General features: G+C 63.4%; 49 protein-coding genes, 1 tRNA gene, 2 pseudogenes and 1 riboswitch (2 of these 53 running past the window's edge). Of the genes and pseudogenes, 18 read left to right on the forward strand and 34 right to left on the reverse strand.

Going from position 1 to position 57,407, the window contains the following annotated elements; all coding sequences use genetic code 11:
* The 6 genes from gyrB to mutM form a co-directional block, all read right to left on the reverse strand.
* Positions 1-1,505, reverse strand: the 5' portion of a protein-coding gene (gyrB, locus tag QEG70_RS10635) for a DNA topoisomerase (ATP-hydrolyzing) subunit B (RefSeq protein ID WP_308720636.1). Its footprint begins 964 nt before the window's first position; only the first 1,505 of its 2,469 coding nucleotides appear in the window; the start codon lies at positions 1,503-1,505; the stop codon falls past the left edge of the window.
* 90 nt (positions 1,506-1,595) lie between these two features.
* On the reverse strand, positions 1,596-2,720 hold the full coding sequence (gene recF / locus QEG70_RS10640; protein ID WP_308720637.1) for a DNA replication/repair protein RecF: 1,125 nt from the start codon (positions 2,718-2,720) through the stop codon (positions 1,596-1,598).
* A gap of 25 nt (positions 2,721-2,745) precedes the next feature.
* Complete coding sequence (gene dnaN, locus QEG70_RS10645) at positions 2,746-3,870, reverse strand: DNA polymerase III subunit beta (RefSeq protein ID WP_308720638.1); 1,125 nt, start codon at positions 3,868-3,870, stop codon at positions 2,746-2,748.
* A 108-nt stretch (positions 3,871-3,978) separates the two neighbouring features.
* Positions 3,979-5,436, reverse strand: coding sequence for a chromosomal replication initiator protein DnaA (gene dnaA, locus QEG70_RS10650; protein WP_308720847.1), 1,458 nt, complete (start codon positions 5,434-5,436; stop codon positions 3,979-3,981).
* A gap of 366 nt (positions 5,437-5,802) precedes the next feature.
* Positions 5,803-6,072 (reverse strand): 30S ribosomal protein S20, encoded by a 270-nt coding sequence (gene rpsT, locus QEG70_RS10655; protein ID WP_159259946.1) that lies wholly within the window; start codon positions 6,070-6,072, stop codon positions 5,803-5,805.
* Positions 6,073-6,175: 103 nt separating this feature from the next.
* Positions 6,176-7,057, reverse strand: a complete 882-nt coding sequence (gene mutM, locus QEG70_RS10660; RefSeq protein WP_308720639.1) for a bifunctional DNA-formamidopyrimidine glycosylase/DNA-(apurinic or apyrimidinic site) lyase — start codon at positions 7,055-7,057, stop codon at positions 6,176-6,178.
* A gap of 29 nt (positions 7,058-7,086) precedes the next feature.
* Between mutM and QEG70_RS10665 the strand changes: the two genes are divergently transcribed.
* From QEG70_RS10665 to QEG70_RS10685, 5 genes are read left to right on the forward strand one after another with little or no spacing between them, the layout of a single operon-like run.
* Positions 7,087-7,884 carry a class I SAM-dependent methyltransferase gene (locus QEG70_RS10665; protein WP_308720640.1) on the forward strand — a complete coding sequence of 266 codons (798 nt, stop codon included), beginning with the start codon at positions 7,087-7,089 and terminating at the stop codon, positions 7,882-7,884.
* Positions 7,884-9,113 (forward strand): bifunctional phosphopantothenoylcysteine decarboxylase/phosphopantothenate--cysteine ligase CoaBC, encoded by a 1,230-nt coding sequence (coaBC, locus tag QEG70_RS10670; protein WP_308720641.1) that lies wholly within the window; start codon positions 7,884-7,886, stop codon positions 9,111-9,113. Before QEG70_RS10665 ends, coaBC begins: the two co-directional genes overlap by 1 nt.
* Positions 9,110-9,571, forward strand: a complete 462-nt coding sequence (gene dut, locus QEG70_RS10675) for a dUTP diphosphatase (protein ID WP_308720642.1) — start codon at positions 9,110-9,112, stop codon at positions 9,569-9,571. The genes coaBC and dut overlap by 4 nt, the downstream gene beginning before the upstream one ends.
* A 41-nt stretch (positions 9,572-9,612) precedes the next feature.
* Positions 9,613-11,286: an ABC transporter permease gene (locus QEG70_RS10680; RefSeq protein WP_308720848.1), complete on the forward strand. Its 1,674-nt coding sequence runs from the start codon at positions 9,613-9,615 to the stop codon at positions 11,284-11,286.
* Positions 11,287-11,295: 9 nt separating this feature from the next.
* The gene (locus QEG70_RS10685) at positions 11,296-12,657 is read left to right on the forward strand and encodes an ABC transporter ATP-binding protein (RefSeq protein ID WP_308720643.1); all 1,362 of its coding nucleotides are present in this window, start codon (positions 11,296-11,298) and stop codon (positions 12,655-12,657) included.
* 70 nt (positions 12,658-12,727) lie between these two features.
* Here the strand turns inward: QEG70_RS10685 and msrA are convergent, their stop codons facing one another.
* The 3 genes from msrA to QEG70_RS10700 all read right to left on the reverse strand — a co-directional run bounded on the left by msrA (position 12,728) and on the right by QEG70_RS10700 (position 16,508).
* On the reverse strand, positions 12,728-13,282 hold the full coding sequence (gene msrA, locus QEG70_RS10690) for a peptide-methionine (S)-S-oxide reductase MsrA (protein WP_308720644.1): 555 nt from the start codon (positions 13,280-13,282) through the stop codon (positions 12,728-12,730).
* Positions 13,283-13,409: 127 nt separating this feature from the next.
* On the reverse strand, positions 13,410-16,103 hold the full coding sequence (locus tag QEG70_RS10695) for a valine--tRNA ligase (protein WP_308720849.1): 2,694 nt from the start codon (positions 16,101-16,103) through the stop codon (positions 13,410-13,412).
* A 331-nt stretch (positions 16,104-16,434) separates the two neighbouring features.
* Positions 16,435-16,508 (reverse strand) — tRNA-Cys (locus tag QEG70_RS10700).
* A gap of 182 nt (positions 16,509-16,690) precedes the next feature.
* On the opposite strand from QEG70_RS10700, the gene QEG70_RS10705 reads away from it, so the two are divergent.
* Together QEG70_RS10705 and QEG70_RS10710 are read left to right on the forward strand one after the other, a co-directional pair.
* Entirely contained in the window at positions 16,691-17,377 is a 687-nt protein-coding gene (locus QEG70_RS10705) for a protein-L-isoaspartate O-methyltransferase family protein (RefSeq protein ID WP_308720645.1), read from the forward strand.
* A 93-nt stretch (positions 17,378-17,470) separates the two neighbouring features.
* On the forward strand, positions 17,471-18,892 hold the full coding sequence (locus QEG70_RS10710; protein ID WP_308720646.1) for a TolC family outer membrane protein: 1,422 nt from the start codon (positions 17,471-17,473) through the stop codon (positions 18,890-18,892).
* Positions 18,893-19,057: 165 nt separating this feature from the next.
* On the opposite strand, the gene QEG70_RS10715 is transcribed toward QEG70_RS10710, so the two are convergent.
* Positions 19,058-19,642 carry a hypothetical protein gene (locus QEG70_RS10715; RefSeq protein WP_308720647.1) on the reverse strand — a complete coding sequence of 195 codons (585 nt, stop codon included), beginning with the start codon at positions 19,640-19,642 and terminating at the stop codon, positions 19,058-19,060.
* Positions 19,643-19,704: 62 nt separating this feature from the next.
* Positions 19,705-20,073 (reverse strand): hypothetical protein, encoded by a 369-nt coding sequence (locus QEG70_RS10720; RefSeq protein ID WP_308720648.1) that lies wholly within the window; start codon positions 20,071-20,073, stop codon positions 19,705-19,707.
* Positions 20,074-20,217: 144 nt separating this feature from the next.
* Between QEG70_RS10720 and QEG70_RS10725 the strand changes: the two genes are divergently transcribed.
* The 4 genes from QEG70_RS10725 to QEG70_RS10740 all read left to right on the forward strand — a co-directional run bounded on the left by QEG70_RS10725 (position 20,218) and on the right by QEG70_RS10740 (position 24,414).
* Positions 20,218-20,631, forward strand: a complete 414-nt coding sequence (locus QEG70_RS10725; protein ID WP_308720649.1) for a hypothetical protein — start codon at positions 20,218-20,220, stop codon at positions 20,629-20,631.
* Positions 20,632-20,904: 273 nt separating this feature from the next.
* Entirely contained in the window at positions 20,905-21,483 is a 579-nt protein-coding gene (locus tag QEG70_RS10730) for a hypothetical protein (protein ID WP_308720650.1), read from the forward strand.
* 123 nt (positions 21,484-21,606) lie between these two features.
* Complete coding sequence (locus tag QEG70_RS10735) at positions 21,607-22,959, forward strand: purine-cytosine permease family protein (protein ID WP_308720651.1); 1,353 nt, start codon at positions 21,607-21,609, stop codon at positions 22,957-22,959.
* A gap of 258 nt (positions 22,960-23,217) precedes the next feature.
* Positions 23,218-24,414 carry a pyridoxal phosphate-dependent aminotransferase gene (locus QEG70_RS10740; RefSeq protein ID WP_308720652.1) on the forward strand — a complete coding sequence of 399 codons (1,197 nt, stop codon included), beginning with the start codon at positions 23,218-23,220 and terminating at the stop codon, positions 24,412-24,414.
* A 64-nt stretch (positions 24,415-24,478) separates the two neighbouring features.
* Here the strand turns inward: QEG70_RS10740 and QEG70_RS10745 are convergent, their stop codons facing one another.
* Together QEG70_RS10745 and QEG70_RS10750 are read right to left on the reverse strand one after the other, a co-directional pair.
* Positions 24,479-26,614: a beta-N-acetylhexosaminidase gene (locus QEG70_RS10745; RefSeq protein ID WP_308720653.1), complete on the reverse strand. Its 2,136-nt coding sequence runs from the start codon at positions 26,612-26,614 to the stop codon at positions 24,479-24,481.
* Between the two features lie 42 nt (positions 26,615-26,656).
* Positions 26,657-27,946 carry an MFS transporter gene (locus QEG70_RS10750; protein ID WP_308720654.1) on the reverse strand — a complete coding sequence of 430 codons (1,290 nt, stop codon included), beginning with the start codon at positions 27,944-27,946 and terminating at the stop codon, positions 26,657-26,659.
* A gap of 168 nt (positions 27,947-28,114) precedes the next feature.
* Here QEG70_RS10750 and QEG70_RS10755 point away from each other — a divergent pair, with 168 nt between their 5' ends.
* The 5 genes and pseudogenes from QEG70_RS10755 (at position 28,115) to QEG70_RS10775 (ending at position 33,057) form a co-directional block, all read left to right on the forward strand.
* Positions 28,115-29,482, forward strand: a complete 1,368-nt coding sequence (locus tag QEG70_RS10755) for an aminotransferase-like domain-containing protein (RefSeq protein ID WP_308720655.1) — start codon at positions 28,115-28,117, stop codon at positions 29,480-29,482.
* 78 nt (positions 29,483-29,560) lie between these two features.
* A complete protein-coding gene (locus QEG70_RS10760) occupies positions 29,561-29,857 on the forward strand; it encodes a putative quinol monooxygenase (RefSeq protein WP_308720656.1) in 297 nt (98 codons plus the stop codon).
* A 34-nt stretch (positions 29,858-29,891) separates the two neighbouring features.
* The gene (locus QEG70_RS10765) at positions 29,892-31,022 is read left to right on the forward strand and encodes an arabinose transporter (RefSeq protein ID WP_374762593.1); all 1,131 of its coding nucleotides are present in this window, start codon (positions 29,892-29,894) and stop codon (positions 31,020-31,022) included.
* Positions 31,019-32,246, forward strand: a pseudogene (locus QEG70_RS10770) (Tm-1-like ATP-binding domain-containing protein). Before QEG70_RS10765 ends, QEG70_RS10770 begins: the two are co-directional and overlap by 4 nt.
* Positions 32,227-33,057, forward strand: coding sequence for a phosphoenolpyruvate hydrolase family protein (locus tag QEG70_RS10775; RefSeq protein ID WP_308720659.1), 831 nt, complete (start codon positions 32,227-32,229; stop codon positions 33,055-33,057). The pseudogene QEG70_RS10770 and the gene QEG70_RS10775 overlap by 20 nt, the downstream one beginning before the upstream one ends.
* A 79-nt stretch (positions 33,058-33,136) precedes the next feature.
* On the opposite strand, the gene QEG70_RS10780 is transcribed toward QEG70_RS10775, so the two are convergent.
* The 6 genes from QEG70_RS10780 to QEG70_RS10805 all read right to left on the reverse strand — a co-directional run bounded on the left by QEG70_RS10780 (position 33,137) and on the right by QEG70_RS10805 (position 38,302).
* Entirely contained in the window at positions 33,137-33,625 is a 489-nt protein-coding gene (locus QEG70_RS10780) for a DUF4232 domain-containing protein (RefSeq protein WP_374762594.1), read from the reverse strand.
* 8 nt (positions 33,626-33,633) lie between these two features.
* Positions 33,634-34,083, reverse strand: coding sequence for a hypothetical protein (locus tag QEG70_RS10785; protein WP_308720661.1), 450 nt, complete (start codon positions 34,081-34,083; stop codon positions 33,634-33,636).
* A complete protein-coding gene (locus QEG70_RS10790) occupies positions 34,080-35,420 on the reverse strand; it encodes a voltage-gated chloride channel family protein (protein WP_308720662.1) in 1,341 nt (446 codons plus the stop codon). The genes QEG70_RS10785 and QEG70_RS10790 overlap by 4 nt, the downstream gene beginning before the upstream one ends.
* A gap of 112 nt (positions 35,421-35,532) precedes the next feature.
* Positions 35,533-35,612: riboswitch (Fluoride riboswitch) on the reverse strand.
* Positions 35,613-35,740: 128 nt separating this feature from the next.
* A complete protein-coding gene (locus QEG70_RS10795) occupies positions 35,741-36,685 on the reverse strand; it encodes a 2-hydroxyacid dehydrogenase (protein WP_308720663.1) in 945 nt (314 codons plus the stop codon).
* A gap of 30 nt (positions 36,686-36,715) precedes the next feature.
* Positions 36,716-37,588: a dimethylarginine dimethylaminohydrolase family protein gene (locus tag QEG70_RS10800; RefSeq protein WP_308720664.1), complete on the reverse strand. Its 873-nt coding sequence runs from the start codon at positions 37,586-37,588 to the stop codon at positions 36,716-36,718.
* Between the two features lie 171 nt (positions 37,589-37,759).
* Positions 37,760-38,302 (reverse strand): Dps family protein, encoded by a 543-nt coding sequence (locus QEG70_RS10805; RefSeq protein ID WP_308720665.1) that lies wholly within the window; start codon positions 38,300-38,302, stop codon positions 37,760-37,762.
* A gap of 273 nt (positions 38,303-38,575) precedes the next feature.
* Between QEG70_RS10805 and QEG70_RS10810 the strand changes: the two genes are divergently transcribed.
* A complete protein-coding gene (locus QEG70_RS10810) occupies positions 38,576-39,553 on the forward strand; it encodes a hypothetical protein (protein ID WP_308720666.1) in 978 nt (325 codons plus the stop codon).
* A gap of 73 nt (positions 39,554-39,626) precedes the next feature.
* Here the strand turns inward: QEG70_RS10810 and QEG70_RS10815 are convergent, their stop codons facing one another.
* From QEG70_RS10815 to QEG70_RS10880, 14 genes and pseudogenes are all read right to left on the reverse strand, one after another.
* Positions 39,627-40,397, reverse strand: a complete 771-nt coding sequence (locus QEG70_RS10815; protein ID WP_308720667.1) for an SDR family oxidoreductase — start codon at positions 40,395-40,397, stop codon at positions 39,627-39,629.
* A gap of 94 nt (positions 40,398-40,491) precedes the next feature.
* Positions 40,492-40,629: a hypothetical protein gene (locus QEG70_RS10820; protein WP_308720668.1), complete on the reverse strand. Its 138-nt coding sequence runs from the start codon at positions 40,627-40,629 to the stop codon at positions 40,492-40,494.
* Positions 40,626-41,525: a glucose-1-phosphate thymidylyltransferase RfbA gene (rfbA, locus tag QEG70_RS10825; protein ID WP_308720669.1), complete on the reverse strand. Its 900-nt coding sequence runs from the start codon at positions 41,523-41,525 to the stop codon at positions 40,626-40,628. Before rfbA ends, QEG70_RS10820 begins: the two co-directional genes overlap by 4 nt.
* Complete coding sequence (gene rfbB / locus QEG70_RS10830; protein WP_308720670.1) at positions 41,522-42,598, reverse strand: dTDP-glucose 4,6-dehydratase; 1,077 nt, start codon at positions 42,596-42,598, stop codon at positions 41,522-41,524. The genes rfbA and rfbB overlap by 4 nt, the downstream gene beginning before the upstream one ends.
* A 200-nt stretch (positions 42,599-42,798) precedes the next feature.
* Positions 42,799-43,950 (reverse strand): acyltransferase family protein, encoded by a 1,152-nt coding sequence (locus tag QEG70_RS10835; RefSeq protein WP_308720671.1) that lies wholly within the window; start codon positions 43,948-43,950, stop codon positions 42,799-42,801.
* Positions 43,951-44,149: 199 nt separating this feature from the next.
* Complete coding sequence (locus QEG70_RS10840; protein WP_308720672.1) at positions 44,150-44,740, reverse strand: polysaccharide biosynthesis/export family protein; 591 nt, start codon at positions 44,738-44,740, stop codon at positions 44,150-44,152.
* A 62-nt stretch (positions 44,741-44,802) separates the two neighbouring features.
* Positions 44,803-46,179: an outer membrane beta-barrel protein gene (locus tag QEG70_RS10845; protein ID WP_308720673.1), complete on the reverse strand. Its 1,377-nt coding sequence runs from the start codon at positions 46,177-46,179 to the stop codon at positions 44,803-44,805.
* Between the two features lie 13 nt (positions 46,180-46,192).
* Positions 46,193-47,671 carry a flippase gene (locus QEG70_RS10850; protein WP_308720674.1) on the reverse strand — a complete coding sequence of 493 codons (1,479 nt, stop codon included), beginning with the start codon at positions 47,669-47,671 and terminating at the stop codon, positions 46,193-46,195.
* Positions 47,671-48,822 (reverse strand): glycosyltransferase family 4 protein, encoded by a 1,152-nt coding sequence (locus QEG70_RS10855; protein ID WP_308720850.1) that lies wholly within the window; start codon positions 48,820-48,822, stop codon positions 47,671-47,673. Before QEG70_RS10855 ends, QEG70_RS10850 begins: the two co-directional genes overlap by 1 nt.
* A gap of 19 nt (positions 48,823-48,841) precedes the next feature.
* The gene (locus QEG70_RS10860) at positions 48,842-51,016 is read right to left on the reverse strand and encodes a GumC family protein (RefSeq protein WP_308720675.1); all 2,175 of its coding nucleotides are present in this window, start codon (positions 51,014-51,016) and stop codon (positions 48,842-48,844) included.
* A gap of 41 nt (positions 51,017-51,057) precedes the next feature.
* Entirely contained in the window at positions 51,058-51,873 is an 816-nt protein-coding gene (locus tag QEG70_RS10865) for a WecB/TagA/CpsF family glycosyltransferase (protein WP_308720676.1), read from the reverse strand.
* 38 nt (positions 51,874-51,911) lie between these two features.
* Positions 51,912-52,658, reverse strand: a complete 747-nt coding sequence (locus tag QEG70_RS10870) for an exopolysaccharide biosynthesis polyprenyl glycosylphosphotransferase (RefSeq protein WP_308720851.1) — start codon at positions 52,656-52,658, stop codon at positions 51,912-51,914.
* An 82-nt stretch (positions 52,659-52,740) separates the two neighbouring features.
* Positions 52,741-53,412, reverse strand: a pseudogene (locus QEG70_RS10875) (nucleoside-diphosphate sugar epimerase/dehydratase); the annotation flags it as partial.
* Positions 53,413-53,761: 349 nt separating this feature from the next.
* Positions 53,762-55,240, reverse strand: coding sequence for a mannose-1-phosphate guanylyltransferase/mannose-6-phosphate isomerase (locus tag QEG70_RS10880; RefSeq protein WP_308720677.1), 1,479 nt, complete (start codon positions 55,238-55,240; stop codon positions 53,762-53,764).
* A 322-nt stretch (positions 55,241-55,562) separates the two neighbouring features.
* Here QEG70_RS10880 and QEG70_RS10885 point away from each other — a divergent pair, with 322 nt between their 5' ends.
* Complete coding sequence (locus QEG70_RS10885; protein WP_308720852.1) at positions 55,563-56,894, forward strand: UDP-glucose dehydrogenase family protein; 1,332 nt, start codon at positions 55,563-55,565, stop codon at positions 56,892-56,894.
* A gap of 87 nt (positions 56,895-56,981) precedes the next feature.
* Here the strand turns inward: QEG70_RS10885 and QEG70_RS10890 are convergent, their stop codons facing one another.
* On the reverse strand, positions 56,982-57,407 hold the 3' portion of the coding sequence (locus QEG70_RS10890) for a glycosyltransferase family 2 protein (protein WP_308720678.1). The gene runs 540 nt beyond the window's last position; 426 of the gene's 966 nt are visible here — the last part of the coding sequence; its start codon lies beyond the right edge, outside the window; its stop codon occupies positions 56,982-56,984.

Here is a 57,407-nt window from a genome sequence, read left to right on the forward strand (position 1 = left end):
CCGATGCCGGTGCCGAGTGCCGTAATCAGCGTGCCGATTTCAGCCGAGCCGAGCATGCGGTCAAAGCGCGCGCGCTCCACGTTGAGGATCTTGCCCTTGAGCGGCAGGATTGCCTGGAAGCGCCGGTCGCGCCCCTGCTTGGCCGTGCCGCCTGCCGAGTCACCCTCGACGATGAACAGTTCGGATTTTGCCGGGTCACGCTCCTGGCAGTCCGCGAGCTTGCCGGGAAGCGAGGAAATATCAAGCACGCCCTTGCGCCGGGTGAGTTCACGCGCGCGCCGCGCCGCCTCACGGGCGGCTGCGGCATCCATCACCTTGGCCACGATGTGCCGGGCTTCCTTGGGGTGGGTCTCGAACCAGTGGGAGATCATGTCGGCAGCAGCGGCATGCACCACGGGCTGCACCTCGGACGAGACGAGCTTGTCCTTGGTCTGCGATGAGAATTTGGGGTCGGGCACCTTGACCGAGAGCACGGCGGTCAGGCCCTCGCGCATGTCCTCGCCGTTCAGTGCCTGGCTGTCCTTCTTGGTCGCATTGGCCTCGGCGTAGCGGCCCACCACGCGGGTCAGCGCCTGGCGGAAGCCCGCAAGGTGCGAGCCGCCATCGCGCTGCGGAATGTTGTTGGTAAAGCACAGCATGGTTTCATGGAAGCTGTCGTTCCATGTCAGCGCGAACTCGACCTTGATGCCGTTTTCCTCGTTCTGGAGGCTGCCGGTAATGGGCGGGTTCACGATGGCGGTCTTGCCCTGGTCGAGCCATTCCACAAAGGCGCACAGGCCGCCCTCGTAGTGGAATTTTTCCTCGCGCGCGGGTTCGTGCCGCTCATCGCGCAGCACGATCTTCAGCCCGGAATTGAGGAAGGCCAGTTCACGCAGGCGGCGCTCGAGAATCGGGAACTCGAACTCCACCTTGGCGAAGGTCTCGGCACTGGGCTTGAAAGTGACCTGCGTGCCGCGCGGCTCGCTGCTTTCACCCACCACGCGCAGCGCCTCGTCACGCTCGCCGCCCTGAAAGCGGATCACATGCTCCTTGCCATCGCGCCAGATGCGCACTTCCATCCATTCGGACAGGGCATTGACCACCGCCGCACCCACGCCGTGCAGGCCACCGGAAACCTTGTAGGAGTTCTGGTTGAACTTGCCGCCCGCATGCAGCTTGGTCAGCACGACTTCCGCCGCACTCACCCCTTCCTCATGGTGCATGCCGGTGGGAATGCCGCGCCCGTCATCGCGCACGGTCACACTGCCATCACCATTGAGGGTGACGACGCAGCCGGTGGCGAAACCGGCCTGCGCCTCATCTACCGCGTTATCAATGATTTCGAAGGCCATGTGGTGCAGGCCCGAGCCGTCATCGGTATCGCCAATATACATGCCGGGGCGCTTGCGCACCGCATCCAGCCCCCGCAGCACCGAGATGGATGCCTCGTCATAATCAGGCACAGGGGCTACTGTGCCCTTGGCCTCGGCATCGTGTTTCTGATCGGGACTGGATTGATCGGACATGCCGGCAGATGCTCCACAGCGGACAACAACAAAATATCAGAATGCATTATAGCCCCAACCGCCCGGCGTAACCAGCATTCCCCACGCAAATCAGGCTTCATGGGCAAGATTACCCGCCCCTGGCGTCTCGAATACGGCGCGCCTCCGCAGGGGGGCGAACTGTTCGGCGTCCGTTCCGGTCAGGAACACGCCGGTGCGCATGCGGCCCACGGCGCGGAACAGGGCCTGCCTGCGGGCTTCATCCAGATGCACCAGCGGCTCATCGAGCAGGAGCATGGGCACCTGCCCCCGGCATGCCGCGAGTATGCGCGCATGCGACAGCACGATGCCCAGCAGCAGCGCCTTCTGCTGCCCCGTGCTGGACAGGGCTGCTGCACGCCCGCTCACCCGGTCGGCCAACGCAAGTCCGGTGCGGTGAGCACCAAAACGGCTGCCGCCGCGCTGGCGGTCAATGCCGCGCGTGCCCGCGATCTGTCCGGCCAGCCAGTCCTCCACGGCTAACGCAGGCCGGGTGGCGAGGTGGGCGGCAATGTCGCATTCCAGTTCCAGCCGGGCAGCTGGAAAGCCATCGGCCAACGCCTGCTCATCGGTATTGAGGCGGCTGACCATGTCCATCCGCGCGGCAACGGTGGCCACTGCATGGCGGGCCATGGTGTGCTCGAGGGCTGCAAGCCAGTCGGGATCGGGGTTGCGCTGGCCCAGAAGGCGGCTGCGCTGGGCCATGGCGCGGTCATGGGCTGCGAGTTCACGCGCATGGCCGGGTTCAAGCGCCTGCACCAGCCGGTCAAGAAAGCGCCGCCTGCCCCCTGCCCCTTCAAGGAACAGGCGATCCATCTGCGGCGTGATCCACACGGCGGAGAAATATTCGCCAATGCCATCACGGTTGCGCAGGGCCTGCCCATCCACACGGAACACCCGGCGCTCGGGGCGCAGCGGGTCGGCCCCTGTTGCAAGTTGGGCGGACAGGGCTTCATCCCCGTCCAGTCCCTCCACCTGCGCCGTAACGCCCCACAGGCCCGCACCGTGGCGGGGCAGTTCATCCATGCGTGCGCCGCGCAGGCCACGGCCGGGCACGAGCAGTGATACGGCCTCGAGCAGGTTGGTCTTGCCGCTGCCATTCGGCCCGGTAATGACCGTAACCGGCTGCGCCGGCTGCCACGACAGGCGGCGGTAGTTGCGGAAATCCGTCAGCGTCAGCCGGGTTATGCAGGCCATGCTGCCGTAATGGGCGGCGGCGCGCTCAAACGCGCATGGGCATCAGCACGTACAGCGCCGAGGGGCTGTCCACATCGCGCACGATGGTCGGGGCGGAACTGTCGGAAAATGCGAATTCCACTTCCCTTTCCACCTGGTCGGTAATGTCGTTGAGGTAGCGGGCCTGAAAGCCGATCTCGATGGGCGGGGCATCGTAGGAGACGTGGTTTTCGTCGAGTTCCTCGGTGGCCGAGCCCTGATCCTGGCTGGCGGCGGACAGGGTGAGCAGGTTATGCGCCATGCTCAGCTTGACCGGGCGCGAGCGCTCCTGGCTGATGGCCGCGACACGGGCCACCGCATCGGAGAAGATCTTCTTGCCCACGCGCAGGATACGGTCATTGCCGTGCGGGATCACGCGCTCATATTCGGGGAACGTGCCATCAATCAGCTTGGAAGTGAGCGTGATGTTGCCGATGGTGAACTGGATGCGCGTGTCGGACAGGGCGACATCGACCTGCTCCGGCCCTTCATCAAGCAGCTTGCGCAGTTCGCCCACGGTCTTGCGCGGCACGATCACGCCGGGCATGCCCTCGCTGCCCGGCGGCAGTTCGGTCTCGACGCGGGCCAGGCGGTGGCCGTCGGTTGCCACCGCACGCAGCACCTGCCCGGCCTCGCCTTCGGCCACGTGCAGGAAAATGCCGTTGAGGTAGTAGCGCGTCTCCTCGGTGGAGATGGCGAAGCGGGTGCGGTCGATCAGGCCACGCAGCACCTGCGCCGGAATGCTGAATTCATGCGGCAGGCTGCCTGCCATCATGGAGGGGAAGTCATCCACGTCGAGCACGTTGAGGCTGGTGGCAAAGCGCCCCGCCCGCAGGCCCAACGGCGCATCACCCCCGGCGTGGTCGAATTCGACCTGCGCGCCATCGGGCAGCTTGCGCACGATTTCGTACAGCACGGCAGCCGGCGCCGTGACCGCGCCATCACGCAGCGTTTCCGCCACCATGCCCTCGACCACGGCAATTTCCATGTCGGTGGCGGTCAGCGTCATCGCGCCATCGGTGACATTGATCAGCACGTTGGCCAGGATGGGGATGGTATTGCGCTTCTCGGCAACGCTCTGGATATGGGCCAGTGCCTTGAGCAGCGTTACGCGGTCAGCCTTCAACTTCATCGGTACGATATCCTCCACATCCCGCAGCACCCGAAAAAGCACAAAACGGGGGAGACCTGTCTAGCAGCCTGAAGCAACAGCGGTAAAGGGGCGCAGGCCCGAAATGCGTCAGGTCTCGAGCATGCGGCGCAGCAGTTCCACATCCTCGGCAAAGGCGGGGTCCTGCGCCATCAACTGCTCCACCTTGGTCACGCCATACATGACGGTGGTGTGGTCGCGGTTGCCGAACTTGCGCCCGATCTCGGGGTAAGAGCGGCTGGTGAGCTGCTTGGCGAGATACATCGCCACCTGGCGCGGCCGCGCCACGGCCCGGCCCCGACGGGCGGAGAACATGTCGGTCAGGCGCGTGTTCCAGTGCTCGGCCACCTTGCGCTGGATTTCCTCGATGGTGACGCGGCGGTCATGCGCCTTGAGGATGTCGTGCAGCACATCCTGCGTTGCTTCCAGCGTGACGGGGCGGCCAAACAGATTGGCATGCGCGATCAGCCGGTTGAGCGCGCCCTCAAGCTCGCGCACGTTCGACGTGATCTTGTGGGCAAGGAATTCCAGCACTTTGGCAGGCACCACAACGCCGGAGGCGGCGGCCTTGGCCTCGAGGATGGAAATGCGCAGCTCGAACGTGGTGGCATGGATATCGGCCACCATGCCGCAGCCAAGGCGGGTGCGCAGCCGGTCCTCAAGCCCCGACAGGTCGGAGGGCGACTTGTCGGCCGAGACCACGATCTGCCGCCCGGCATCAACCAGCGCGTTGAAAGTGTGGAAGAATTCGTCCTGCGTGTTGTCCTTTCCAATGAGGAACTGTAGGTCATCGATCATCAGCACATCGACCGAGCGCAACTGGTCCTTGAACTCGAGCGTGGACTGCGAGCGGATGGCCCCGATGAAGCGGTACATGAACTTCTCGGCCGACATGTAGGCCACCGAGACCTTGCCACCACGCAGCAGTTCCGCGCCGATGGCGTGCATGAGGTGGGTCTTGCCCAGGCCCACGCCGCCATAAAGGAACAAAGGGTTGAAGCCGGGGCTGGACGGGCGCTCGGCTACGCGGCGGGCGCAGGCATAGGCGAACTCGTTGGGCTTGCCCACGACGAAGGTGTCAAACGTAAAGCGCGGCTCGAGCGGGGCGGCAAGGTCGCTGCGCACCTCGGCCTGGCGCGGACTTTCCACCACGCCGGGCGCTGCCACGGGGGGTGCTGGTTCGACCGGGGCCGTGGCGGCCTGAGGCGCGGGCGTTGCATCCTGCGCCTCGGGGGCGGGCTGGGCTGCGGGGCGGGCCACCTGCAGCTCGACCCGGCGGATGGCGGGCACTTCGGCATGCCACAGCGTGCCAAGCCGGTCGCCGTATTGCCCGCGCACCCAGTCGCGCAAAAAGCGCGTGGGCAGGTAGAGGGTGATCTCGTCCTCCTCCACCGGGCCGACCGTGATCTGGCGCAGCCAGGTGCGGTATTCGACTTCGCCCACCTCGGCCTTCAGCCGCTCGCAGATGCGCGACCAGTGGATGGCGAGCACACTCTTCTGCGCGTTGGCTTCCGCAACCGCGTCGTAGCCTTCCAGTCCGCCCGTCATATCCGCTCCCCGCCACATGGGGCACGAAAAGGACACCGCCTGCGCGCATGCCCCTGCCGTAACCCCGCTCCATTCCACCACCCCGCGCCACCGGCCCTTCCCCACAGGACAGGCCACAAGCCGTGCCACTGGCACGACCCACGGCCCGGCCCTTGCTGCCAGGACAACCGATGACGCTGGAATTATCCTCATAATTTAGAGCACGGAATCGGGCGAAGCAACGGGAATCTGCCCCGCACTTGCCAAAACCCGTTCACACCATGAAGATGCTGATAATAAAAAAAGGCCGCCATCGCCAATAATGGCGACAGACGACCTTCTTTATTACTTCCAGCTTTCTTTCAAATGAAAGAAACCAGCCGTATCTTACGCAGCAGCGATGGACTTGATACGGGCGGACAGGCGGGAAATACGACGGGCAACCGTGTTGGCGTGAAGAACGCCCTTGCCAACGGCGCGCTGCATTTCGGGCTGTGCCTCACGCAGGGCCACCACGGCGTCGTCCTTCTTGCCGGTGGCGATCGCGGTCTCGACCTTCTTCACGAAGGTGCGCACGCGCGACAGGCGCGCGGTGTTGCGGGCGTTGCGGCGTTCGTTCTGACGGATGCGCTTGCGCGCGGATGCTGTATTGGCCATTGCTCTCAGTTCATCTGCATAAATCAGGTTACGGCGGTCCGCCACCCGATCGTGCGGACATCCCATATCAGGCTGGCGATCTAGTCCACCCTGACCGTATTCGTCAAGACAAGTCTTTGCCTAAATCGTCTCGGGCCTCCTGCAGGCGGGGACAGAAGAAGCTCGAACGCCCCGACTGGGTGATGCGTTCCACCCCGTCACACGCAGGCGGGCCGGGGCAATCGGGGCACCCCAGCCCTTCGCGCCCGTAAACGCGCCAGGCATGCTGGAAATAGCCGAGTTCCCCATCAGGTTGCACATAATCACGCAGGCTTGAGCCGCCTGCGGCAATCGCCTCGTCGAGCACGGCGCGGACCTGGGCTGCCAGTTCATCATATTCCGCGGCACTGATTTCGCCCACCGCCCGCGCGGGGTGGATGCGCGCGCGGAACAGCGCCTCGGACACATAGATATTGCCAAGCCCCGCCACCACGCGCTGGTCGAGCAGGAGCGCCTTGATGCTCGTGCGCCGCCCACGGCCCCTTGCCGCAAGCCACGAACCACCAAAGCGGTTGCCCAGCGGCTCGGGCCCCATGCCGGCCAGCAGGCGGTGGCTTTCCACCTCCACTGCTGGCACCAGATCGACCATGCCGAAGCGCCTGGGGTCGACCAGCCCGCAGCGCGCGCCCTCCCCGGTCTCGATCACCAGATGTTCGTGCAGGGCGGGAGGCTGCCCGCTCTCGGCCACGCTGGGCCGCGAGAGCAGCACGCGCCCGGACATGCCCAGGTGCAGCACCACCACCATCCCGCCCGAAAGCGTGATGAGGATATATTTTCCCCGCCGGGCGAATCCATCGATCCGCTGGCCTTCCAGCGCACGGGCCAGACCGGGGGGAAACGGCCAGCGCAGCCCCGTATGGTGCGTGCTGGCGCTAGAAATAGTGTGACCTTCAAGATGCACTCGCATCCCGCGCATCACAGTTTCGACTTCAGGGAGTTCCGGCATGGCCTCATCTGGGGTTATACCTGTGCATCATGACCGACAATAGCCAGCCATACCATCCCTTCCCTTCCGCCGGCCGTCCCGATGACCGCCATGCGGATACCACCGATTTCGGCTTCCGCGATGTGCCATTGCGCGAGAAGAAATCCATGGTGCGCGAAGTCTTTGACAGCGTGGCCTCCAAATACGACGTCATGAATGACGTGATGTCGCTGGGCATTCACCGCGCGTGGAAAAAGATTTTCGTCAACGAACTCGCCCCCCACCCCGACCTGTCGCTGCTCGACCTGGCCGGTGGCACGGGCGATATCTCGTTCGGCTGGCTGCGCGGCGGGGGCGGGCCTGCCATCCTGTCCGACATCAATGTGAGCATGCTCACCGTGGGCCGCAACCGCGCGATGGAGCGCGGGCTGGTATCAGGCCTCAACTTCATGGCGGTCGATGCCGAGGCCATTCCGCTGGCCGACAATTCGGTGGACCGCGTCTCCATCGCCTTTGGCCTGCGCAACTGCACCGACAAGCTGCAGGTCCTGCGCGAGGCGCGTCGCATCCTGCGGCCGGGCGGGCGGTTCCTGTGCCTCGAATTCTCGCGCGTGCAGGTTGCAGCGTTTGCGCCTGTGTATGATGCTTGGTCCTTCCACGTCCTGCCACGCATGGGGGCGGCGATCGCGGGCGACCGCGAGAGCTACCAGTACCTCGCCGAGAGCATCCGCATGTTCCCCGACCAGGAAACCCTGGCCGACATGATGCGCGAAGCGGGGCTTGAGCGCGTGTCCTACCAGAACCTCTCGGGCGGGATCGCGGCCATCCACTCCGGCTGGAAGATCTGATGGGGGCACGGGCAGACCGTTCTGTCCTGCTGGTGGTGTGTGGGGGGATTGCCGCCTACAAGGTACTCGAACTCATCCGCAGGATCAGGGAACACGGCATCCGCGTGCGCACGGTGCTGACGCAAGGGGGCGCGCGATTCGTCACGCCCCTTTCGCTTCAGGCGCTGAGCGGTGAGCGCGTATACAGCGACCTGTTCTCCCTGACCGATGAAAGCGAGATGGGCCATATCGCCCTTTCGCGCAGCAGCGACCTGATCGTGGTCTGCCCCGCCACCGCCGATATGCTGGCCCGCATGAGCGCGGGCCGGGCCGATGACCTCGCCACCACCGTGCTGCTGGCCACCGACACCCCGGTGCTGGCCGCGCCCGCCATGAACGTGCGCATGTGGCAGCACCCCGCCACACAGGCCAATATCGCAACCCTTGCGGCCCGTGGCGTGGAATTCGTCGGCCCCGAGACCGGGCTGATGGCATGCAACGAGCACGGGCCGGGCCGCCTGGCCGAGCCCGACTCGATCCTTGCCGCCATTCTGGCCCGGCTGGATGGCGAACAGCCGCTTGCGGGCCGCCGCGTGCTGGTCACCGCAGGCCCCACGCATGAGCCGATCGACCCGGTGCGCTACCTGGCCAACCGCTCATCGGGCACGCAGGGCTATGCCATTGCGCGCGCGCTGGCGGAAGCCGGGGCTGAGGTGACGCTGGTCAGCGGGCCGACCACCCTGCCCGACCCGCCGGGCGTGCATATCGTGCGCGTCGAGACGGCACGCGCCATGCTTGCGGCCTGCCAGCAGGCCCTGCCGTGCGATATTGCCGTGTGCACCGCCGCCGTGGCGGACTGGCATGTGGATGAAGCCCCGCAGAAGATCAAGAAAACCGCAGGCCAGCCCCCGCCCGCGCTCCGCCTTGTGCCCAACCCGGACATTCTGGCCGTGCTGAGCCAGCCATCCCCCACCCGGCCGCGACTGGTGGTAGGCTTTGCCGCCGAGACCGAGCATGTGGTCGAACACGCCACCGCCAAGCGCCTGCGCAAGGGCTGCGACTGGATCGTGGCCAATGATGTCAGCCCCGAAAGCGGCATCATGGGCGGGGCTGAAAACGAGGTGGACCTGATCGACGCCACAGGCTGCACCCACTGGCCCCGGCTGGACAAGACGCAGGTGGCGCAGCGCCTCGTCGCCCGCATCGCAGCCTTTTTCAACGCACCACATGTTGACGGACACACTTCATGAGCCTCTCCCCCCTGCCCATTCAGGTCAAGCGCCTGGCCCATGCGCATGACCTACCCCTGCCCGCCTACGCCACCGAGGGCGCTGCCGGCATGGACCTGCTGGCCGCCGTGACCGAACCCATGACCATTGCGCCGGGTGGCCGCGCGCTGGTGCCCACGGGGCTGTGCGTGGGGCTGCCGCGTGGCTATGAACTCCAGATCCGCCCCCGCTCGGGGCTTGCGCTCAAGCACGGCGTGACCCTGCCCAATGCGCCGGGCACGATTGATGAGGATTATCGCGGCGAGATCGGCATTATCGTGATGAATGCAGGCAATGCGCCCTTTGTGGTCGAGCGTGGCATGCGCATTGCCCAGGGCGTGCTCGCCCCCGTGGTGCGCGGTGAGTGGGTGGAATACGCCGAACTTGATGAAACCACCCGTGGCGCGGGCGGCTTTGGCAGCACGGGCACGGCAGGGTGAGCACAGGCGGCCAACCGGGTAACCTGCGCGTCCGCCCCAATATGGCGGACCTGCTCGGCCTGCTTGCCATCATGGCGGGTGCGGTCGTGGTGGCGACGGCGGGCCGCCACATGCTCGTACCCATTCCCGCAAGCGAGGCCGGGACCATCCACCTCAGCCCGGCCTACCTGCCCGGCTATGCCGTGCGCACCACGCTGCGCATGTTCGCAGCCCTTGCGGCGTCGCTGGTGTTTACCTTCACCTATGCCGTATGGGCCGCCAAAAGCAGGCGGGCGGGGCAGGTGCTGGTGCCGCTGCTGGATATCTTGCAGTCGGTGCCCATCCTGGGCTTCCTCACCTTTACGGTCATTTTTTTCCTCGGGCTGTTTCCGGGGCGGATGATGGGGGCGGAACTTGCCGCCATCTTCACCATCTTCACCAGCCAGGCATGGAACATGGCCTTTGCTATGTACCAGTCGCTGCGCACCGTGCCGCCTGACCTTGAGGAAGCCGCCCGCTGCTTTGGCCTCACCCCGTGGCAGCGCTTCTGGCGGCTCGAGGTGCCCTTCGCCATCCCCGCGCTGGTGTGGAACACCATGATCTCGATGTCTGGCGGGTGGTTCATGGTCGTCTATTCCGAGACAATCACGGTCGGCAATACCGATATCGCCCTGCCCGGCATCGGCTCGTATGTGGGCGTTGCGATCGAGCAGCGGAACCTTGCCGCCATTTTCTACGCCATTCTCACCATGCTGGCCGTGATCCTGGCCTATGACCAGCTTCTGTTCCGCCCGCTGGTGGCATGGTCCGCGCGGTTCCAGACCGATGACGGCGCCCCCCTGGCGGCGCCCGACCCGTGGATGCTGGTGCTGCTGCGCCGCACGCACCTGCTGCGCCGTTTCTGCCTGCGCGTGGGCGATGGCATGACGCGCATCGGCTGGCTGGCCCTTGGCCCGCGCCCGTCTGCCCCGGCGCGCGCGCTTATCCCTCCCCGCCTGATGGATGCGGCCTGGATTGCCGGGATTATCCTGTGCGCCCTCACCCTGGGGTGGAAAACATGGACCTTCTCCCTCACCCATTACAGCACGGGGCAGGTGCTGCATGTCATGGCGCTCGGCGGGCTGACGCTGCTGCGGGTCATGTTTACGGTGCTGGTGGCCTCGGTGATCTGGGTGCCTGCGGGCATTTGGCTGGGCCTGTCGCCCCGGCGGGCGCGGCATGCGCAGATGGCGGCGCAGTTCATGGCCGCCTTCCCCGCCAACCTGTTCTTTCCGCTCGTGGTAGTGGCCATCGTGCACTGGCACCTCAACAGCAATATCTGGCTCACCCCGCTCATGCTGCTGGGCACGCAGTGGTATATCCTGTTCAATATCGTGGCCGGGGCCTCGTCCTATCCCGGTGACCTGCTCGAGGCGGCGCGCAACTTCCACGTCAAGGGCTGGCTATGGTGGCGGCGGGTGATGCTGCCGGGCATCACGCCCTATTTCATCACCGGCGCGCTGACCGCATCGGGCGGGGCATGGAATGCCGCCATCGCCACCGAGGTAGCCAGCTGGGGCGACACCACCCTGAGCGCGCAGGGGCTGGGCGCCTATATTGCCCATGCCACCGTGGCGGGAGCAACCGACCAGGTGGGGCTAGGCATGGCGGTCATGGCGGCCTTCGTGCTGCTGCTCAATCGCGCGCTTTGGCGCCCGTTATCCAATTATGCCGCCCGGCATTACACTTTTGACTGAGAGCGCCTGATGCCGCAGCAAGCCACTCCCCCCGCCCCGAAGCAGACCGGCACGGAACTTGTCCGGATCGTCAATTGCAGGCAGGCCTACCCCAAGGAAAGTTCGACCGACCTCGTGGTGCTTGATGGCGTGAACCTGAGCATCCGCAGTGGTGAGATCGTGGGGCTGCTGGGCCGCTCGGGGTCGGGCAAGTCCACGTTGCTGCGCATTATCGCGGGGCTTTTGCCGCCCACCGCGGGCGAGGTGATCTGGAAGGGCAAGCGGCTGGAGGGGCCGGCTGCGGGCATTTCCATGGTGTTCCAGTCCTTTGCGCTGTTCCCGTGGCTGACGGTGCAGAAAAACGTGGAACTGGGGCTGGAAGCGCAGGGCGTGGCGCCTGCCGAGCGCGAGAAGCTGGCGGAAGATGCGATCCACCTGATCGGGCTGGGCGGGTATGAGAATGCCTACCCCAAGGAGCTTTCGGGCGGCATGCGCCAGCGCGTGGGGCTGGCGCGCGCCCTTGTGGTTCATCCCGACCTGCTGCTGATGGACGAGCCGTTCTCGGCACTCGACGTATTGACGGCTGAAAACCTGCGCACCGACCTTGTGGAACTGTGGGCGGAGAAGAAACTGCCCATCCAGTCGATCCTGCTGGTCACCCACAATATCGAGGAGGCGGTGCTGATGTGCGACCGCATCCTCATCTTCTCCTCCAACCCCGGCAGAGTGGCCTATGAGCTTCAGGTGCCCTTCGAGCACCCCCGCAACCGCGAGGACATGGCCTTCCGCCAGTTCGTGGACCGTATCTACGCGCTCATGACACGCCGCGCGCCGGTCGTGTCTGAGGCGGACATGACCGACCCGGACATGAAGCATGTGCAGATCACGGCCGATGCCGTGGCCCTGCCCGCCCTGCCCATGAACACCATCGTGGGCATGATGGAAACGCTGGCCGCCGACCCGCTGCATGGCCGGGCCGACCTGCCGCTGCTCGCCAGCCGCCTGCAGCTTGAGCTTGATGACCTGTTCCCCCTTGGCGAATCCCTACAACTGCTGGGATTTGCCGAGCTTGAGGATGGCGACATCCTGCTCACGCCCGAGGGCATGCGCTTTGTGCAGAGCGAGCACGACATCCGCAAGCACATCCTGTGGCAGAGCATGCTGCACAACATTCCCATGGTGCGCACCATCCGCGCCGTGCTGGACGAGCGCCCCAACCACCGCGCCAGCGCCGAGCGCTTCCGCGATGAACTCGAGGACAGCATGTCCCCCAACTACGCCCGCCAGACGCTCCAGACCCTGATCGGCTGGGCACGTTATGCGGAACTGTTTGATTTTGATGAGGAAGCGGACCAGCTTTTTCTGGATGATGACCCGACGGACCGTAGCTAGCGGATAGAAGTTTCCGGGCGCTGCCTATTCTCAAAAAGGCAGCGCTTCCCGAAGCTTTTTGAAAAAAGCCTTAACCGGCGGAATCCACCAGCCGGTCACGGAACAGGCGGCGCATCTTGGCGATCTTGGGCGGGATGACCGCGCTGCAATACGGGTTGCCGGGGTTACGGGCAAAATAGTCGCGGTGATAATCCTCGGCGGGCCAGAAATGCTCCAGCTTCGCAATCTCGGTCACGATCGGGTTGGGCCAGACATGCTGGGCCGCGATTTCATCCCGTATGGCGTAAGCCGTCTTTTCCTGCGCCGCATCCTGCCAGAAAATGGCGGAGCGATACTGCGTGCCCACGTCATTGCCCTGCCGGTTGGGCGTGGTGGGGTCATGCATGACAAAGAAGATGCGCAGCAGGTCAGCACAGGACAGCTCGGCGGGGTTGAAGGTGACGCGCACGACCTCGGTATGCCCGGTGCGGCCCGTGCAGACCTGTTCATAAGTGGGGTTGGGGGTATGGCCACCGGCATAGCCCGGCTCGATCGCCTGCACGCCGCGCAGTTCCTTGAACGGCGCTTCAATGCACCAGAAGCAGCCCCCACCGAGCACCAGTGTCTCCAACGCGTTTGCGGTCATGGTGGCGTCCTTCCCCAAAATGATGTGAAGAGAATGTTCCAGAAGTTTTTGGTGAAGCTTTTTTCAAGAAGCTTCGAAAGAACGCCGCCTTTTTGAAAAAAGGCGGCACCCAAAAACTTTTCTTCCTTTAAGCAATCCGCGCAAGGGCCGCCTTGAGCCGCACGCGCTCTGCCTGGAACGCCTCCAGCCGCTCGCGGTTTTCGGCCACGACTTCGGGCTTGGCGCGGGCAACGAAATCGGCATTGCCCAGCTTGCGCTCGACCTTGGCAATCTCGCCATCCACCTTGGCGCATTCCTTTTCCAGCCGCTGGCGCTCAACGCTCAGGTCAATGATCCCGGCCAGCGGAATGACCAGCGTTGCTTCATCCACCACAAGCTGGGCAGCCCCCTGCGGCATCTCGCCCGCAAGCGGCTGCACTTCGGACACGCGGGCCATGCGACCGATCGCTTCCGCCCATTTGGCGGCACGCGCCACGGTGGTGGCCGAGGCATCACGCAGCAGCACGGGGGCCAGACGCGAGGGCGGCACGTTCATTTCCGAGCGCACGGTGCGGATGGCGGAAATGAAGCGGATCAGCCATTCCATCTCCTCACGCGCGTCCTTCGCCCCTTCCAGATGTTCGGGCTGCGGCCACGGCGCGGTGATGAGCGAGCCTTCGCCACCAAAGCCGAAATGCTGCCACAGCCGGTCGGTCATGAACGGGGTCACGGGCTGGAGCAGGCGCAGGATAGTGCCCAGCACATGGGCGGCCACCGCACGGGTCTCGACCGCTTCCGCCGTATCGCCCGCGGCAAAGACCGGCTTGGCCAGTTCAAGGAACCAGTCGCAGAAGCAGTTCCACACAAAGCGGTAGCACGCGCCCGCATATTCATCGAAGCGGAAGGCTTCCAGCGCCTTGCTCGCCTCTTCCACCGCCTGCGCCAGTTCGGCGAGGATCCACCGGCCCAGCGGAGACTGCACGGAGGCCGGGCTGAAGCCTGCAACCGGGGCCACGCCGTTCATCTCGCAAAAGCGCGCGGCATTCCAGATCTTGGTGATGAAGGAGCGGTATTCCTCCACCTTTTTCGGGCCAAGCTTCACGTCGCGGCCAAGGCCGGTGAGCGAGCAGATGCAAAAGCGCATGGCATCCGCGCCGTAGCTGTCGATCATCTCCAGCGGGTCGATGCCGTTGCCCTTGGACTTGGACATCTTCTGCCCGCGCTCGTCACGCACCAGCCCGTGGATAAACACCTGCCGGAAGGGCACATCCTTCATGAAGTGCAGGCCCATCATCATCATCCGCGCAACCCAGAAGAAGATGATGTCAAACCCTGTGACCAGCACATCGGTGGGGTAATAGCGCGCCAGTTCCGGTGTCTGCTGCGGCCAACCCAGCGTGGAGAACGGCCACAGGGCGGAGGAGAACCATGTATCGAGCACATCCTCGTCACGCGTCAGCACCGTGTCCTGCCCGTAATGGGCGCGGGCCTGGCTGGCGGCATCGGCTTCATCATGGGCAACGAACACATGCCCATCAGGGCCGTACCAGGCGGGGATGCGATGCCCCCACCACAGCTGGCGGCTGATGCACCAAGGCTGGATGTCGCGCATCCAGGCGTAGAACGTATTTTCCCACTGCCGGGGCACGAATTCGATCTTGCCGGTTTCAACCGCCTCAATGGCGGGACCGGCGAGAGTCTTGGCATCGCAGTACCACTGGGTGGTCAGGCGCGGCTCGACCACGGCGCCACTACGCTCGGCATGGGGCACCTGATTGGTGTGCGGTTCGATCTTTTCCAGCCATTCCAGCCGCTCAAGCTCGGCCACCATGGCCTTGCGCGCCTCATCACGCGGCATGCCAGCCAGCGTGCGCACAAAGGCGGGGTCGGCCAGCCCTTCTTCCGCGCGGAGCTCGCCCTCGATCTCGGCCAGGGTGATGCGGGCTTCCTCATCAAGCACGCTGGGCATGTCGAGCTTGTGGCGGCGGCCGACCTCAAAGTCATTGAAATCATGCGCGGGCGTGATCTTGACCGCGCCGCTGCCCTTGGTGGGATCGGAATGCTCATCAGCCACGACAGGAATGCGGCGGCCGGTCAGCGGCAGGATGACGTTCTTTCCCACGAGGTCGGCAAAACGTTCATCATCGGGGTGCACGGCCACGGCCATGTCGCCAAGCATGGTCTCGGGGCGGGTGGTGGCAACCGTGATGGTGCGGCCCGGCTGGCCCTCGACAGGGTAGCGGATATACCACAGGCTGCCCCGGCTCTCGCGGTTATCGACCTCAAGGTCGGAGATGGCGGAGCGGAAGGCGGGGTCCCAGTTGACGAGACGGCGGTCGCGGTAGATCAGCCCTTCGCGGTAAAGGGTGACGAACACCTCTTTCACCGCATCCGACAGGCCATCATCCATGGTGAAGCGCTCGCGCTGCCAGTCGAGCGAGCCGCCAAGGCGGCGGAGCTGCTTTGTAATGCCGCCGCCGGATTCGGCCTTCCATTCCCACACGCGCTCGACAAAGGCGTCGCGGCCCATTTCCTGGCGCGATGTGCCTTCCTTTTGCAGCATGCGCTCGACCACAAGCTGGGTGGCGATGCCGGCATGGTCGGTGCCCGGCTGCCACAGCGTGTCGCGCCCCTGCATGCGGCGCCAGCGGATGAGCGTGTCCTGCAATGTCATGGTCAGGGCGTGGCCGATATGCAGCGTGCCCGTAACATTGGGCGGCGGAATCATGATGGTATAGGGTTTTGCCGTGCTGTCAGGCTGTGCGCTGAACGCGCCACTGGCCTCCCACAGGGCATAGAGGGAGGTTTCTGTCCCGGCGGGGGAGAACGACTTGTCAAGCATCACGAAAAACCAGATCCACCATAATCAGACGCAGGGCAGGACAACGCGCCCGGCCACGGGCAGATATACCCCAAACCGGCGCGAAGGGAACGCCTTGGCCCGTAATCTTTATGCCGGGCAACAGATCATGTGCTGATGGTGAATACGACATGGCCGGAGGGTCGGGGCCAAGGATGGCGCGCCCGACATGTTGGCGATACCCCCACGGACACCCCCGGCATGCCTGTCACCGGGTGTTTCTCCCTGTCATCGGCTGTCATAGCCAGAGGGAAGAAAACGGCAGATTTTCGGGGGTTGTGTCAACGCCTGTCCTTCCCTGTCATGGAAGAACTGGAGGTCTGGGCGGGAATCGAACCCACATTCGCGGATTTGCAGTCCGCTGCATCACCATTCTGCCACCAGACCTCGGCGGTGCAAGGGGTATATCCGCTGAAATGCCTCTCAGGTCAAGCCGTTGTGTGCGGCGTTCTGGTTGTTTCCCGAGCAAAGCGGCGCATAAATACAAAAAAGCCGGAAAAAATTTTCGCCCGTCCGGCCGGGTTGCCGCTTCAGCACCCTGCGGGGCAGCGTGTTTCAAGGAAACGTTAATGGACAGGACAGACCCCGATTACGCGCCACTCGATTTTGTTGCCGCCCGGCAGCGCATGGTCGATGCCCAGATTCGCCCCTCGCAGGTCGGCAATGCCACGATTATCGCCGCCATGCGCACTGTACCGCGTGAACGCGCCGTGCCTGATGCGCTGAGGGCCTTCGCCTACTCCGACCAGAACCTGCCGCTGGGCGAAGGACGCTACCTGACCGAGCCACGGGTGACAGGGCGCATGCTGCAGGTGGCCGACCTGCGGCACGGCGAGCGGGTGCTGGTGGTTGCGGCGGGCACGGGCTACCTCGCGGCCCTGCTGGGTGCGATGGCGCTTGAACTGCATGTCACCGCCCTCGAATCCGACCCGCGACTGGCCACCATGGGCAAGGCCCTGTGCGCTGCCTGCGCGCCCGGCGTGCAGTGGTGCGACGGACCGCTGGTCAAGGGGGCACCGGCCTCGGCGCCGTATGACCTGATCTTCATTGATGGCGCGGTGCGCGCCGTGCCGCAGGCCATTGTGGAGCAACTTGCACAGGGCGGGCGCATCATTGCTCCCATAGCACCCGCATCGGGCGTGACATCGGTCAGCCGCATTGCCGCGACAGCGCAGGGCAGCGCGGTGCAGCCATTGTTCGAAGCCGCCGTGCCCGTGCTGCCTGAACTGGCCCCTGCCCCCGCCTTCGTGTTCTAGCCGGTTAACCCGCACGCAACATCCTGCCGCTAGGACTGGCCGGGGGCGGCCTGTCATGGTGCTGCCCGGCATATCAGGCTGGCAGGGGCGGACATGAAGGGAAACTGGGCAATAGGGGCGGGCAGCGCCGCACTCCTGTGTAGCGGCACCGCACTGGGGGGCGTGCCGCAGGCGGCCGAGCAACCGCGCACGCTGGATGCGGCCCTTGCCGCGGCCTATCTGGGCAACCCGATGCTGCGGCAGGAACGCGCCACCCTGCGGGCAACGGATGAGCAGGTGCCGCAGGCCCTGAGCGGCTGGCGGCCAACGATTACGGGCACGGCGAGCATGTCCTATTATTCCGGCCTGATGCGCATGGAGCCCTCATCGGGGGAGAGCGGCTATGCCCGGCGGTATGAAAGCCCGGGCTATTCCGGCGGGGTCAGCATTTCGCAGCCCATCTATACTGGCGGCAAGACCACGGCCAGCACGCACAAGGCCCGCCATGCAGTCATGGCCGAGCGCGCGCGGCTGATCGCGGCGGAGGAGCAGGTCTTCTCCGATGTGGTCAGCGCCTATGTCAATGTGGTGGAGGATGAGCAGATCCTGCACATCGACATCAACAACGAGCAGGTTTACGCCGCCCAGCTTCATGCCACCGAACTGCGCGCCCATGGCGGCGAGATTACCCAGACCGACGTGGCGCAGGCGGCAGGTGCCTTGGCCAATGCCCGTGCCGTAAGGCAACTGGCCGAAGGCACGCTGCTCGCCGATCGCGCCACCTACCGGCAGGTGGTGGGCGTTGACGCGCCCGATGACCTTGCCCTGCCCCAGCCGCTTGTCCTGCCGCTTCATACCGAACAGGACGCCATGACGCAGGCCGTGCAGAACAACCCTGACGTGATTGGCGCCCTGTTTGACGAGGCGGCAAAAAAGGATGCCGTCGGCGTGGCCTTTGCCGCCCTCATGCCCACGGTCAGCGCCCAGGCGGCCTATATGCATGGCATCAACCAGGATGAGGGCCGCTCGCTCAACAATAACAAATACGCCCTCGTCAACGCGTCCATGCCGCTTTATCAGGGCGGGGGCGAATATGCCGCCGTGCGCATGGCCCGCCAGCAGGCCAATGAGGCCACCCATACGGTGGATGTAAAGCGCCGCGCCGCCGTGCAGCTCGCGGCTGCAAGCTGGCAGCGCATGCAGGCCAACCGCGCCGCGATTGAAAGCAACCGCGCTGCTGTCGAGGCCGATGCCACCGCCCTGCACGGCATGCAGCGGCAGGTGATGGTGGGCACCACCTCAACACTTTCCGTGCTCCAGCAGCAGGAAACCCTGCTCCAGGCCCAGATTGCGTTAGTACGCAGCGCGGGCAATCTTGTCATTTCCTCCTATCAGGCCACCGCCGCCATTGGTCGCCTGACCGCGCGTGACCTGAACCTTGACGTGCCGCTTTATGATGAACGCGCCTATTACCGCGCCGTGCATGACCGGCTGTGGGGCATCAGCGATTACGCCACCAGCCAGCCGGGACGGTAGGCGCAGGAGCCAGAGGGGCCCGTGCGCCATTTGCAGCAATGTTTATTGGAGGCAGCGTTATTTGAAGCTTTTTGCAAAAAGCTTCACCAAAAACTTTTTCATTATGGCTGGCTTTCTATCCGGGCATCACTTTTTACACGGATACAGGCACGTACCCCATTGCGCTTATGCAATCTGCTCAATGCGGCACCGGGCGCAAAGGGGGGCGGACGGGATGTAGCTGGCAACCGCCGCCTGCATGGCGGCAAAACTGCTGCCGTAGAAATAGAGCGCCGTTTCGCTATTCCCTTCCCAGTAACCACGCAGTTCCCCTGTATGGCCAAGTGCCGCACTCAGCCCCTCGATTGTTTTATTGATATCAGACCGGGCATAGGTTTCGGCTGGCAGGTCAGTGCCGTTCATGAAAATGGCCATGCCTTCCAGCACGCCAAACGCGATGGGGGCTGCCGCACCCGGCAGGCGCAGTTCCGACCCCTTGGGCGCGCCAAGCTGGTCAAGGGCCTGCATGACCTGTTTCAGCACGGTTTGTGATGCATCCTTGACCGCGATCTCGATATCGCAGGCGGAAATGCCGACCGGATCGGGCGCAAGGGCCGTGCCCCCGCCCACGACTTCGCCAATACCCATTTCATGCAGCATGACATCAAGCGGATCTTCAAAAACACTGCCCCGCTGGACCGGCTGGAGGCGGGCATTGAGATGGGCCACCACAACGATGGGTGCGGGGGCAGCGGGGAGTGTATCGGGCACTGTCTGTTTTCCTATCCTGCGGTGTAAAACACAGTGTTATATTCAATATGGTTTATTTTCAATCACCACAGGCTTTTTTCAGGTCGCCATTCATCTTCTATCATTTCTTTCAAAGATTGATAATTCACGACCCATTCCATGGGCAGTTTACGCTGTTCCTCAGTAATGTTTTCAACAGCCCACCCTTTTTCACCATCCCAGAAGCACCAGACGGGAATTTTTCTTGTTCTGGGGTCAGGTATGCCGTACCGAAATATCGGTATTTCCTGACTTTCCGCATCAAGTGGAACGTGTCCGACTTTATGGGCCAGCCTGTGCTTGACAGCCGAAAATATTGGATAGAACGTCAGAAATGCTACAGGAGATTTTGATATTTCTACGGCATCAGGATAATTTTCGGTATAGAATCCCGAAAAACCCGGATCATCCACCCAAATTGCTCAACACGCTTTATGTATTGCAGATAGGCCTTTCCCTTATTGGCGTCCATGTAAAAAACATCACCAACCTTAACCAAGGTGCTTCTCCTGCGCATTACATATAGAAATTTTATTCCCCAACAAAAAGCAGACACCATGATAGAGAACCGTAAAATAGAAGTAATTTCAGAAAATGGAAATATAGAGAATACAATTCTCGAAATTCCTACACAATACCCATGGTTTATAAATATCATCCATCCACAAAAATGGGCCAGACGGTATGAAGCCCCCGATCTTTTTGCAGCCTTCCAGACCATGCGCCTTGAATTTGAAAAAGCGGGAATACGGTTTCTCTGCATCGGCGCACGCCCCGACATCATGGCGTCGGGCCTGTCCAGAAACATGAGTGGCGGTCGGAAAGTGTACATCATCAGGCATGGGGAACAGGCTGATCGCAGCAATATTGTTGATATATTTGATCATGCCCCGCCCGACAGGACCGGAACGGTGCAGCAGCAACGCGATTTTGCAATGCGCTGGCTGGCATCGGTGACACATCGCCAATGATGTTCCCCGCAAAAACCTCGGCACGCGTCAGGCAGTTTTCGGTGAAGCTTTTTTTCAAAAAGGCGGCACCCCAAAAAATTTATCATTTTTTATCAATGATTTGATTTAAAACAGTTTCTTAAAAAGCCAAAACCACGCCCTCTCTCTGCCCTGTTAACGCCAAAAAAATGGAGCAGGTCCTATCTTCATGCGTTATCGGCGGACAGGCCCCGGCAACGACAGCCACCCGGAACCTGTTCCATGATGTAATATTGATCGAGTGACAGGACCCCCATGAAAAAAACTCTCCTGTGCCTGAGCGTTCTGGGTATGGCCGGATGCGCTGCCAATCCATCGGATGCCAGCGCACATTATATCAATCCCGAACCTTTCATGCGCTACAGTTGCGCCCAACTGGCCGGACTGGACCAGACAGATGCGCAAAACCTCGCCACGGCCAGGGAGCGGCAGCAGGTCAGTCAGTTGAAGGGCGAGCTTGAAGCCGTTCACACCGCCGAGCGCGGCAAGAACTGCGTCGGTCGCTATTCCGCCAGTGATTATGACGCCAGCGGAGCCATTACCACCCCTGCCGGCCGCCTGCCGCCTGGCAGCGATACAGCCTATGGCTACCATGGCGCGGGTGCTGCACTCCCGTCAGCCACAACCCGCCCCCTGCAGACCACGCCGATGGATATCAGCACAGGCACAGGCACAGGCACAGGCACAGGCATCACAACCGGTTCCATGCCCGCACAGGAAGGTCTTTCTGCGCCCAGCATACCCAGCCATGCCCCCACCTACAGCGCGCCGCATTACGTAGTGCCACCCGCGGGCTATACCGCGCCATCCTATTCGGGCAATCCATTCCAGTAACGACCTGCTTTGTGCCGCCGTGCTGCGCCGGGCAGAGGCGGCATGGATTGATCGTAACGCAAACCGATCAATATCGTAGCAGACATATATCCATAAGGCCGTTCATCAGGCATAACGCGTCTGATGAGCACGGCGTTTGAAACCCACACCATACACCAGATTCCACACGACCAGCGCCATGGCCGCGCACGCGACCTGTTCGCGGTCTGGTTCAGCACCAACCTGACCCTGCTCACGGTGGTGACCGGGGCACTCGGGCCGGGGCTGTTCGGCCTGTCGTTTACGTGGTCGGCCATTGCCGTCATACTCGGCAACCTGGCGGGGGCCGTGTTCATGGCGCTGCATGCCGCCCAAGGGCCGATGCTTGGCGTGCCGCAGATGGTGCAGAGCCGGGGGCAGTTCGGCTTTTATGGCGCGGTGCCCATCATCGGCCTCGTCGTGCTCATGTATATCGGCTTCGTGGCCTCGAATTTCGTGGTGGGCGGCGAAGCGCTCCATGCCGCCCTGCCCATGGCCGGGCGGCGTAACGCAATCCTGATCATTGCCGTGCTGAGCCTTGTGCCATGCTGCATGGGCTACCACACCATCCATTCCTGGTCGAAGGTGGTGAGCTGGGTGGCGGGGGCGGTTATCCTGTACTGCCTGTGGCTGGGCTATGAAGCCTTTCCCCCCGGCACGCTACGCGACATGCACGGCTCGGTCGCCGGTTTTTTCAGCACCTTTTCCACCGCGGCGCTATGGCAGATCGCCTATGCGCCCTATGTATCGGATTCATCGCGCTACCTGCCCGCCGATGAAGCCGGTCGCCGCACTGCCTTCCTCACCACCTATATTGGCACTGTCGCGGGCACGGCGCTGCCCATGATACTGGGCTGCATGATGGCCCTGCATGGGCCGGGCGTATCGGTCGCCACCACGCTGGCGCAACTGGCGGGGCGGCAGGCAACGCCGGTCATGATCGTACTTTCGCTTTCCATTGCCCTTGGCAACGCCATGAGCCTGTATGGCGGCGCGCTCTCGGCCATAACGGTGCTCCAGACCTTCATGCCGGACTGGCGGGCCGCTTTGCGCGAACGCCTGCTCGTTACCTGCACGCTGGTGGCAATCGCGCTGGGCATGGCGCTGGGCATGGCCGACAGCTTCATGAAATCCTATGCCGCCTTCCTCGATCTGCTCATGGCCATCATGGTGCCGTGGACCGCCATCAACCTGACCGATTATTACCTCCTGCGCCGGGGGCGTTATGATGTCGCCTCCTTTTTCCGCCGCGATGGCGGGGCCTATGGCTATTGCAACATCCCCGCCCTGTGCGCCTATGGCATTGGCATCGCCATTGAAATACCCTTCATGCAGAACGGGTTTCATACCGGCAGCCTCGCCCGCCGCCTGCATGGGGTGGACATATCATGGGTGGTGGGGCTGCTCGTCACCGCCGCCTTCTATATCCGCGCCACAACCACGCGCAGGCGCACGTAATGGCACCCTCGGGGCGCCGGTTGATGCAAGAAGCATGTCCCGAAGGCTGTACGGGGCTTACGTAACGATAGGGATGAAATTTACGGGTATTGTCTTTTAAAAACGTTCTTTATGGAGGTTTTTAAAAAATTTCCATGCAATATCATTACACAATATACCATATCGTTCCTACAAAGAAATCATTGACGCCTCCCTGAAGTCTGTGTCTGCTTGCAAATGGTTTGATTGCATTGCAGCACGAGCGCGAGGGACACGTTCATGGGTGATCTGTTTTCAAAAGAAGCACGCGAAGACCTGCTGGCACGGGGCTATTCCCGCCGGCAGTTCGGGCGTATTTCCGCCCTGCTCGGACTGGGTTCCGCAGCACTCGCCGCCTCCCCGCTCATCAGCAGCGCTGCTGCGGCCAAGGGCACGCCCGCCAGGGCACCGATAGAAGAAGTGCAGAGCAAGGTTGGCATGGTCCGCCTTGGCAGCAACGAATGCTGGACCGGCCCCTTCCCCGATGCCGCGCAGGCGGGTGCCGCGATGGTGCAGTACGGCAACCGTTACGAGCCCTCCAACCTGCGCGCGCAGTTGATCGAGGCCGTCTCGCAGGTCGAGAAGGTGCCGCAGACCCATATCCTGCCCTGGCCGGGATCAAGCGATCCGCTTTCACGCACGGTCGTCACCTTCTGCTCGCCCACGCGCGGCCTGGTCACGGCCGACCCCACGTTCGAGAACGCCTGGCGCACCGCCGCGTGGCTGGGTGTGAAGGTGACCAAGGTGCCATTGCGGGCGGAAAACAGATATGAAACCGATGTCAGGGCCATGCTGGCGGCTGACCCGAATGCCGGCATCTACTATGTCTGCTCGCCCAACAACCCGACCGGCACCGTCACACCGCTGGCCGATATCAAATGGCTTGTCGCCCACAAGCCTGCAGGCTCGATCGTGCTGGTCGATGAAGCCTATATCCACTTTGCAGGCACCCCGAGTGCCGCGAAACTCGTGGCGGAGAATAAAGATGTTGTTGTGCTGCGCACCTTCTCCAAGCTGTTCGGCATGGCAGGGCTGCGGCTGGGCCTGAGCATGGCGCGGCCTGACCTGCATGCCAAAATGATGCGCTATGACGGCGCCAGCCAGTCAGGCACCCTGTCCATCGTGGCGCTGGCCACCGGCACCGCCAGCCTTACCCAGAGTGCCGCGATTGTCGAACGCCGCAACCAGATGATTGCCGCGCGGGAAGAAACCTTCGCCCACCTGAAAAAACGCGGCCTGACCTACCTGCCCAGCAACGCCAACATGTTCATGGTGGACTGGAAGCAGCCCGCCCAGACCATGCGCGACGCCTTTGCCAGAAGCAAGGTCGATATCGGGCGCAGCTGGCCCATCTGGCCCACCATGTCACGCGTAACGGTTGGCTCGGCGCAGGACATGCAGGCCTTCTGCACGGCTCTTGACCAGATCATGGCCTGACGGTTTTCCGGGCGCCACCTTTTCAGAAGATGGCGCCCTGACCCTTCCCCAAAAACTGCCGTGCCTACATATGTCCCTGCACAAGGCCCGCAATCCCAGGCGTAATGGCCTGAAGCAAGTCACCCGCCGGCTGCGGGCTGGTGCGCACCGCCAGCATTGATGCCGAGGCCGCGAACTGGGCCTGCGCTGTCTGTAACACTGCATCCACCTGCGCCTGATGCGCCGCCAGCGTGCCATCGAGCGCGTACAGCCCCACGCAGGCCAGTTCCGCCAACTGCCCCGATGCAGGCAGGGCTTCGCGCAGGGCCGGGTGGGTGGCCACGACCGGGCGCAGGCGCGTATCGTTATCACGCCAGGTTTCCAGCCGGGCGCGCAGGCTTGCGGCAAGGTCACGCTGGCCGCCCACATAGGCCGCGACATCGCGCGTGAAGGCCGCAGCCTGAAAACTGTCAGGCGCGACAATATCAGCCACCCGGTCCAGCGCGGGCGGGGTGGATGAGGCCGTCACATGGCCCGGGCCAAAAACATGGTTGAGCGCGTAATTGCGCACCGGGGTGGTCACGGCCAGCAGGGTGGCAAGCGGGGCGATCCCGTCAGGGGCAAGCCGTGCCATCATGCGGTGGCGATCGGCTGCGGCGCGGTTGCCCAGCACTTCGAGTTCAGCCTGCACCACGGGCAGGCGGCGGGCGAGTGCATCCTCATCACGCACTGCGGCAGGCGACCAGAAGCGCTCGGCCAGGGCTGCCGCGCGCGGCCACAGGCGGGCATCAAGCATCTCCTCGCTCACGATTTCGGTCCATAACGCCACCTCCGCCCCCAGCACCAGCCCGTCCTGCGCCGTGGTCATCGAGGCGGCGGGGTCAAGGGCAAAGGGCACAAGGGCCGGCGCATGGGCTGCGGCGACCTGATCGGGCGGCAGGCCATTGCCCACCGGGTCCAGCGGGTCAACACGGTAATGATCGGCCGCAGGCAGCAGCAGATCCAGGTAATACCCAGCCGAGACCACGACCGGATGCCCCGCCGCCGTGGCCTGCGCCGTATAGCGCGAGCCACGCCACGGCTCGATCACGATGCCGGGGGGCGCTGGCGCATCAAGCAGTTCATCCCAGCCCATCATGGTCTTGCCCTCATGCGCAACGATGGCCTGCACCCGGCGGGTAAAGGCCGCCTGCAGGGCCGTGGCGCTGGCATAGCCATGCTGCTGCATGTAGGCGCTGATGCGGGGGTTGGCCGTCCATTCATCAGGCCGCACCTCATCGCCACCCACATGGAAATAGGCATCGGGGAACAGGCCCGCCATTTCATGATAGAGGCGGGCCAGGAATACGTAAGTATCAGGGTTTGTGGGGTCGAATGCGGCGCGTACCGCCCGTTTGGGGTCAAGCGGGGCTGTAACAGGCTGGGCTGCATATTGCGGATAGGCCAGCAGCATGGCGTAGCTGTGGCCCGGCGCATCGAATTCCGGCACGATGCGGATGCCGCGATCAGCAGCAAGGGCCACAAGGTCGCGCACCTGCTGCTGGGTATAGTACTCGCCGTGTGACGCCACCTGCTGCAGGCGCGGATAGACCCTGCTTTCCACCCGGAAGCCCTGCCCGTCAGACAAGTGCAGGTGCAGCACGTTGAGCTTGGTCAGTTCCATCATGTCCAGTTGCCGCTCAAGCGCGGCAACCGACATGAAATGACGGCTGACATCCACCAGCATGCCGCGCCATGCAAAACGCGGGCTGTCATCAATCTCGGCCCCATCCAGCACGGGACCTGCCTCACCGGGTTCGATGAGTTGCAGCAGCGTGGCCAGCCCGCGCAGCACGCCCGCCGGGCCATCAGCCACCAGTGTTGCGCCATCAGCCCCCGTGCGGAGCTGGTAGTGCTCGCGCATGTGAACCGACAGCATATCCGGGTCGGCATGCTGGCAGTTGATGCGCAGCACCAGCCCCTCAGGCGCACCCGCCACCGCCGGGCGCGCGCTCAGGGCGGCCACGCGCTGCCCGAAACGCGCCACCGCGTGCTCCAGCAGGGGCGAGCGCACGCCCTGCCACTGCACCCGCACCCCGCCCGCAAGCGGCAGAGCGCTACCCTTGGGCTGGTACTGCACGGGCTGCGGCATCAGGGCCGGGGCGGCCAGAACGGGCGGGCAGGCCGCCCCTACGCAGAGCATGGCCAGGGCAAGGGAGCGAAAACGATGGGGAAAAGGCATGATGGACATAATTCCGTTAAAGGCGCCGCCCATGGTGCCCCATCATGCAGCGCGACCCAACCCCCGCGCGCGCCGCCATGCCACCAGCGCAAAAAGGCCGATCACCCCATAACCGGGCATGACCAGCCCCATGAAGGCGGGTTTCATGCCCCATGTTCCCTGCAACATGGCAAAACACTGCGGCATGACAGCGCCACCGCAAAACGCCATGACCAGCAGCGCATTCGCCCGCTGCCGCCACGCCCCCGCCATGTGCAGCACCAGCGGAAACAGGATTGGCATCATCATGGCATTGGCCACCCCCAGCAGGGCGATGCACAGTACCGAGCCCATGCCGTGGGCCACGATGGCGCCGGCGCACGACGCGCCGCCCACAAGCGCGGACAGGGCCAGATAGGGCGCGGGCCGGATCACGGCAGGCACCATGAAACTGCCCAGCACATACCCGCCCAGCATGCCCGCAAGCGTGAACGCGGTAAGAAACCGCGTCTGCCCGACCGAAAGCCCCATGCCGCGCGCATAAAGGCCAATGCCATCGCCCGCCATAACCTCCACCCCCACATATACGAACACCACGGCAATCCCGAGCCAGGCCATGCCCGCCATGCGCCCCGTGGGCGGGGCGGCATCCCGGCAGGCCAGACGCAGATCGGGCAGGCCCGCATGCCGCAGGCCCAGCGCCACAAGCAGCAGCACAATCGCCATGCCCCGGTAGGGCAGCACCACCGCATGGGCGAAACCGGCCAGAACCTGCGCGTGCATGCGGGCATTGCCGCCTGCCGCAAGGCGGCCCACCACGCCGCCGATATCATGCATGACCAAGAGAGAAAATATTATAGGTGCGATAATTCCAGAAAGCTTGTTGGCAATGCCCATCCATGCAATGCGCCGCGCCGCCTGTGCCGGAGGGCCGAGCAGCGTGACATACGGGTTGACCGCCACCTGCAGCAGCGTCAGCCCCGCGCCCAGCACCGACAGGCCCGCAAGCGCGCCAGCATACCAGCCGCGCCCCACGCATTCGCCAAACCCCAGCGTGCCCGCCGCCATGACACCAAGCGCCAGCCTGATGCCACCACGCAGCCCCGTGCGCCGCGCAAGCGCCATGGCGGGAAACGCGCAGAAAAGATAGGCGAGGTAAAAACACATCGGCACCAGAAACGCGCCCACCGGCCCCACGCCAAAGGCAACCTGCACGAACGTGATCAGTGGCCCGTTGAGCCATGTGACAAACCCGATGATGAAAAACAGCCCGGCCATGACCAGCAATGGCCGCGTGCCATAAGCCTCGCCTGGCCCGGTTCCCCCGCCATGGCTTGAATTTGCTTTATCCATGCATTTCCCCCCGCTGCCCATTCCTATCGTCGCCGCGCAAGGGCAGGACACCACCACCCCATCATACCGATATCGTAATATAGGCAACAAAAAAGCGGCAATCTTCCGCCCCCTGCCCCGAACTGCTATGGCTGGGCCACCCCAACAGGATTACAGGTCTGTCACGCCATGCGCCTGCGCTCCCCCTGGCAGCCGCGCCTGCCCGCAGGTGACGGCCCGCCCGCCGAAAGACTGGCCGATGCGCTGGCCGGTGACATACTTGGCGGCAGGCTGCAATCTGGCGACCGCCTGCCCGCGCACCGCCCGCTGGCGTGGCAGCTTGGCATCGGCATTGGCAGCGTCACGCGCGCTTACGCCACGCTGGAGCGGCGCGGGCTGGTGCGCAGCGTGCGCGGGCGGGGCACCTTTGTCGCTGCCAGCCCCAACGGCACGGCGCAGATGCTCGACCTTTCGGCCAACATGCCGCCGCCCATGTTCAGCGACCGGGCCCTTGCCCGCACGCTAAGCCGTCTTGCCCGCACGGTCGATCCGGCGCTGTTCAATGTCTATCCGCCCGTGGCGGGCCATATCGAACACCGGCGCATCATGGCGCACTGGCTGGCCGAACTTGGCGTGGCGTTATCACCCGAGCAGCTTCTGCTGACCAGCGGGGCGCAGCAGGCCCTTGGCGTGGCCCTTGCCAGCGCGCGCAAAAGCGCCCCCGTCATGCTGACCGAGGCCCTGACCTATCCCGGCATGCTCACCCTCGCCCGCCAGGCAGGCATGCCGGTGCAAGGCCTTGCAATGGACACGCAGGGCCTGCTGCCCGAAGCCCTCGCCCACGCCCTGGCCCAGCATGCCCCGCAGCGCTGCGTGCTCTATGTCACGCCCACCATGCACAACCCCACCACCGCCACCATGGGCACGGAGCGCAGGCAGGAGATCGCCCGCCTGTGCAGCCGCCATGATGCGCTGATTATTGAAGATGATGTCTATGACTGCGTGCCTGACGCGGCCCTGGCCCCGCTGGTTACGCTGGCGCCGGAGCGGACCTTTTATGTCAGCAGCCTGTCAAAGACCCTCAGCCCTGGCCTGCGCATTGGCGCACTCGCGCCGCCGCAGGGTTACATGCAGGCGGCCCGTGACGCGCTGCTCAGCGCCTCGCTCATGATCGCACCACTCTCCTATGCCATGATGGCGCAGTGGATGCTTGATGGCACGGCCGCCTCCGTGCGGCAGTCGCTGCGTGGCGAGGCAGGGCGACGCCGCGCGCTGGCGCAGTCCGTGCTTGGCCCGCACCTTGCGCCACCACCCTATGACGCCTTTCATGCATGGATGCCCATGAAGCTGGCCCGCGCGCAGCATTTGGGGGCGGAGGCGGCGAAACAAGGCGTTAAAGTCACCCTGCCCCAGCCCTTCATGGCCTGCCTGGACGCAGCGCCCGATGCGCCCGCAGGCATTCGCCTGTGCCTTGGCCCGACACCCCTGCCCGACCTGCGCGAAGCCCTGCACCGGCTGCGCCATGTGCTTGATGGCATGGACAATAGTGTCACGTGACACTTTCTTCGTGGCAGGAAAGTGTCACACCCCCCTATGCTCGCCACACCATAAACTCCATCTGGCGAGGATAGTGTCATGACAGCGCAGCCCATCACGGTCATTGCAACACTCCGCGTCCTGCCGGGGCACGAAACGGCAGCGCTTGAGGCCATCCGCCAGTGCGTGGCGCTGTCACGGCAGGAAGCCACCAACCTGTCCTACCAGTGCCACCGTGACATCAACGACCCCGCCGTTTTTGTGTTCGTCGAACGCTGGGCCAGCCCTGAAGCACTGGCCGCCCATGAAGAAACACCGCACTTTCAGGCCATGAAGGCCGTGTTCACCACGGCACTGGCCGCCCCGCTTGAGGTACACATCACCCGTGAACTCTGAGGCCACATCGCTACGCCATCTTGGCCGCCTCGCCATGGCGCTGTTCCTGGCCTACATGGCCGTGGCCCTGCCGCTGGCCGCCATTCCGGTGGCCGTGCTGCACTGGCCGGGTTACGGCAACGGGCTGGCAGGGCTTGCCGTGGGCATTGCCTTCTTTTCCACCATTCTCAGCCGCAACCATGCAGGCCAGATGGCGGATACGAAAGGCGGCAGGCCGTGCATGCGCACGGGGCTGATGGTGTATGTGGCGGCCAGCCTGATCTGCGCCCTCGCCGCCCTGCCCGGCCTGAGCAATGGTTCGCGCTATGCCATCCTGATCATGGGCAGGCTCCTGCTGGGCGTGGGCGAAAGCCTGACCATTGTGGGCATGCTGGGCTGGGGCATCGGTCTGGTGGGGCAGCCACGCGCGGGCCGCGTGCTGGCCTGGACGGGGGCGGCCATGTACGGCGCCTTTGCCGTGGGCGGCCCGATCGGGCTGGCGCTGTACCAGCAGGCGGGGCTGGGGGTACTCATGGGTGTATCCGCCCTGCTGCCGCTGGTGGGGCTGGCATTAGTGCAGACCATCCCCGCCACCCTGACGCATTCGGGTGGCAGGCCGCCATTCTGGCAGGTGCTGGGCACCATCCGCTGGCAGGGCATGGCGGTTGCCCTTCAGGGCGTGGGCTTTGCCGCGCTGGGCGCGTTCCTGCCGCTGCGCTTCATCCACGCCCACTGGCCCGGCGCCGGGCTGGGGCTGACCTGTTTCGGTGTGGCCTTCGTGGCCGGACGCTTTGTGTGCGGGCACCTGCCTGACCGGATTGGCGGGCTGCGGGTGGCGCTGCTCTCGCTGGTGGTCGAGGCGGCAGGCCAATACCTTCTGTGGGTCGCCCCCTCGCCCGTGCTGGCGCTGGCGGGCGCGTTGCTGACCGGGGCGGGGTGCTCCATGGTGTTCCCCGCCCTTGGGGTTGAGGTGGTGCGGCTGGTAGCACCCGCCATGCGGGCCACGGCACTGGGCGGGTTCGCGGCATTTCAGGACCTGGCCTATGGCGCCACCGGCCCGCTGGCGGGGCTGCTGGCCGACCGGTGTGGCTACGCGGTCGTGTTCGGGCTGGGCGGGGCCTGCGCCACGCTGGGCGCGGGCATCGTGCTTGCCCTGCTGACCCGCCAGCGCGGAGGCATGACATGAATTCAGGCCATGTTTACATTCTGGGCACCTGCGACACCAAGCAGGCCGAACTGACCTATCTGCGCCAGACCCTGCGCGAGAGCGGAATGGCCGCGCTGATTGTCGATATCGGCACGCGGCAAGCCGGGCGAGAGGCCGATATCAGTGCCCGCGCGGTCGCCCGCTGCCACCCGAAGGGAGAAGATTACGTTTTCTGTGGCGACCGGGGGCGGGCGATTGCGGCAATGGCGGAAGCGCTGCGCGTGTTCTTGCAAACGCGCACCGACATGCGCGGCGTGCTGGCCATTGGCGGCTCGGGCGGCACGGCACTGGTAGCCCCCGCCCTGCAGGCTCTACCCATTGGCCTGCCCAAGCTGGTGGTCTCGACCGTGGCTTCGGGCAATACCGCGCCCTATGTGGGGGGCGCCGACATCGCCATGCTCTATCCGGTCACGGACATGGAGGGGCTCAACCGCATCTCACGCGTGGTGCTGGGCAATGCGGCCCACGCCATGGCGGGTATGGCGCGCACGCCCTGCCACGCTGCGCCCGACCCGCGCCCCGCCATCGGCCTGACCATGTTTGGCGTGACAACGCCATGCGTGGAGCAGGTCGTTCACCAGCTTTCCGGCCGGTTTGACTGCCTGGTGTTCCACGCCACCGGCACCGGCGGCCGCGCCATGGAGCGGCTGGCCGATGACGGGATGATCAGCGGCTTCATCGACACGACGCTGACCGAGTTCTGCGATTACGTGGCAGGCGGCATCTTTGCGTGCGATGCCGACCGGCTTGGCGCGGTCATCCGCACCGGCCTGCCTTACGTGGGCAGTTGCGGCGGGCTGGACATGGTCAATTTCGGCGCCCGCACCAGCGTGCCCGCCCACTACAAAGATCGCGTGTTTGTGGAGCACAACCCCCAGATCACGCTGATGCGCACGAATGCAGCCGAATGCAGGGCGATGGGCCACATGATTGGCCACCAGCTCAATCGCTGCATGGGCGAAGTGCGCTTTCTCTACCCCGAGGGCGGGTTTTCCGTGCTCGACCAGCCCGGCGGCCCGTTTCATGACCCTGCAGCCGATGAAGCCTTTTATGCAGCGCTGGCCGAGACACTGGAGCAGACCCCACGCCGCAGGCTCATCCGCCTTCCCCATGCGATCAATGACCCGGCCTTTGCCGCGGCGCTGGCGCATGAATTTTTGCATCTTTATGGAGACCAGCCCTGATGCCCCGTATTCCCCGTAGTGAAATCCTTGCCCGCTTCCGCAGCATGATCGCTGCGCGCACGCCCATCGTGGGTGGCGGCGCGGGCACCGGCCTGTCCGCCAAATGCGAGGCGGCGGGTGGCATCGACCTTATCGTCATCTACAATTCCGGGCGGTACCGCATGGCGGGCCGTGGCTCGCTGGCGGGCCTGCTGGCCTATGGCAACGCCAACCAGATCGTGATGGACATGGCGCGCGAGGTGCTGCCCGTGGTGCCCACCACCCCCGTGCTGGCCGGGGTGAATGGCACTGATCCGTTCGTTGATTTTGACGTGTTTCTTGATGACGTGAAGCGGGTCGGGTTTTCGGGCATCCAGAACTTTCCCACCGTGGGGCTGATTGACGGCAATTTCCGCAAGAACCTTGAGGAAACCGGCATGAGCTACAGCCTTGAGGTGGATATGGTGGCCCGCGCCCACAAAAAAGACCTGCTGACCACGCCCTATGTGTTCGACCCCGCCCAGGCGGTGGACATGGCCAAAGCGGGTGCTGACGTGCTGGTGGCCCATATGGGGCTGACCACGGGCGGCGCAATCGGCGCGGAAACGGCGCTGACGCTGGATGACTGCATTACCCAGATCAACGCGATCATTGACGCCGCGCGCAGCGTGCGCCCCGACATCATCACGCTGTGCCATGGCGGGCCGATCGCCATGCCTGCCGATGCGCAAAAAGTGCTCGCCGCCTGCCCGGACTGCCACGGCTTTTATGGCGCATCGAGCATGGAGCGCCTGCCGGTTGAAGTCGCGCTGACCGAACAGACCCGCAACTTCAAGGCCCTGACGCGCTAAGCACAAAACGGATGCTGCCTTTTTTTCGAAAAGGCGGCATTCTTCTGAAGCTTTTTGAAAAAAGCTTCACCAAAAACTTTTATCCGTTTTCAGGTGGCCCCACGGTCCATGGCTGCTGCTCGATTGCAGGGGGATCATTTGCCGGGCCGCACAGGGCATGGGCAAAAGCGTGCCGCACCCGCCCGTGGCGCAGGGGCAGCACCACTGTTGCCGGTGTCATGCACGCGCCGGGATCAAACACATTGCCAGAGACCCAGCGCAGGGCGGTTTTCATCTGCCCACCCGCGGGCAGCACCATGGCAGGCACGGGCACGGCCTGCCGCCATGTTACGGCAACACGGTGGTGGTGCACATTCTCGAACAAAAGCGGTCCCATCCCCGCAACCGAGCAGGCGCGCACGCCGGTGTTGCGCACGATAACCCATGTGCCGCTGTGCATCATGCCATTGAACGTGCCCTGCCCGTCATCAAGGCTTACTGCCATCTGCAGCACCTTGCAGGCGGGCACTGGCGTGGCCCGCGCCTGAAGCGGTAGGCCCCCTAACGTGAGGGCCAGCAGCCCTGCCATCCTGCCTTTCATGGCCCGGCCCGCACTGGACCAGTGGGCGTTACGTCAAAATGCACCACGTGTCCGGTGGTAGGATCAAGGTGGCACGCCCACGAAAAACCGATCCACTCAAGGCCATTCCCCGCCCGCAGGAACTGCCCGCGCCCCGAGACCAGCGCAGCACTGGCCACGACCTGGCTGCCCGGCCCCGCATCCTGCAGGAAAAAGCGGTGCGGCTGGCTGCCCATGCGCACCAGTACCCCGCGCGCCGCATTCTGGCACAGGAAGGTGGTCATCTGCCACGCCATGTCCTGCCCCTGCACGGCATGGCGCGTGGCGGGATCGGCAATGTGGCTGATCTGCCGGTCGATGATCCGCTTTTCAGCGACGGAGGGGCCAGCAAGGACTGGCGCGCCACAGGCAGGCCGCAGCATGGCCAGCAGGCCAAGCCCTGCGCACAGGCCGCGCATAATGTTCATGTTTCTGGTTTCCCCATGCGGGCCTGCCGCAGCGCCATGCCAATCATGCTGCCCGCCCCATGCCGCTTGGGCACGGCCACGCGCTGCGACAGGTAGATGCCCGAATGGCCCGAGCACATATAGGCCACGAAACAGCCCGTGGCGAAATAGACGATATCGGCCGTGCCAAACAGTTCCACCCCCATGAGCGTGCAGGCCAGCGGCGTATTGGCGGCCCCTGCAAACACCGCGACAAACCCCACCCCTGCCAGCAGGTCCGGCGGAGCATGCAGCAGGGGGGCCAGCGCATTGCCCAGTCCCGCGCCGATGAAAAATAGCGGGGTCACCTCGCCACCCTTGAAGCCCGCCGCCAGCACAACCACCGTAAAGACCAGCTTCCACGCCCATGCCAGCGGGTAATGCCCACTGCCAAAGAAATCGCTAATGGACGCTCCGCCCGCCTCGGGTGCGATAATGCCCAGCCCCAGATAGTCATGCGAGCCGCACAGCCACACCAGCGCTATGGTCGCAATCCCGCCCAGTGCGGGCCGCAGCCACGCAATCGGGCAGACCTGCCGCAGGCGGGCTGCCAGCCGGTGCACTGATTCCGCAAAGACGAGGCTGGCCAGCCCGAAGGCAACCGCCGCCACCATGACCTTGCCCAAGAGCAGCAGGTCGGCATGAAAAAAATGTCCATCCGCCCCCGCATAGCCCTGAAAGGCCAGATGATAGGGCACATGCTCCATGCCCCAGGCATGGCATGTCCAGTCCGCCATGATGGCGCTTACGGCCACGGGCACCAGGGCATCGTAGTCAATGCGGCCAACCCGGATCACTTCCATGCCGAACACCGCCCCCGCCACCGGCGTGCCGAACACGGCGGAAAACCCCGCCGCGATGCCCGACATGAGCAGGACCCGGATTTCGTAAGGGTTGGTCAGGCGCCACACGCGCCCCACCGTGCTGGCAATGCTGCCACCCATCTGCACCGCCGTGCCCTCACGCCCCACCGATGCCCCGAACAGGTGGCTGACCACCGTGCCGATCAGCACCAGCGGCGCCATGCGCAGGGGCACACCACCACCGGGCTCGTGAATCTGGTCCACGATCAGGTTATTGCCGCCCTCGGCACAGCGACCCCAGACGGAATAAAGCAGCCCCACGGCAACGCCTGCCACCGGCAGGCCGTAAAGCAGCCACGGGTGCAGCAGGCGTGTCTGCGCCGCCCGGTCGAGCAGCCACAGGAACAGGGCGCACAACGTGCCCACGCAGGCCGCCATGGGCAGCAGCAGGCTGGCCCATTTGAGCAGCCCCCCCGACTGGCGGGCCACGGCCCGCGCAAGTGCAACAATATTCATGATATTTCGGTCAATCCGGCATTCAGGATGGAACAGCAGGCCAGACTTGGCTGGCGGTGGATCATGGCTGTACGATGCGCTACACGGACTCCTCCCCTTGTTGCCATAAAGGCAGTGGGCAGGAATCATCAGCGCCCTTGCGGGCAGCGGTTCGACCAGCATGGTCCGGCAGAATCCATTGCCGTGTCTGTTTAAAAAAGCCTGTATCGCCGTAAGGGTCAACCAGACAGATGCGTGACACACGCACGAGAACACCGCCTTTTTTGAAAAAAGGCGGCGCTCAAAAACTCTTATTCCTTTCCCAGCATTTTCTGCTGACTTCAGTATCCCCGCCGGGGATCGCACAGCAGGGCGGGCCGCTCGTTGCGTTCCATCTGCCCGATCACCTCCACCACGTAACGCGCCTGCGCCTCCCGCGAGGCCTCGGAGGCTACATGCGGGGTAATGGTCACGCGCTCATGCCGCCATAACGGATCATCGGGCGGTAGGGGTTCGGGCACCACCACGTCAAGCACCGCGCCACCGAGCACACCCTCATCAAGCGCGCGAAGCAGGTCAGCCTGCACGACATGGTTGCCGCGCCCGACATTGACCAGCCCCGCCCCGCGCGGCAGTTGCGCCAGCAGGGCGTAATCGATCATGCCGCGGGTCTGTGGCGTGCTGGGCAGCAGGTTGACCAGAATATCCACATCACGCAAGAAATCGGGCAGCCCCTCCGGGCCGGCAAAGGTGCGGATGCCCGGCACCACCTGCGCCGAACGCCGCCAGCCTGAAACCGCAAAGCCTATCTGCAGCAGCACGCGGCCCACATGGGCACCCAGATGCCCCATGCCCATTATGCCCACGCGGGTCTCGCTGCTGGTGCGTGTGCTGGTGCGCGGGTTGTGCCAGTGATGCGCATTTTGCTGCACTGCCCATGTCCGTGCCCCACGCAACAGGCCAAGCGTGGCCCACAGCACGTAATCAGCCATCAGCACCGCTGTCTGTTCGCCCCCCATGCGCACGAGGGGCACATGCAGCGGAAAGGCAGGGTTATCAAGCAGATGATTGACCCCTGCCCCCGTGCAGATGATGGCTCGCATGCTTCCCATGCGGGCCAGATCACCTGCCGTGGGGTTCCATACCAGCGCATAGTCATCTGCCGTGGTCTTAAACGCCGGGTCATGCCAGTCGGCAAGGGGCAGGTCGGGGGCGACATGCGCAAAGGCCGCGCGCCATGTGGCCATGGCGGCTGGTCCGTCCGCGCTGATGACAAGCCTTGGCATTTCTTCTCCCGTTATGTGTCCCGCAGCCCTTCAGCCGGTGAGCAGAGACTTACGGCGCAGAGGCATGGTCATGCAATGAATACTGCCCCCCCCCTGCGAGAACTGGTCAAGGGCCGGGTCAAGCACACGCAGCCCCTCGGCGCGCAGCATCTGGTTGATGCGCGTGCAATGGAGCGGGCTGACCACGCGCTCGCGGCCAAGGGCCAGCACGTTGCAGCCCATGTCGCGCATCGCCTCCTTGTAGCTGACCGGCAGCAGGCGGATGCCCTGGGCGCGGAACCAGTCAAGATCTTCATCGGCAATCACATCCACCACTGCTATGGCGAGGTTCTCGGCCACCATGGTGAAGATCACGTCAAGATGCAGGAAGTGCTCGGGGAAGCGGATCATGCGGCACGTCCAGCCTGCCGCCTCGAACCAGCTTATGAACTCGGCGGCTCCCGCCTCGTCCGTGCGGCCCCCGCTTACGCCCACCGCCAGCAGGCCAGGGCGGATGATATGAATGTCCCCACCTTCGATATGGCCTGCGGTGCAGGTTTTCCATATCTCGTCGGGGGCATAGAATTCATGGATCGGTGTGATCTCGGCCCTGCGCTCGGGGCGAGCAAGGCGGGTGACAACGGTGCCGAATGGCGTGGTCTGTGAACTGTCGCGGGTATAGACTTCGTAGGGCATGCCCTCATGCGGGGTCAGGTAATGGCAGGCGACCTGCTCGCCTTCCAGCGCTGCCACGAGTTCGCGGAACTGCGCTCCCAACGCGGCCTGGTCGATACGCGCGCCCCGCGCCATGCTGCTGATGGCGATGTCATTGCTTGGTATCCACGCATAATGATCAGGGGGGCAGAGCAGCACGTCAGCCAGTTCGCCTGTTTCACTGTCGATAAACCAGCGGTTTGCCACCATGATGCCTGTTATCCTGTACCGTACCGTTCAAACGTTACGATAGCGGATAAACCTGCATCTTAAAGATACCAATGATCCTGAGTTTACTTTAGCCGCAGCCAAACTATGCCCGGGTGCGCAAGGCAGGCCAGCCATGGACGGCTGCCTGCCTGCCGCGTCGGCATGGGGCGCTCAGCTATTCGCGCCAAAGGCCGGGCGGGTTGATTCAAACAGGAACCATGTGCGGCGCTCGGTCTCGTCGATCCAGTTTTCCAGCAGGCTGGCGGTTGCCACGTCATTGCCTTCGTCGCACACGGCATGGACGGCCCGCAGGCGTGCGGTCAGGGCCAGGTTATCCTCGCGCAGTTCGGCGAGCATGTCCTCGGGTGTCACATAATCGGCGTCGTTATCGGCCACTTTGGTCAGGCGCGCGATCTCGCCTACCGAATGCAGGGTATTGCCGCCAATCTTGCGCGCGCGTTCGGCCAATGGATCGGTCATGGCGAAGATCTGGCTGCTCTGCTCGTCAAGCAGCAGGTGATAGTCACGGAAGTGGCGGCCACTCATGTGCCAGTGGAAATTCTTGGTCTTGATGTAAAGCGCAAAAACATCGGCCAGAACCGCCTTCAGCCCTGCGGCGATGTCACGCACCGCCTCGTGCGCGAGGTCGGTCGGCGTGCCGAGATAGGTCCGCACATGGGCTGCACCTGCTGCAACTGCCTTGTCTGTCATCATGATCTCCGTGGTCTGTCATCGGGCCGGACACAGGCGCTGTTGCGCTTGCTGCCAGCTTCCCTGCGCCCCAACGCACGGGAGGTGGCAGGGTTCATGACTGCCGTTTTTGTGTTGCAATTGATATTCGTTTGCATTATCGGTCGGTTTACTCACGGCGTTATCAGGCAGTTTTCCCAACCGTCGATTTCCCAGCACAGAGCCGTGAAAACTCATGCGGCATCGCCACCACATTCCGGCGATGCCGCCCCTTTCCTTTCCCGCAGGGATCATGCCATGAGCGAGACAACAGGCTGCACGGCCGATTGGCACCTCGAACATTCCGCCCCCGAGCAGTTGCTGCATTATCTTGACCCCCATTATCCCTTTGCCCGGCAGGCCAATATGCTGGCCCGGCGCTTTCGGGATGTGCAGGCCCTGTGTGATGGCGGCGAGGCCACGCCCGCGCTGACCCGGCTGCGCAATGCGCTGGCGTTCCATCTGATCAAGCTGTCACGGTGGTGGCGGTTTGATTTCTGTCCGCGCGGGGTTACGGGGGTGAACAACCCGCTGTTCCTCACCTACGTCAAGAACCACGCCGAACGCAGTATTGATGACGAAACCCTGCTCGATGCATTTACCGCGCAGCGCTACATGCATGCGGGTGATGGCGGCCACATCGTCATGCTGGGGTATGATCCACTGACCGACCCCACGATTTCCATTCTCTATGGCGTGGACGGGCAGCGCGCGTTCCGCTTTGCAACCGGCTCGCATGGGGTCGAGCCGTTATGGAATGGCCAGGGCTATCCTGATTTTGCCTCAGCCTGGCTGGCGGCGCGCGCGGTGCATGCGCTCATCTTTGATGACAGCGCGGACATGCATGAATTCGAGACCGCGCAGCGCGAGCATATGTGGGCACGCGCGTGGCACCGGCAGCACTTTCACCGCAGCCGCAAGCTGCCGCTCATCCAGCTTTATGCACAGGCACAGGCGCAGCTTTCCAACTGCCAGTCGGCCTTTGGCCGCGCGGAAATGAAAACCGTGACCGACCGCCTGGCCTTTACCCTCGCACAGACCGCCTTCCAGCGCCGCATGACGGTAGCCGACCTGATTGAGGAGAGCGACATGCTGGCCATCAACCTGCGTGCCGCCAACACCATAAAGCAGCATGCGCGGGCCTATGTGGCAACGTGCATCGACCCCCTGCTGCGGCCCGAGATGGATATCCTGCTTGACCGCGTGGTCTCCTACGTGCCCCGGCGATGCCCCTGAACCCGCGATAAAAAATGCTGCCTTTTTGAAAAAAGGCAGCATCCAGCAGCTTTTATTTTACGCGATACACATTTTACTGCGCGGTATAGCCGCCATCAATGACCAGTTCGCTGCCGGTCATGAACTTTGACTCATCCGATGCCAGGAACACGATGCCGTAGGCAATGTCATCCGGCTCGCCCAGATGGCCAAGCGGGTGCAGGTCAATCAGCTTCTGCCGGGCGGCAAGCTGGTCGGGGGTCGCGGCGGTCAGGCCCTGCACCATGGGGGTCCAGATATAACCCGGATGCACGGAGTTGACGCGGATCTTGTAGCCCGACTTGGCACAGTGCAGCGCGGCTGATTTGGTGAACAGCCGCACGCCGCCCTTGCTGGCATTATAGGCGGCAAGCGTGGGGTCGCCCACCAGCCCCTCGATGGAGGACAGGTTGATGATCGACCCGCCGCCATGTGGCTTCATGGCCTCGATGGCGTAGCGCGTGCCCAGAAACACGCCATCGAGATTGACCGACTGCACGCGCCGCCACTCTTCAAGGCTGGTCTGCTCGACCGTGCCGGTATAGGCGATGCCTGCATTGTTGACCGCAATGTCCAGCCGCCCGAAACGGGCCTGCACGGCGGCCATGGCCTGCTGCCAGCTTGCCTCCTCGGTCACGTTGAGTGGTGTGAACATCGCCTCGCCACCGGCAGCTTCAATCTCGGCCACCACGGCCTCGCCTTCGGTTTCCTTGAGGTCGCCAATGACCACTTTCGCCCCCTCGCGGGCCAGAAGCTGGGCGGTGGCCCGGCCAATGCCGAGTGCGGCCCCGCTGACAAGGGCGACTTTTCCCGATACGCGTCCCATGAATACTCTCCTGCTTCCATGAACCTGCGCGCAGCCGGCTCAGACATCGAACCGCCCTGCCCGCCAGGTTTCCCCTACCCTGCCGGATCTGCCCTCACGCCTCAATGATACGCATCAGGCTCTTTTGAACATGAACAATGGCCTGAACAGCCAGCCCAAAAAGAACACCGCCCTTTTTAAAAAAAAGGGCGGCAGCCGAAAACTCTCGTCCTTTAGCCCGCTCGGGCATCATCCCTCGCCATGGGCAATGGCCATGAGCGCCTTGCCCAGTTCGGTCTTGATCATGCGTTTGGCATAGGCTTCAAGCCCCGCGGCATCAATGAACCCCATGCGGAAGGCCACCTCATGCGGCGAGCCAACGAGCAGCCCCTGCCGGGACTGGATGGTCTGCACGAACTGCCCGGCCTGCATCAGGCTGTCGGGCATGCCGGCATCAAGCCATGCACAGCCGCGGCCAAGGCGCTGCACATGCAGTTCATCCGACTGCAGGTAAAGGCGGTTCAGGTCGGTAATTTCCAGTTCGCCACGCGGCGAGGGCCTGAGGCTGCGCGCATATTCACGCACGCGACCATCATAGAAATACAGCCCCGTTACCGCCCAGTTTGATTTGGGTTCGGTGGGTTTTTCAACAATATCGATCGCATGCCCGTCCTCGGCAAAACTCACCACGCCATAACGCTCGGGGTCGCGCACCTGATAGGCAAAGACGGTGGCCCCGCTCGGCCGGGTGGCGGCGGCACGCATCTGCTTGCCCAGATGGTCGGCAAAGATCAGGTTATCGCCCAGAATAAGCCCGCACGGCGAATCATCCAGCCAGTCATCGGCAATCACAAAAGCCTGGGCAATACCATCGGGGGAAGGCTGTTCGCGGTAGGTGAAGGTCACGCCCATATCCGCGCCATCGCCAAGCAGCCTGCGGAACAGCGGCAGGTCGGCCGGGGTGGAAATGATCATGATATCGCGTATCCCCGCCAGCATGAGCGTGGAGAGCGGGTAGAAGATCATCGGCTTGTCATAGACCGGCAGCAACTGCTTGCTGACTGCCAGCGTCATGGGGTGCAGGCGCGTGCCCGACCCGCCTGCCAGAAGAATACCCTTGGTCGGCTTTGCGCTACCGTGTTCGCTCATGCTGCTGTTCCCATCTTGTCACCTGCCTGGCCAAGGCGCTTGCCATCGTAGCGGGCGGCGCGGATGCCCTCCCACCAGGCGCGGTTATCGAGGTACCACTGCACCGTGCGGCGGATACCGTGCTCAAAATCATGCTTCGCCCGCCAGTCCAGTGCCTGCTCGGCATGGGTGGGGTCGATCTCGTAACGGAAATCATGGCCCGGACGGTCATGCACATGCCGGATCAGGCGTGCGTGCGGACCCGCGAGGTCAGGGCGCAGTTCATCAAGAATGGTGCAGATCGCCTCGACCACCTGCATGTTGGTGCGGGGCTGGCGGGCGCCGATGGCGTAGGTCTCGCCGGGCTGGCCGCGCTCGACTGCGCGCACCAGCGCTTCGGCATGGTCCTCGACAAACAGCCAGTCGCGCACGTTCTGCCCGCTGCCATAAACCGGCAGTTCACGCCCTTCGATGGCGTTGATGGTCACCAGCGGGATCAGCTTTTCGGGGAAGTGCCACGGGCCGTAATTGTTCGTGGTGTTGGTGACAAAAGTCGGCAGGCCATAAGTATGGTACCATGCCCGCACCAGATGATCGGATGATGCCTTGGAGGCGGAATACGGACTGCGCGGGTCATAGGGGGTATGCTCGTTAAACGGCGGGTCACCCATCTCGAGCGCGCCAAAGACTTCATCGGTCGAGATGTGGTGGAAGCGGAAAGCCTTGCGACGGGCTTCATCCTGCTGCGCCCACCACTGCCTTGCCGCCTCGAGCAGCGTGTAGGTGCCCACGATGTTCGTGCTGACAAACGTGCCCGGCCCATCAATGGAGCGGTCCACATGGCTTTCGGCAGCAAGATGCATGACCGCATCGGGCGCAAACTGCTCGAACACCCGGTCCATGGCCTGCCGGTCGGTAATATTGGCCACCTCCAGCCGGTAACGACCGCTATCGGCGGCATCTTCCGTTGCTTTTATACTTGCGGCATAGGTCAGGGCATCCACGTTGAGGATCTCATGCGTGGTGTGCCGGACCAGATGCCGCACGACTGCCGAACCAATAAATCCGCAGCCCCCCGTTATCAGTATACGCATTGCCTACTCCTTCCCCTTGCCGTGAGCGCAGGTGCATACACCGCGCGCGACAGGCCAATTATTTCGCATGGACATGCCAGATGGAAATATTGGCAATCATATTAAAAACACCATAACTTAACGCGACAGTTAAAGGCGTTTGTATGTCATAAATATGAACAAACTTTATTCACCTGTTCAGATTTTGACCGCACGCCGGATCAGGCCATATGCCGCGCGGCCACCATGGCCTCCCGCGCATCAATGCGCTGCATGATACGCCGCCCGAGGCGCTGCGATGGGCGCTCGACCAAGTGGTAACAGACCACCCCCACCAGCAGGCACAGGCCGAATATGGCCACGACCGCCACAAGCCCTGCGGCAGGATCGAGTTGCCGCAGCCACGGCCCCATGCACCAGGCCAGAATGCCGATGATGAGGTAATGCGTGAGGTAAAACGAAAATGATATGCGCCCCAGCCACACCACTGGCGCCGAGGCCAGCAGCGTATTGACCACGCCGCGCTGGTAGGCCAGCCCAAAGACCAGCACGGTAAACCCGAACACGTCACACACCGGCAGGACCGGAAAGAACAGGGTTGCGGCAATGAACCCGACAGCTCCCAGTGTAAGGCCGGCCGCATAACGCTCCGTGCTGTCGGGTGCGAGGTGATAGACGCGGTACAGCACGACCCCGGCTGTAAAACAGAAGAACATGCGCACGGCGCCAAACGTGCCGGTGGGATTGTTATTGGCGTGGTGCGCCGCAAACAGGATCACCACCAGTGCGGCCAGACTTGCCGCGCACAGGGCCGCGGCACTGCGCACCGATGTAATGCGCATCGCCACCATGGCCAGCATGGGGAACAGGATGTAGCCCAGCACTTCCGCGCTCAACGTCCATGAGACGATATTCCACTCCCCCAGTTTCAGCACCGTCCAGCTCTGCACCAAAAGCAGCGTCTGCACGAAGCCGGGCCAGGACAGGTTATGCGTCCTGTAGGCAAAAGCAGGGTCGGTATAGGCGCGCTGCATGGCCACGTAACCTGGCGCAAACAGCACCAGCGGCACGATGGCCAGCAGCACGACCGTATTGAGTGGATAGACGCGAAAGAAACGGACAATAAAAAAGTCCCGTATCACGCGCCATGTGGGCACGCGGAACTGCGCCTCATGCACATGCATGAGAATGAAGCCCGACAGCACGAAGAACAGGTCGACGCCCCGAAAACCGTTGAACAGGAAAAGCGAGTGCAACAGCCACGGCATATGCAGGATATCGGCAGCCAGACCATAGAAATGAGTGGTGAAAACCCACAGCGCCGCAACACCACGCACTCCTGTCAGGCTGGGGATGGAACGGGCCCTGGGCATGTGATTCCCCCTTCAGAGATTGCCTGAACAACAACTCATCAACTTAAAAACCATAAAAGTTTCCGGACGCTGCCTTTTTATTTCAAATCAGGCGGCATGCCCTGAAGCCATGTGGCACAGACTTCAGCAGAAACTGACTTATGCTGGCACAATGCTTCCGGGCAGCCCGAGCAGCCCCCCGGAAGCCTCCTGCGCCCGCCTAGAAGAAGCGTTCTTCAACCGTCACGACATCACCGGGCAGCAGCACCGTCTCGCGTGAGATGCGGCCTTCATGCGCGGGGGTATCGAGGTCTTCATGGCGCACGTCGGTCGCGTGCCCCGTCACGGCGCGGTAGGTAAAGCCGCCCGCAAGGGCCACGGCAGTGAGCATGGTCATGCCCGGCTGGTAGGGATACTGGCCGGGATGATTGACCTCGCCGAGGATGTAGATCGGCCTGTACTGCGCAATCTCGACCGAAACGCTGGGCTGGTACAGAATGCCCTTCTTTTCCAGATCGGCAGCAATACGCTGCGCCAGCGCCCCCGGTGCCGAGCCCGCCGCCGGCACGACGCCGAGCAGCGGAAAGTCGATATTGCCGTTGTCACTGACCGTAAAGGTATTGCTCAACTGCGGGTCATTATAGGTGATGACCCGCACTTGGTCGCCCGGCCCAAGGTGATAGGCCCGGCCATCCACCGGGGCAAAGGACTGTTCGCGCCCCGATGCGCATGAGCCTAGCGCCAGCAGGGCCGTGGCACCGATTGCGTGCAGTATTCCAGGCCGACACGTTTTCCGTATCATTGCAAACATGGCCACTCCCAAATCATTCAATGCTGTTTTTCTTCTTTCCGGGGGTGGGGCCATGTGGCCCCTTAGCCGGAGATGGAAAAACCCAATAGTACCGTATTGCTCGTAAACGTCGAAAGACGCCCCGGGATGTTCAGGTAATTCACGTTTCCGCCGGATGTGGCGTTATTGACATAGTTATAGGTAAGTGAGGCACGCACATGGCGATCGATGTTCCAGAACACCGTTCCGCCAAAATGAATCTGTTTTTGCAGGCGGCTGCCCTCGAGGCTCGCCACGGCCGAGCCCTCCGCCTGCTGGCCGGACTGCGAGCTGCTCTCGCCAAACTCGCCATAGGCGCGCACGAACACGTTATGCCGCAGTTCATGATCCCATTGCAGCCGTACGTCGGTAATGACCTGGTTGCGGGCAAAGGGGGTTTCGGGGTCGCTGATATGGCGGGCCGCGGTCAGGGTCACGGTATCGATACGGCGCGGCATCCACGCCACGTTGGCCTCGAACGTAGGCGTGCTGACCGAGGGGCTGTAGCCATTCTTGAAACTGCGCGTCTCGCCACCCACAAGCAGCCGGTACTGCCATACCTGCCCACGGCGGAAGTCAACGCCCACAAATCCCGCCCCATCGGCGTAATTGTTGGTCGAGGCCTGAACCGCCTGGTCGAACTGCGCGGCTGACCCGCGCAGCACGGCGACAAGCGCATCCCCGCGCGAGAATTCGTAGCGCGAGGTCAGCGATCCGGTCTCGACCTTATGGCTGATTGAATCATAATCAATCGAAATCGGCCCCGGCGCCGTGCCGAACGAGAAATCCTGATAGTCGAATGCCGGGATCAGGCTGAAGCGCCCAAACACCTTGGTATAGCTTAACCGCCCGTCATTGACCTGGTAGGGCACGGGATAGACCACCCCGTACACACCCAGATTGGTGGCCGAAAGGTGGTACTGATAGTGCGAGAACGCAGCGCTGAGCGTGTCATGGCCCAGGTTGAGCGAGCCGCCAATGCTACCATGCCAGTTGGTGTAGCTGGCAATGGACTGGGTGGGATAGCGGTGGTCATCCATCCCCACCGAGGCCCCGAGTGCATGCCGCCGCCAGCGTGAACTGGCACTGACATTGGCCGAGGTCTGCACCGCCGGGCTGCCGGAGCCGGGAATGCCCAGCGTATTGGTGTTGTAACCCACGTTTTCTGAAGCGCTTGGCCTGAGCAGCCAGCTCCCCATGCCAATCCCGTCGCTCTGCTGGCCCATCATCTGGTGGGTCACGACCGAGCCGGTCAGGTCGGTGGAATAACCCGGCACATCGGAGGGAAAAAGCTGCTGGATCAACTGGGCATGGGCCGCCTGCGCATGCAGCCCCACACCCAGTGCCACCATGCTGCCCACCGACCCATACCGCAGGCCACGCCGCACCCTGCCGCGACCACGCAACCGCACTACCTTCATACCCTGCCCTAACCTAACCTGTAATCGTAACGCGGGGCTTGCCCCCCGCGCGTGGGACCAACCGGTGCACCATGTCATGCAGCCCCGGGTCCAGCCGGTAGGCGGCAAACGCCATTGCCAGCCCCACCACCGCCGCGGCTCCAGCCGAGACCAGCAGGGTCATAGGAACAAGCAGACTCACAATCAATGCCCCTGTCATAATCATCATACCTGGCACAAGGCGCCAAGTCTGCCGTGACAGGCAATCCGACAACAGGTAAAGCGCAACTAAATTAATCGTGACCCGCAGGGTCCATGCCGCCGCAGCGCCCGGCAGCCCCCACCATTTGATGAACAGCCACAGCACGCAAAAGAACGGCAGGATCTCGACCATCGACACCTTGGCCGTGATATGCGGCCGCCCCTGCCCCTGCAAAAGCCCGTATGGCAGGAAGGCAATGCCGTTGGTCCAGGCACCAAACATCAGGATCTCGGCCACCGGGCGCGACACATCGGCAAAGTTGCCGCCCACCCACATGTGCAGGAACGCACCCGAAAATACGATGCCCGGCGCGCAGATCAGCCCGAAGCCATAGGTCAGCGACGACGTGGCCCGGCGCGTCAGGTCCACCGCCTCGCCACGCTCGGCGCGTGACAGGCGCGGGAACAGCGTGCGGGCCAGGGCGGTCGCCACAACCTGCGAACGCATGGCCAGGTTCATCGGCACGGTGTACTGCCCGACCGATGTCACCCCCAGCGTCGCACCGATGATAAGCTGGTTGGACGTATCAAGCAGCGGGTTGATCAGGCTCGATATGCTGACCCACGAGCCGTAGCCCAGCAGGCGCTTGAGCCATGTCACGTCAAAGTCGAGCGGGCGGATGGGCCATTCCAGCGCCATGACAACGCAGTAGGACAGCATGATCATGCCCAGCCGCGACAGCACGATGGAAGGCAGCACAACCGTAAGCTGTGGCCCCCATATATGGATGCAGATCAGCGGAATGATCTGCCCCGCCATGGTGGTGGAGGAATTGAGCATGTTGGAGAGCAGGAAGCGCTCGCGCGATTCCATCGCCCCCGTGGCCACGCCGTTGATCATGCCCAGCGGCAGCATCACCGCCATCCATGGATAGGCATGCCGCGTCTCGGCCATCAGGTCGGGCGGTATGCGCACGAAATGCAGCAGCACCATGTCGCCAATGGGGTACAGGATCAGCCCGCCCAGCGCGCCAAGGCCAAGATTGCTGTAAAACGCGGTCATGAGCACGGGCGAGCGCTCGCGTGAGGTCGCATGCCCCAACTGCGCCAGCGCATTGGCCGAGGCGCGTGACAGCCCGAAATCAAGAAACCCCAGATACCCCAGCAAAATCCATGAAATGGCAACAATGCCGTACCGGTCCGTGCCGATCAGGTGCAGGTAGAACGGCACCGTGCCCAGCGAGACGATAATGGGGAAGATGGAGCCAAAGACATTGAACAGGAAATTGGTGGAAAACTTGTTCCTGGCCATCACTCCGCCCCTGCCGCGGCCATGTTGGCTTCGGGCAGAGCGCGCCCGAGCACCTGCTGGTAAAGCCGCGCATATTCATGCGCCACGCTGTGCCAGTCATAACGGCTGGCCACGTCCATGTTGCGCGCGCGCAGGGCGTCCGCCGTCTCGGGCAGGGCGGCGGCCATGTCCTCGGCCTCGCGCGCGCCGGGGGCAAGGTTGTCGGGGTTCACCATCACCCCCGCCGCACCCTGCTGCATGAGCCGCGCGAAGGGCGTGATGTTGCTCAGGATGGGCACAAGCCCCGCCGACATCGCCTCCACCGCCGCAAGGCCAAAGCCTTCATGCGCGGACAGGCAGCCAAAGAAGCTGGCCTCCCCCATCAGCCCGCGCAGTTCGGCATCTGACGGGCCGGACACGATGCGCAGGCTGTCCTCTATGCCACAGGCGCGGGCCTGCGCGCGCAGGTCATCGGCCGTGAGGTTGGAATCCTGTCCCGCCACGATGATGTTCCAGCCGGAGTTATAGGCCCGCAGCAGGGCCACAAGCTGGAACAGGAGCTTGAGGCGCTTGTGCACCGCAAAGCGGCCAAAGGCGAGGATGGTACGGTTGGGCGTGCGCGATGCCGCATCACGGAAGCGGGTCTGGTTGATGCCGTTCTCGATGGTGATCAGGCGGCCTGCCGCCACATGACGGAACAGGTCGGCATCGCTGTAGCTGCACGCCACGATCTTTTTATACGCCCGCACCGAGATGGGGGTGATGGTGCGGAACCAGATCTCCTTGATGCGCCTGAGCGCGCCGGTGTGAAAAAAGCCGCCATGGGTCGAGGCGATCATGGTCTTGCGGTGCAGCGGCCATGTCCAGGCCAGAAAGTCGAAAAAGAAGTCGATCGCGTGCACATGCAGCAGGTCAAACCCGCCAATATGCCGCAGCACCTGCGGCGCCAGCGGGTATTTGGTCGAACCCCGCCATGCCAGCCGGGTGACGGGTATGCCATCGACCACATCGCGGTGCGGCAACTTGCCGGGGCGGCCGAACACGGTGTCGAGCGTCAGTACCTCGGCGTCGATACCCAGCCGCTGGCGCTGGCTGCGGGCAAGGTTGAGCAGGGAGTCTTCCAGCCCACCGACAGAAGGGCTGAACTGGCGGCAGATATGCAGGACTTTCAATGTTTCATCCCCCCGTTTCTTACTGTTCATCAAAACGGCTCAGGATCCTGATATCCCTGTTGCCGTAACTGTAGCCCATCACGTCCATCGCATTATCCTCCACCATGGTGGCCACCACGCCGGCGAGGTGCGCGCCACAGGCTTCAAGCCGCTCCAGGCAGGCCATGACGGCACGCTGGGCCGTGCTCTTCCACCGGCACACGAAAATCACCTGATCGGCCATGTTCGCATGCACCAGCGCATCGCTCAGACCCAGCAGCGGCGGGCAGTCGATGATGATGAGTTCATAGGACTGCTTGAGTTCGACCAGCATCGCGCGCAGGCGGCGGATCTCGACGGGGCTGAAGGCGTGCTCGATGGTCCGGCCCGCCGGGATGTAGTCAAACCCGGCCTCGGGGTCGGTGCGGATGACATCAGCCACCCGCACGCCACTTGTCACAAGGTCGCTCATGCCCAGCGAGGGGCGGCCCGTGGTGCCATCGGTCAGGTAATGGTCGAGCATGCCGCGCCGGTGGTCGGCATCGATCACCAGCACTTTCTGCCCGCCACGCCGTGCAACGGCGGCCATCCACAGCGCCAGCGTGCTCTTGCCTTCCTCCGGTCCGGCGGAGGTAATGGCAAGGCACAGCGGCTGGCCACCTTCATGCACCCGCATGGAAAGCTGCATGACCAGGCTGCGCACCGCCTCGGTCGCGCGGGAATAGGGGTGGTCGAGCACATGGCGGCGCACGGTCTGCTCGCTGCGCCCGCCCACCTTGGGCACCACGGCCAGCAGCGGCAGCGGAATGGCAGCGCGCAGGCGCTCGATCTCGGTAAAGCCCGCCGTGAAGTAATCGCGCAGCAGCACCGCACCCGCACCGGCGGCAAGGGCTACTGCAATCAGGCCAATGCCAAGCTTCTTGCGGTTGGGGAAGCTGGGCACATCCGGTGCCGAGGCATGTGACACCATGGCGATGGGCGGTTGCAGCAGGGCGGCGCGGTCCACCACTTCCTTGGCGTGCTCGAGGAAGGTTTCATACACCGTGCGCGCGCTCTGCGCCTCCTGGTCGAGCGTGCGGTATTCCGCCTGCGGGCCGCTCTGCCCGCCTGCCTTCTGGCGCAGAAGGTCGAGGTTTTCATTCAGGCGGTCCACCTCGGCGCGGGCGGAGATCTGGTCCTCGCGGATGGTGTTCAACGCAGCCTGCGTCTCGGCGGCAAGGCTTGCCTTTGTGGTCGCGATCTGCTGGTCAAGCGCGCGCAGGCGGGGGTGCTGGGGGCCGTAGGTGGCCGCCTCCTCCTGGCGCGTGCTTTCAAGCTGCATGAGCGAATTGGCCGTGGCCACCAGGATCGGCTCCTGCGACAGGGCGACGGCGGCGCGCGCATCGCCCCGGGCGGCTGCATCCTTCAGGGCATCGGCGCGGGCCTGGGCTGCGGCAAGGCGGCCCTGCGCCTGGCTGAGGTTGGAGGCCGTATCGGCAATCTGGCGCTCGATCAGCGGGCTGGAGGTGCTGCCCTCGTTCGTGTTGGTCAGGCCGTGAGCGTTATCAAAGGCATTGGCCTTCTGCACCGCATCAAGCCAGCGCTGGCGCAGGGCGGCGGTGCGGCTGTCGAGCCACGCGGCCACGCGGTTGATGTCCGCCGTCTGGCGGGCAAGGGCAATGCGCTGGTAATTGGTCACCACCGCATCGGCCAGCGCTGCGGCGCGCGCCGGGTCGCCATCAACCACGCTGATGTCAAGGATCTGGGTGCGCGGCTCGGGTGTGATGGTCAGGTTGTTGAGGAAGGCGTCCTCCTCATGCATGCGCTGCACCTGCGGGTCCACCGGTTTTGCCACATGGCACATGAAACCCAGCCCCATGTGGCACAGCCGGTCACGCAGGCCGACATGGGCAGGCTGGGCGGGGGGCGGAAGCTGCGCCAGCACGGCAGCAGCCACATCGCGCGAATGGATCATCGCAGCCTCGGTCGAGACCAGTTCATCATCCGGCGGCGCCTGGTTCTGCTGCTGGCCGTTGGGCGCAAGCGGGTCCTGCTGCGCGTGGCCCGCCACCACAACCGTGGCCGTGGCCGTGTAGCGCGGCTTGAGCGAGAGCGTAATCGCGCCCCCTGCCCCCACCACGCCAAGCACGGTCAGGGCAAACAGCATCCGGTGCCGCAGGAAGGCGCGGCATGTCTGGCGAATGACGAGGCCGACATCCTGTGCGGTCCATGACATTGAAGGGTTCCGTCCCTGTATGGAAACATAATTCATGCTGTTTACCCGGCGAGTTTCCGTGAGAGGGGGGAGGCTGCCCGCAGGCGGAGCCTGCGCTGCAGGTAGACGAGGACATAGAAGCCGAACACCGGCAGCCCCAGTACGTAGCGCCGCCACAGCCTGCGCGGCTCGCGCATCAGGCGCACCAGCCACTCCAGCCCCATATTGGCCACCCATCGCGGCGGCCTGCGCACCCGGCCCGCCGCGTGGTCAACCAGCGCGCCCGCCGTGATGAACACGCCGGTGGGCAGGTGGTCGATATTGTCACGCAGCCAGATTTCCTGCCGGGGCATGCCCATGGTCAGCAGGATGATGTCGGGCTTTGTCGCCAGCAGGCGCTCGAGCAGTTGCGTGGACTCACGCGAGCCGGGTGTCAGATCAAAAAAACCATGCTGCGTGCCTGCCGTGCGCACGCCATAGCGTGCCGAGAAGGCCTGCGCCGCCGCATCGACCACGCCCGGCTGCCCCCCGATCCAGAACACCGAAGCCTCGGGGCCAAGGCGCTCGAGCACCGGGCCGATCCATTCCGGCGGCGTGGTGCGGGGCAGCGAGCGACCAGTCAGCACGCGGGCGGCAAGCTGCACGCCCGCGCCATCGCAGAACGCGATATCCGCCCGGCGGAACAGCCCGCGCAGCCACGGATGTTTTTGGGATTCGACCGCCATATGGGCATTGGCGTTGACGATGGCCATTTTCCGCCCGCCCTTTACGGCATCGATCACGCGCGTGACAATTTCACCGCGCGTGATGTCATGCAGGGGCAGGCCCATGACATCGACAATGGCATCATCCAGTTTTATTTCCGTATTTGCGTTCATTTTGAATACACCGTTCATCATTATTGCAGTTCAGGAATTCAGAACGCATTCCGTGAGAAAATCTCGCGCTTGATGGTCAGGAAGATGATTTTCATATCCAGCCAGATCGACCAGGCGCGTATGTATTCCAGGTCCAGCACCACGCGGCGGCGCAGGTCCTCGCGCGTGACGAGTTCGCCGCGCGAGCCGTTGATCTGCGCCCAGCCGGTAATGCCGGGCTGCACGCGGTGGCGGGCCACGTATTCTTCCATCGCCTCATGCAAGAGCTGCCCGCCCGCGCGGGTCTGGGGCGCATGCGGGCGGGGGCCGACGAGCGACATCTCGCCACGCAGCACGTTAAAAAGCTGGGGCAGTTCATCAATGCTCAGCCGCCGGATCACACGCCCCACGCGCGTCACACGCGGGTCGGTGCGCGAGGTCTGGCGGGCAGCGCCACTATCGGCCATGTCGGTATACATGGAGCGGAACTTGAACACGTTGAAATAACGGTTATTGAAGCCCTGGCGCGGCTGGCAGAACAGCACCGGCCCGCGGGAGTCCAGCTTGATGGCCAGCGCCACGAGCGCAAGGACGGGGGCGATCGCAATCAGGATCAGCACGCTGGCGCTCAGGTCAAACGCACGCTTTTCCAGCATGTCCCATTCGCTCAGGGGGCGCCGCTGCAGGACCGTGAGCGAAAATGGCCCGAAGCGCTCGACGGGCCAGAAGTGACAGTCCTCCGTCATGAGCGTGGGCACGACATACACATCGGCCAGCACGCCGCGCAGCCGCCACAGCACGTCCATCACATGCTGCTGCCCTCCCTCGGCGGGGGGGGAAGCTCATGATGACGGCATCAATGCCATCCTCGCGCCCGCGCTGCACGAGTTCATCAATCGTGCCGTCAACATTGGCTCCCTGATCATCAAATATGCCAACGAGGCGGAACATGCGCTGCATGCGGGTATTGATGCGCGCGGCCATCTGGGTCGCTTCCGCGCCTGAACCGATAATCGCCACCTTGCGCGTCAGGCGATGGGCCATCGCCTCCGTGTGCAGCACATAAGTACCGATGATCCGTTCAGCCGCCAGCGCCACCGCAACAAAGGCCAGCCATTCAGCCCCCATCCGCACCGCAACGCCCACCGGCCACGACAGCATGACCAGAATGGCGCAGAACACGATCAGACCGAACACAACGGGGGGTGCGAGATAGCGGAGCTGGAAAGAAAGCCTGGTGATGTCGGGAATATCGAGCAATGGCACATTCTTGGGGAACAGAAAGAACGCACCGCCCGCCATGACATTGGCCAGCAGAAGCGCTCCAGACAGTTCGGGCGTATCAAAAATGCGCTGCCAGGCGATGCAGGCCACGACGGCAAGGAACACGCACATCGCATCTGACAGCACGACCACCTGCGACACGACAGGGTGGCGATAGGAAAAGCTGCTTTCACCTGCCCGGTGCATCAGGCGCCACCGCGAAGAGATGTCATCGACCCCCGTTGATAGCGACAGGTCGGATTCACCATTTTCCAAACGCCTGAGTGCCTCGCTCATTTTGAAACATCTCCTGTCAACGCGGGCCGCAGCCTGCCACCGGATACAGCTTCCCTTGCCATTCCCCGCATTACGCAACACGGGCACCAAACACTCTTCTGCCTTTTATTGTTTTTATGACTTTCGGGACTCCAGTTCCCGTAGCGGCATTATTCTGGGTATTTTAGGGCCAAAATATGTCATTGCCACAGTATGGAATCATGATTTAACCGTCACATCTAATTTATTAAAAATTTAACGATTTGATGGAACCGTTCTTGTAGCGAAACGAATACTCCCCATCCCGACCCTGAGCTTCACGCACGGGGCATTCAGGGGCATCCGCCCATAAATGCCCCGTGGCTGCATGTTACTGCCGCCCGTATGTATCCTCGAAGCGGACGATATCGTCTTCCCCGAGATATGGCCCGGACTGCACCTCGATGAGCGTCAGGGGAATGCGGCCAGGATTTTCCAGGCGATGCATACAGCCTAACGGCAGATAGACACTTTCGTTTTCCTGTATCAGCAGATTTTCCGCATCACGCGTGACCAGGGCCGTGCCGCTGACCACGACCCAGTGCTCGGCACGGTGGAAATGCTTCTGCAGCGAAAGTTTCTGCCCCGGATAGACCACGATGCGCTTGACCTGAAACCGCTCGCCCTGAATCAGCCCTTCGTAAAAACCCCAGGGCCGGTAACAGCGATTGTGAATTTCGGCTTCCGTCCGGCTGGCCTTTTTCAACTGGGCCACAAGGGCCGAGACATCCTGCGCGTAATCACGATGGATGGCGAGCACGGCATCGGTCGTGACAACCAGCACGATATCGGTCAGCCCTGCCACCGCCGTCAGCATGCCCTCGCTGCGCACGTAGCAGTTATGGGACTGCTCAAGCACCACGTCGCCCACGACCACGTTGCCGCCTGCATCCTTGTCGCCCAGTTCCCACAGCGCATTCCAGTTCCCTACATCCGACCAGCCAAGATCGGCGGGAATGACCAGTGCACGGTCGGTGCGTTCCATCACGGCATAATCAATGCTGACACTGGGGCAGCGCAGGAAGGAATCCGCATCAAGCCTGCAGAAGGTCAGGTCATGCTGGCTGCGCTCCAGGGCGGTGCGCACGTTTTCAAGCACATCGGGTTCATGCCGGGCCAGTTCGGCCAGCATGACCGAGGCAGGTGCGACAAACATGCCCGAGTTCCACAGATACCCGCCTTCACGCAGCATTTCGGTCGCGCGCAGATGGTCCGGTTTTTCAATAAACTTGGTGACATGGTACACCCCCTCATCAGGCTGGCCAGGGTGCAGCGGCGCGCCGGTGCGGATGTAGCCATAGCCCGTCTCGGCCGCGTCGGGCTTCATGCCGAAGGTGACGATATAGCCTTCCCGCGCCACTTTCGTCGCTTTTTCCAGCACGGCGGGCAGGCGCTCGGGGTGGCGGAAGGCGGCATCGGCGGCCATGATCCACAGCAGGGCGTCGGGGTTGTCCCGTGCGGCCACGAGGGCGGCGGCGGCAATGGCGGCAGCGGTGTTGCGCACGGCGGGCTCAAGGATGATGCGGCCATTTTCGCAGCCATTCTCGCACAGTTGTTCAGCTACGAGAAAGCGATGCGCCTGGTTGCATACAACGACGGGCGGGGCAAAGGCCTCGCCCGTGGCGCGCTGCAGGGTCTCACCGATCATGGTCTGGCTCGAGGCCAGCGCCCAGAACTGCTTGGGATGGCTGGCGCGCGAAACGGGCCACAGCCGCGTGCCCGTCCCCCCCGAGAGCACGATGGGCGTAATGGAGGGCAAGGCGGTTTCGGGCCTGGGCACGGTTACATCCGTCGCTGTCATAAACGTCATGGATCGTGTCTCCGTCGTGCGGGTTTCATGTCACGCCAGCCCGCGGCCCCCGGTTGCGGGTGGCCCCGGCGATGCACAAAGGCGGACATTCATGTGACGAACGCACTAAGCCAGAATTTTTTTGTCAAGAATGTGGTGCGCAAACATATTTTTGTCGTGTTCATGCCTTTGTGTGTCACTGGCATGAAATATTCGGTACGACGGAACCGACATGCCTTATTACTTTTTCATTGTTTCAAGCTGATTTGAAAAACGCTACACGCGGACCTGTGCATGAAGGCAGGTTCACAGACAGACCAGGGAGGTCCAGGTGCGAATTGCTATGATCGGTGGAGGCTACGTGGGGTTGGTCTCCGGTACATGTTTTGCGGAGTTCGGCACGGATGTTGCCATTGTTGAAACCAACCCCGACCGTCTGGCCGCCTTGCGTGAAGGGCGGATCCCGATTTACGAACCCGGCCTTGACCGCCTGGTGGCGGAAAACGTGGAGGCGGGGCGCCTGACATTTGGCGATGACATCGCCGCTGCCGTAAAGGGTGCTGATGCCGTATTCGTGGCCGTGGGCACGCCCTCGCGCCGCGGCGACGGGCAGGCCGATACGAGTTACGTCTATGCCGCGGTCGAGCAGGTCGCGCGCGTGGCCGAAGGGTATACGCTGATCGTGACCAAATCGACCGTACCGGTAGGTACCGGGCGCGAGATTGCCAGGATCGTGCACGCGACGCGGCCGGACCTCGATTTCGATGTGGCATCGAACCCCGAGTTCCTGCGCGAGGGCAACGCCATTGTCGATTTCATGAAGCCTGACCGCGTCATCATCGGCACCGACCAGTCAAAGCCGGGCGGCACGGAGCGCGCGCAGAACATCCTGCGCAAGCTCTACCGACCGCTCTACCTGCTTGAGCGCCCCATTGTCTTTACCGGCCTGGAAACGGCGGAACTGATCAAATACGCCGCCAATTCCTTCCTGGCCATGAAGATCACCTTCATCAACGAGATCTCCGACCTGTGCGAGAAGGTGGGCGCTGACGTGAATGATGTCGCCCGCTCCATCGGGCTTGACGGGCGCATTGGCAAGAAATTCCTCCACCCCAGCCCCGGCTTTGGTGGCTCGTGCTTCCCCAAGGATACGCGCGCGCTGACCGCCATCGGGCGCAATGCGGGCTCGCCCGTGCGGCTGATCGAGACGACGGTTGCCGTGAACGAACTGCGCATGAAGGCCATGGGCGAGCGCGTGATTGCGCTGGCGGGTGGCGATGTGAAGGGCCTGACGATTGGCGTGCTTGGCCTGACCTTCAAGCCAGAGACCGATGACATGCGCGAGGCCGCCTCGATTGTCGTGCTGGACCAGCTCGACAAGGCAGGAGCGCAGATCCGCGCCTTCGACCCTGCAGGCATGGAAACCGCGCGCCCCGTGCTGCCCAAGGCCGTGACCTACTGCAAGGACGCGCTCGATGCCGCCACGGGGGCGGATATCCTTGTGGTGCTGACCGAGTGGAATGAATTCCGCTCCCTCTCCCCCGAGAAACTCAAGGCCCGCATGACAGGCCGCAAGGTTGCCGACCTGCGCAACATCTGGGACCCCGAGAGCCTGAAGGAAGCGGGTTTCGATTACATCTCGCTCGGCCGGCCGGACATGGTGCACACTGCCTGAAACACGATCCGGGCCATGCAGGCATCTGCATGGCCCGGAACACATCCAGCAATCATAAGAAAGTTTTTGGTAACGCTTTTTATTATTTCACGAATGGCAGAGGCGACGCCGCAGGGCCGCGCCAACCTGGCGCATCATGGCAGGCAGGAAGGCCGGGCGGTCCATGGCGCGCCGCATGATCGCCCCCACGGCGCCCGCGCGCAGGGCGACCGATACAAAGTGGGAATCATCAAGCCGCTGCAATCCCTCCGCGCGCTGGCGCAGCAGATCGACAAGCACGGGGTCATTGCTGATGCGCGGGTCACGCGCCAGCGCCAGCGCCATGTCGCGCATGTCACGGTAGGCAATGACGGTGCGTGACATGCCGGAGGCCCGGCCACTCACGCTGCCCTGGCGCTGGGTGTAAAGGTAGGTGGGCTGGTCGATCAGGCACAGCCGCCCGCCAGCCAGCAGGAACGAGACCACCAGCAGGAAGTCCTCCCCATGCCGCACCAGCGGATCGTATTGCAGGGC

This window comes from Komagataeibacter xylinus, assembly GCF_031081985.1.
Taxonomy (GTDB): domain Bacteria; phylum Pseudomonadota; class Alphaproteobacteria; order Acetobacterales; family Acetobacteraceae; genus Komagataeibacter; species Komagataeibacter xylinus_E.

Excerpts from the sequence above, each read along its gene's own strand:
- recF (WP_308720637.1), bottom strand. The coding sequence starts at position 2,720 with ATGGCCTGCATAACCCGGCTGACGCTGACGGATTTCCGCAACTACCGC.
- dnaN (WP_308720638.1), bottom strand. The coding sequence starts at position 3,870 with ATGAAGTTGAAGGCTGACCGCGTAACGCTGCTCAAGGCACTGGCCCAT.
- dnaA (WP_308720847.1), bottom strand. The coding sequence starts at position 5,436 with ATGACGGGCGGACTGGAAGGCTACGACGCGGTTGCGGAAGCCAACGCG.
- rpsT (WP_159259946.1), bottom strand. The coding sequence starts at position 6,072 with ATGGCCAATACAGCATCCGCGCGCAAGCGCATCCGTCAGAACGAACGC.
- mutM (WP_308720639.1), bottom strand. The coding sequence starts at position 7,057 with ATGCCGGAACTCCCTGAAGTCGAAACTGTGATGCGCGGGATGCGAGTG.
- QEG70_RS10665 (WP_308720640.1), top strand. The coding sequence starts at position 7,087 with ATGACCGACAATAGCCAGCCATACCATCCCTTCCCTTCCGCCGGCCGT.
- coaBC (WP_308720641.1), top strand. The coding sequence starts at position 7,884 with ATGGGGGCACGGGCAGACCGTTCTGTCCTGCTGGTGGTGTGTGGGGGG.
- dut (WP_308720642.1), top strand. The coding sequence starts at position 9,110 with ATGAGCCTCTCCCCCCTGCCCATTCAGGTCAAGCGCCTGGCCCATGCG.
- QEG70_RS10680 (WP_308720848.1), top strand. The coding sequence starts at position 9,613 with ATGGCGGACCTGCTCGGCCTGCTTGCCATCATGGCGGGTGCGGTCGTG.
- QEG70_RS10685 (WP_308720643.1), top strand. The coding sequence starts at position 11,296 with ATGCCGCAGCAAGCCACTCCCCCCGCCCCGAAGCAGACCGGCACGGAA.
- msrA (WP_308720644.1), bottom strand. The coding sequence starts at position 13,282 with ATGACCGCAAACGCGTTGGAGACACTGGTGCTCGGTGGGGGCTGCTTC.
- QEG70_RS10695 (WP_308720849.1), bottom strand. The coding sequence starts at position 16,103 with ATGCTTGACAAGTCGTTCTCCCCCGCCGGGACAGAAACCTCCCTCTAT.
- QEG70_RS10705 (WP_308720645.1), top strand. The coding sequence starts at position 16,691 with ATGGACAGGACAGACCCCGATTACGCGCCACTCGATTTTGTTGCCGCC.
- QEG70_RS10710 (WP_308720646.1), top strand. The coding sequence starts at position 17,471 with ATGAAGGGAAACTGGGCAATAGGGGCGGGCAGCGCCGCACTCCTGTGT.
- QEG70_RS10725 (WP_308720649.1), top strand. The coding sequence starts at position 20,218 with ATGATAGAGAACCGTAAAATAGAAGTAATTTCAGAAAATGGAAATATA.
- QEG70_RS10730 (WP_308720650.1), top strand. The coding sequence starts at position 20,905 with ATGAAAAAAACTCTCCTGTGCCTGAGCGTTCTGGGTATGGCCGGATGC.
- QEG70_RS10735 (WP_308720651.1), top strand. The coding sequence starts at position 21,607 with ATGAGCACGGCGTTTGAAACCCACACCATACACCAGATTCCACACGAC.
- QEG70_RS10740 (WP_308720652.1), top strand. The coding sequence starts at position 23,218 with ATGGGTGATCTGTTTTCAAAAGAAGCACGCGAAGACCTGCTGGCACGG.
- QEG70_RS10745 (WP_308720653.1), bottom strand. The coding sequence starts at position 26,614 with ATGCCTTTTCCCCATCGTTTTCGCTCCCTTGCCCTGGCCATGCTCTGC.
- QEG70_RS10750 (WP_308720654.1), bottom strand. The coding sequence starts at position 27,946 with ATGGATAAAGCAAATTCAAGCCATGGCGGGGGAACCGGGCCAGGCGAG.
- QEG70_RS10755 (WP_308720655.1), top strand. The coding sequence starts at position 28,115 with ATGCGCCTGCGCTCCCCCTGGCAGCCGCGCCTGCCCGCAGGTGACGGC.
- QEG70_RS10760 (WP_308720656.1), top strand. The coding sequence starts at position 29,561 with ATGACAGCGCAGCCCATCACGGTCATTGCAACACTCCGCGTCCTGCCG.
- QEG70_RS10765 (WP_374762593.1), top strand. The coding sequence starts at position 29,892 with ATGGCGCTGTTCCTGGCCTACATGGCCGTGGCCCTGCCGCTGGCCGCC.
- QEG70_RS10775 (WP_308720659.1), top strand. The coding sequence starts at position 32,227 with ATGCCCCGTATTCCCCGTAGTGAAATCCTTGCCCGCTTCCGCAGCATG.
- QEG70_RS10780 (WP_374762594.1), bottom strand. The coding sequence starts at position 33,625 with ATGGCAGGGCTGCTGGCCCTCACGTTAGGGGGCCTACCGCTTCAGGCG.
- QEG70_RS10785 (WP_308720661.1), bottom strand. The coding sequence starts at position 34,083 with ATGAACATTATGCGCGGCCTGTGCGCAGGGCTTGGCCTGCTGGCCATG.
- QEG70_RS10790 (WP_308720662.1), bottom strand. The coding sequence starts at position 35,420 with ATGAATATTGTTGCACTTGCGCGGGCCGTGGCCCGCCAGTCGGGGGGG.
- QEG70_RS10795 (WP_308720663.1), bottom strand. The coding sequence starts at position 36,685 with ATGCCAAGGCTTGTCATCAGCGCGGACGGACCAGCCGCCATGGCCACA.
- QEG70_RS10800 (WP_308720664.1), bottom strand. The coding sequence starts at position 37,588 with ATGGTGGCAAACCGCTGGTTTATCGACAGTGAAACAGGCGAACTGGCT.
- QEG70_RS10805 (WP_308720665.1), bottom strand. The coding sequence starts at position 38,302 with ATGATGACAGACAAGGCAGTTGCAGCAGGTGCAGCCCATGTGCGGACC.
- QEG70_RS10810 (WP_308720666.1), top strand. The coding sequence starts at position 38,576 with ATGAGCGAGACAACAGGCTGCACGGCCGATTGGCACCTCGAACATTCC.
- QEG70_RS10815 (WP_308720667.1), bottom strand. The coding sequence starts at position 40,397 with ATGGGACGCGTATCGGGAAAAGTCGCCCTTGTCAGCGGGGCCGCACTC.
- QEG70_RS10820 (WP_308720668.1), bottom strand. The coding sequence starts at position 40,629 with ATGATGCCCGAGCGGGCTAAAGGACGAGAGTTTTCGGCTGCCGCCCTT.
- rfbA (WP_308720669.1), bottom strand. The coding sequence starts at position 41,525 with ATGAGCGAACACGGTAGCGCAAAGCCGACCAAGGGTATTCTTCTGGCA.
- rfbB (WP_308720670.1), bottom strand. The coding sequence starts at position 42,598 with ATGCGTATACTGATAACGGGGGGCTGCGGATTTATTGGTTCGGCAGTC.
- QEG70_RS10835 (WP_308720671.1), bottom strand. The coding sequence starts at position 43,950 with ATGCCCAGGGCCCGTTCCATCCCCAGCCTGACAGGAGTGCGTGGTGTT.
- QEG70_RS10840 (WP_308720672.1), bottom strand. The coding sequence starts at position 44,740 with ATGTTTGCAATGATACGGAAAACGTGTCGGCCTGGAATACTGCACGCA.
- QEG70_RS10845 (WP_308720673.1), bottom strand. The coding sequence starts at position 46,179 with ATGAAGGTAGTGCGGTTGCGTGGTCGCGGCAGGGTGCGGCGTGGCCTG.
- QEG70_RS10850 (WP_308720674.1), bottom strand. The coding sequence starts at position 47,671 with ATGGCCAGGAACAAGTTTTCCACCAATTTCCTGTTCAATGTCTTTGGC.
- QEG70_RS10860 (WP_308720675.1), bottom strand. The coding sequence starts at position 51,016 with ATGTCATGGACCGCACAGGATGTCGGCCTCGTCATTCGCCAGACATGC.
- QEG70_RS10865 (WP_308720676.1), bottom strand. The coding sequence starts at position 51,873 with ATGAACGCAAATACGGAAATAAAACTGGATGATGCCATTGTCGATGTC.
- QEG70_RS10870 (WP_308720851.1), bottom strand. The coding sequence starts at position 52,658 with ATGGACGTGCTGTGGCGGCTGCGCGGCGTGCTGGCCGATGTGTATGTC.
- QEG70_RS10880 (WP_308720677.1), bottom strand. The coding sequence starts at position 55,240 with ATGACGTTTATGACAGCGACGGATGTAACCGTGCCCAGGCCCGAAACC.
- QEG70_RS10885 (WP_308720852.1), top strand. The coding sequence starts at position 55,563 with ATGATCGGTGGAGGCTACGTGGGGTTGGTCTCCGGTACATGTTTTGCG.